This is a genomic window from Bacillus cereus group sp. MYBK30-2, assembly GCF_051915945.1.
GTDB classification, from domain to species: domain Bacteria; phylum Bacillota; class Bacilli; order Bacillales; family Bacillaceae_G; genus Bacillus_A; species Bacillus_A paramycoides.
Map to the genome: position 1 here is coordinate 57,672 of NZ_JBQAFR010000004.1, position 57,671 is coordinate 115,342.

Here is a 57,671-nt window from a genome sequence, read left to right on the forward strand (position 1 = left end):
TCATAATATCCGTACGGCCAGCTCCCATCAAGCCAGCAACACCAAGGATTTCACCTTTTCTAACTTGAAACGAAACATTTTCAAATTTCCCCTTTTTCGTTCCGTTACGCATTTCAAAAATCACTTCACCAATTTGGCTATTTCGCTCTGGGTAACGTTCACCAATACTGCGGCCTACCATCATGCTAACTACTTCATCAAATGACGTTTCTGGAATTAATCTCTTCCCTACATATTCTCCATCACGCAAAATCGTAATGGCATCACATATTGAAAAAATTTCTTCCATTCGGTGTGAGATATAAACGAATGAAACGCCCTCTTTACGTAATTTATTAATAACAGTAAACAGCGTTTCAATTTCGCGATCTGTTAATGCAGCTGTAGGTTCATCCATAATAATAACGCTTGCATTTGTCATTAATGCTTTAGCAATTTCAATAATTTGCTGTTGTCCAACTGATAATTCACCTGCTAGCATAGCGCCTCTCACATGTAGACCAAGATCTGCTAATTGCTGCTGGGCAATCGCATTCATTTGACGCGTACGTAATATTCCTGTTCTCCCATACATTAACTCTTTTCCAAGAAACATATTTTCAGCTACCGTCAAGTTCGGTAATATATTCAACTCTTGATGGATAAATGCAATACCGTACTCTTCTGCTTCTTTTGCATTTTTAAAAGTTCGTTCTTTCCCATCAATCGTGACGGTTCCACTGTCTTTTTTATATACACCTGTTAAAATCTTCATGAGCGTCGATTTCCCCGCTCCGTTTTCCCCCATCAATGCATGGACTTCTCCTGTTTCAATCATAAACTGTGCGTTTTTTAAAACAGGATTACCATTGAACGCTTTTGAAATATTTTTCATTTCAATATGCATTCTCATCACATCCCTTTATTAAAAAATCACGCCTGCATGTAAAATAACATTCGCATAAGGCGTTGCTTCTCCTGTACGAATAATCGCCTTCGCTCTCTTTGTATGCTCTTTAAATTCCTTATGAGACACATATTCAAATGCTGGCTCTGTTAATCGCATTTCAACTTCTTTATTTACCTCTGCATTATTCATAATGACTTCTTCTGCTAACGTCACTTTTTCAATTGCCATATCATCAGCAACAACTTGTAATACGTCTAAAAAGCTAGGCTTTCCAATTTCGACTGCTAAATCAATTCGTTTTACTCCATCTGGAATAGGTAACCCACAATCAGCAATTACAATCGTATCTGTATGCCCAAGTGTAGCAAGGACTGCCGCGATTTCACTATTTAATACACCATGCTTTTTCATCCGACAATCACCTGCACTTCACGTACTCTAGCTCTCGTTGGCATACCGCCCTGTGCCCCAAGTTTCGTTACAGAAAGACCACCTGCAATATTTGCAAAACGAATAGCCTTTTGAAGTGTTTCTCCTTCAGAAAGCGCAACCGCTAGCGCACCGTTAAATGTATCACCAGCTCCAGTCGTATCTACTACATCCACAGCAATACTTGGAACTTGAACAACTTCCGTTCCGTTATGGAATCGAACACCGTTAGACCCTTCAGTCATCAATAGCTTATTTGGATATTTCGCAAGTAACTCTTCAATTGGTGATGTGAAATCATTTAATACGATGCGACATTCATGTTCATTCGGCGTAATATAAGTTGCTTTTTCTAAAATATCTTCTGATAAAACTTGTGCTGGAGCCGGATTCAACATAACTGGAATTTTATGCTCCTCACAAATAGCCAGAACGTATTTTACTGTTTCAAGTGGAATCTCTAGTTGAAGAACAACCATATCAGCTTTGACAAGAAGGTCTTTTGAACGATCTACAATTGACTCATCTACAAGAGCATTTGCTCCTTGTACGACCACAATACTGTTATCCTCTTCTGCTAAAACGATATGAGCGATTCCTGTCGTTCTATCTGTAACCGGTACCACATAGTCGATAAAAACTCGTTCGTTCTCTAAATTTTTTCTAACTACTGTTCCGTAATCATCATTTCCTACTGCACCAACCATTGCTACATTTGCTCCTAATCTAGCTGCAGCAACTGCTTGGTTAGCCCCTTTTCCTCCTGGGATAGTATGAAACGCTTCACCAATTACTGTTTCTCCTGCTTTCGGACGTATTTTTGAAACAGCCACTAAGTCCATTGAGATACTACCTACTACTGCAATATTTGGCATTTGTTTCATCTCCTTACTTTGTTGTATTTCGTTCTATAATTCCAATCGGTAAACGATAGTGTTTCTCTTCTAACGCATTTCCTTCCATCTGCTCTAACAACAACTCTGTTGCCATTTTCCCCATTTCATAAATTGGTTGGGCAACAGTCGTAATAGATGGATACATCATTTCTGTTAAAGAAATCCCATCGAATCCGATAATTTGTAAATCGTCTGGAATAGAAATCCCCTTTTGAAGTGCAGCCTTTACGATACCAATTGCAATTAAATCATTCCCAGCAACAATTCCATCAATATGCGGATATTCTTCTAATAATTCCATCGCTACCCGTTCACTATTAGCTGGATCGAATGTACTCTCTGCAATCATATAAGAAAGATTATTTTGCGTAATAACGTCTACAAAACCTTCAAAACGTTCATTAGCTGTACTCACATCGCGTGGTCCGCGAATATGTGCAATATGTTTACATCCTTTATCTATTAATAACTTTGTCGCAGCCTGACTCCCTGCGTAGTTGTCTGCATATACAGTAGGAATGCGCTCATTAAACATACGGTCAATTGCAACGACTGGAACAGACAAATTCATGTAATTAACACTATTTTGCGGATTCGTTGCTACAATAAACCCATCCACATTATTTTGTCTAAGTACATCGATATATTGTTTCTCTTTTTCTAAACTTTCATCAGAATTACAAAGGACAACTGTGTAACCTTGCTTATGTGCTACATCTTCTACGGCACGTGCAACTTCTGGAAAGAATGGATTCACGATATTTGGAACAACTAGGCCAATTAAACGAGATTTTTTATTATATAAAGAACGTGCTACTGTACTAGGCTTATAATCTAGCATTTCAATTGCTCGCTCTACTTTCTTTAATGTATCCTCATGAACATATCCATTTTTATTTAACACTCTGGAAACGGTCGCAACAGATACCCCTGCCAATTTTGCAACGTCTTTAATCGTACTCATTCTCTTTTCTCCTCATTTCATGTAACCGTTTACAGAAAATAATATAACGTATTTATAAAAATACGTCAATCATTTCTCACTAAAAAGCTTTTAAGGTTATACTCAAAAAAGCACCGCCATAAGGCGATGCTTTTTCATTACGAATATGATGCAGTTCGTTCTTTCTCTTCTACAGCAGGCTCTTCAGCACCTTTTTTACGATCAGACAGTTTAATCTTCTGTAAGAAAATCGTGAAGATGGCACCTACTACGATAAATACTAATCCTGTTAAGAATACAGTATGAAGTGAGTCTACTAAAGAACTTTTCAAAATTGGTACGATGCTATTAGAAAATGCTTCTGGCATTTGTTTTAATGCTTCTGGATTAAAGAGCATCGAATATAAGCCTTGTGGGTCTGTATGAATCATATCTTTAAATTTTGTTACCATTTGTCCCGCTTCTTTAGGGAACGTATCTAATACAGGTACTAATTTATTTGTTAATGTTGTACCTGAAGTGTTATTCATAATTGATCCTAAAATTGTAATACCGAATGTCCCCCCGATTTGACGGAAGAACTGACTTGATGATGTTACTACACCAAGATCTTTTTTCGGGAAGCTTTCTTGTAACGCCAATGTCAGTGTTGGCATAACAAGACCCATTCCTAAACCGATAACCATCATATAAGAAGTAGCGGTAAGCTTAGTTGTGTGCATATCCATCGTTGTTAATAACCAGAATCCACCAGCCATAACAAGCATTCCTGTAATAATTTGTGGTTTCACACCAACTTTTAATACAAGTTGACCACCGATAATACTCATAACGATCATTGTAATCATCATCGGTGTCATAATAGTTCCTGATTCAGCAGCACTAACGCCTACAATTCCTTGCATGAAGAACGGTACGAACATAATAGCGCCAAACATTCCGATACTCATAAAGAATCCAATCGCATTCAATATTGTAAATGTGCGATTTTTAAAGAAATGCATCGGTAAAATTGGTTCTTCTGCTTTTGTTTCAACGATAACAAAGCTAACGATACCAATTAGAGCTAATGCAAATAACCCGATAATTTGCCAAGAATCCCATGCGTAATCTTTCCCGCCAAACGTTAACGCAAGTAATAAACTTACAACACCGAGAATCATCGTAAAGATTCCAGCGATATCAATTTTAATTGGTCCCGTTTGTTTATGTGATTTTAATCCCATTGCGATAAAGATTGTCGCTAAAATACCAACCGGTAAGTTAATGTAGAACACCCATCTCCAGTTCACTGCGTCTACAATCCAACCACCAACTTGTGGTCCAATTACAGAAGCAAGGCCGTATAGAGCTCCAAAAATACCTTGCCATTTAGCACGTTCTTTTCCCGTGAACATATCTCCGATAATAATCATAGCCATTGGCATCATAATACCGCCACCAAGACCTTGAATACCACGGAAAATAATTAATTCTGTCATACCATTTGCCATACCACATAACGCTGAACCAATCATGAAAATAACTAGCCCTGTTATATATACGTTACGACGCCCAAGTAAGTCCGCTAATTTACCTGCAATTGGTACGACTGTCGTTGATGTTAACATATAAGCTGTTGTTAGCCATGTCATTAAGCTTAATCCGCCAAGTTCACCAACGATACGCGGCATTGCTGTACCAACGATTGTTCCGTCTAACGCAGCAAATAGCATCGCGATTACTAAACCGATTAACAACAACTTTCTATTTTGATTTTCTTGTTGCTCCATGTAATCTCCTCAATTCCTCTTAGTTTTTCTCTTTTTTCTCTCGTGACCCGCAAATAATTGTTTCTAGCTTTTCAAAGAGGCGTAACAAATCTTCTCGTTCTTGCAATTCTAATTGTGAGAAGTACTTTGCGATATGCTCATTACGAGCCGCCATAGCCTCTTCTACTGTAGCTTTCCCCTTTTTCGTTAGCTCAATGACAACAACGCGGCGATCATTATTGTCGTGATAGCGCTCTACTAAACCATGATCAATTAAACGATCAATCATTACTGTAATCGCGCTTGGCTTTACGTACATTTTCTCCGCTAATTGTGTCGCTCTTGAGGCTCCGTAATGATCTAAAATCTTCAAGATATAAAACTGTGGTGGTGTAAGTCCTGATGCTTGCATTTGTTCCAGTAGCTCTGTTTGCATTTTCTTTCCTATAGCAAATGTAAGAGCTTGAATTTTATCAATATGAGTCATATCATTTGGCATGTTATCCACCTCTTATTTAAACAATAAAATATTTAACGTATTTAAATATTAATCCCGCAAACAAAATCCGTCAACACCTTTATTCATAAAAACGTTTACAATTTTGTCACAAAGTTGTATAATTTTTGTCGAAGTTAATATTGACAGTCACGGAGAATCAGAGTATACGGCTATGAATCATAAAAAAGGAAACTTTTTTATATTTCATGGCCTTTTTATATTCTCACTGTCTTAAAACACTTCCAATTAATCAGAGGAGGATTTTCAGTTTATGTTTTTAACACAATTATTTAAACCTGCCCCCCATGCAGAGCGCCTACCAGCTGATCGCATTGACAGCGAATACCGCAAGCTTCGCTTACAAGTATTTCTAGGCATCTTCATAGGTTATGCAGGTTATTACTTTGTTCGAAAGAATTTTTCACTGGCAATGCCATATCTTATCGAGCAAGGTTTTAGTAAAGGAGAACTCGGTGTTATCCTTTCAGCGGTATCTATCTCTTACGGATTAAGTAAATTTCTTATGGGTATCGTATCCGATCGTTGTAACCCTCGCTATTTCTTAGCAGCTGGGCTATTTTTATCAGGTATCATTAATATTATTTTTGGTTCATTTTCTTTCATTACAACGAGTATTATGCTCATGTTTGTACTTCAGTTTTTAAATGGATGGGTACAAGGTATGGGGTGGCCTCCTTGTGGACGTACGATGGTTCACTGGTTCTCTATTAGTGAACGCGGTACAAAAATGTCTATTTGGAACGTCGCTCATAATGTCGGCGGCGCACTTATGCCTTCTCTCGTTACATTAGGCTTATATTTCTTTGCAAATGACTGGAAAAGTATATTTTACTTCCCAGGTATTCTTTCAATTTTAGTTGGGATTTATGTATTAATTACGATGAGAGATACACCCCAATCTTGCGGATTACCTTCTATTGAGGAACATACTGGGGAATATCCATCAGATGAAAAAGTAAAAGATCGCGAACGCGAACTTTCGGTAAAGGAAATTTTATTTACATACGTATTAAATAATAAATTTTTATGGTACATCGCTATCGCTAACGTTTTTGTTTATTTTGTTCGTTACGGTGTTGTAGACTGGGCTCCTACTTATTTAGTAGAGGAAAAAAGCTTTACTCATAGTAGCTCACGTACAGCTTACGCTCTATATGAATGGGCTGGTATTCCAGGTACACTTCTTTGCGGATGGATGAGTGATAAACTATTTAAAGGGCGCCGCGCACCCGCTGGTATTTTATTTATGGTCGGTGTATTCATTGCCGTTCTCGTTTACTGGCTAAACCCTGCTGGTCACCCAATCATTGATAGTATCGCACTTGTTTCCATTGGATTTTTAATTTACGGACCTGTTATGCTAATTGGCCTACACGCTCTTGACTTAGCACCAAAGAAAGCTGCTGGAACTGCCGCTGGTTTAACTGGCTTCTTCGGTTACCTAGGCGGAGCTACTTTTGCTAGTGCAGCTATGGGCTTTATTGTAGATGCATTCGGATGGGATGGCGGCTTCATTTTGCTACTTGCTTCTTGTGTGCTTGCAATGTTCTTCCTTGCTCTTACTCTAAATACAGGATCTGCAAAATCAAAACAAGCTTAAACATCAATATTATACTTACAAAAAAAAGAGAGACCGTTCCTTCCAGAACTCCTCTCTTTTTTCTACATATACTACTTTTTTCTTACAAAAGATTTATTCTCCTCCCTTTTGCATGTTAGCGCTTTCAAAACACTTCAACTCCTTATATAACAGCATTCAATCTCTGTATAGAGAGATTTTTGAATATTTTTTCAACTTACTCTTGTCAAACAATGTCAGTTTATATTAAAATAACAACAACATACAAAATATTTAGTCTTTTCAGAAAAAGATGGAGGGATAGCCATGAAGAATCCACTTCTTCGCATTGAAAACTTACAGACTTCCTTTCGCATACAAGATCAATATCATGCAGCAGTTGATAACATTTCATTAACTGTCCATGAAAATGAAATTGTCGCGATAGTTGGTGAATCAGGTTGCGGAAAAAGTGCACTTGCCCTTTCCATTATGCGACTGCATAATGAAGCAAATACAAAATTACAAGGGCAACTTTACTATAGAGATAAGGATTTACTAACTATGTCGACCGCAGAAATGAATAAAGTACGCGGATCAAACATCGGTATGATTTTCCAGGAGCCTCTTACAGCTCTAGATCCTCTTATGACAGTTGGAAAACAAATCGAAGAAAACTTAGACTACCACACAAGCCTTTCAAAAGCAGAAAAGAAAGAACGCACCTTAGAACTACTCCATCAAGTTGGTATTCCAAAACCAGAACTTACATATAAACAATACCCACACGAATTATCTGGCGGAATGAGACAAAGAATTGTTATCGCAATTGCAATTGCTTGTAACCCAGGACTCATTATTGCTGATGAGCCTACAACCGCTCTAGATGTAACAATTCAAGCTCAAATACTAGACCTACTAAAATCCATTCAAGAACAAACCAAAATGGGTATCATTTTAATTACACATGACTTAAGTGTTGTTGCAGAAACAGCTGATCGCATCGTCGTTATGTACGCTGGACAAGTTGTAGAAACAGGAACGGTTGAAGAAATTTTTAATAACCCTCTTCATCCATATACTCGTTCCTTATTAAACTCAATCCCATCTGCGTATGCTGAAAAAGAAAAATTACACGTGATTCAAGGGGTTGTTCCTTCGTTAGCGAAGATGCCTCGCACAGGTTGTCGCTTCCAGGCCAGAGTCCCGTGGGTTAGACCAGACCAACATGAAGAAAATCCAGTTTTACATGAAGTAAAACAAGACCATTGGGTACGTTGTACTTGTTATAAACATTTCAACTTCCAAGATAAGAAAGGAGATGACGTAACTCATGGCACTGCTTAAAGTAGACGATTTAAAAGTACATTTCCCAATTAAAGGTGGTTTCTTCGGACGCACATTAGATTACGTACGTGCTGTCGATGGTGTAAGTTTTGAATTACAACCTGGTGAAACATACGGAATTGTTGGTGAATCTGGTAGTGGTAAATCAACAACCGGTAAAGCAATTATGCATTTAACAAAAGCGACAGGCGGTAGCATTCACTTTAATAATAAAGATTTAACAAAATTAAGTCGCTCTGAGCTACGTGAACAACGAAAAGATATCCAAATGATTTTCCAAGATCCATATTCATCGTTAAATCCGAAGAAACGTGTTCTCGATATTATTGCCGAGCCTCTTCGAAATTTTGAGAAGCTCTCACCTGATGAAGAACGTAGAACCGTTCAAGAGTATCTTAGTATAGTTGGATTAAACCCAGAGTCTATTTATAAATATCCACATGAATTTTCCGGTGGACAAAGACAGCGAATTGGTATTGCACGTGCACTTACATTAAAACCGAAGCTTATTATTGCTGACGAACCTGTATCTGCACTTGACGTTTCCGTACAGGCTCAAGTATTAAACTTCTTGCAAGATTTACAAGCTGAACTAGGATTAACATATTTATTTATTAGTCACGATTTGGGCGTAATTCGTCATATGTGTGACCGTATCGGTGTTATGTACCGCGGGCGTATCGTAGAAGAAGCAACTAGTGCAGAAATTTATAATAATCCACAACATATTTATACGAAGCGATTAATATCAGCAATTCCTGATATTCGTCCTGAAAACCGAGAACAGCAACGTAAATTACGTCAGCAAGTAAGTTCTGAGTACGAGAAATCATACGAAAATTATTTCAATGAAAATGGTCGTGCTTATGATTTAAAACCAATCTCGCCAACGCACCGGGTGGCATTACCATAAGGGAGTGATAAAACATGTGGAAATTTATATTACGCCGAATCTTAATTATGATTCCGCAATTATTCATATTAAGCGTGCTCGTCTTTCTACTAGCTAAAGCAATGCCAGGTGATGCATTAACTGGAGCAGAGATGGCAAATCCGAAATCAGATCCAAAAGTCCTTGAAGAACAACGTGAAAAGCTAGGATTAAACGATCCTGTAACAACGCAATATGTACGGTGGATTAAAAACGCTGTGCAAGGTGACTTCGGTGTTTCCTATGCTCATAAAATGCAAGTAACTGATTTAATTGGTGAACGTCTCGGAAATACGATTTTATTAGCAATTGTTATTCTTATTCTCACTTATATTATTGCCATTCCGCTTGGAGTAATAAGCGGCCGTTGGAACGATACTTGGGGCGATCGACTCATTACACTCTATAACTATTTAGGATTTGCTACACCGCTCTTTATTTTCGGATTAATTATGCTCTTCCTTTTCGGATTCCAGTTTCCAATTTTCCCAACTGGTGGTAGCGTAGATCCACAAGTTGAAACAGGTACATTAGCTTATTATATGAGTAAGTTCAATCACATTCTATTACCAGCTTTATCAGGAGCTTTAATTGCCACTGTCGGTACTGTGCAATATTTACGTAGTGAAATTATTGATACAAAACATAAAGACTTTGTACGAACAGTCCGAGCGAAAGGTGTTCCTGAATCTAAAGTTTATTCGCGACATATTTTACGAAATTCCTTTTTACCAATTGCAGCCTTTTTAGGTTATGAAATTACAGGTTTAGTTACTGGGGCACTCTTCTTAGAAAATATTTTTAGTTATCCAGGAATTGGACAATTATTCATCCAATCTATGGGACAGCGTGACTTTAGTGTAGTAACTGCAATTGTTTTATTTACTGGATTCGCAACGTTACTCGGAACACTTCTTTCCGATATCATTTTAAGCATCGTTGATCCACGTATTCGAATCGATTAATGGGAAGGAGGAAAAAATCATGTTAGCAAATCCTGAAAAGCAAACTGAAGTCATTCATTACGAGAAAAGCCCCTCTGGTTTCTCCATTATGTGGCGCGAATTTCGTAAAGATAAATTAGCAATGTTTTCACTAGTCTTTCTAGCAATATTACTATTAGCAGTCTATGTAACATCTTTTATTATGAAGCAAGAAGATATTGTACGCGTGGATTTGTTTTCCATCTACGCACCTCCCTCTGCTGAACATTGGTTGGGTACTGATTATGGAGGCCGTGATATTTTTGGACAACTTATCATTGGTACACGAAACTCATTTACTATCGGACTGGCAATAACAATCCTTTCTTGTTTAATTGGTCTTTCTGTCGGATTAATTGCAGGCTATTTCGGAGGAAAAGTTGATAATGCTATTATGCGATTCATTGACTTCATAATAGTACTACCAACGTTAATGCTTATTATCGTATTTATCACACTTGTACCTACCTTTAATATTATGACATTTATTCTAATTATGACTGCTTTCTTATGGACAGGAAAAGCAAGATTAATTCGCTCAAAAGTATTAACTGAAAAAGAGCTCGATTATGTTGCTGCATCTAAAACTTTAGGCACACCTAACTGGAAGATCATCCTTTTCCAAGTGTTACCTAACTTAAGTTCCATTATTATCGTAAGCGTTACATTAAACCTTGCAGGGAACATCGGTATTGAATCTGGTTTAACTTACTTAGGATTCGGTCTACCAGAAAGTACACCTAGCCTTGGTACACTCGTAAGTTATGCAACAAACCCAGATGTTTTGCAAGAAAAATGGTGGATTTGGTTACCTGCATCAATCATGATTTTAGTGTTGATGCTGTGTATAAATTTTATTGGTCAAGCGTTAAAACGTTCGGCTGATGCAAGACAAAGAAAAGGATAAGGGGTGGAGAAGTTATGAACAAACCAAAATTGTACAAAGTATTAAGTACACTTGCTGCTTCAACATTATTACTATCTGCATGTGGGGGTGCCGATAGTGGAAGTAAAAAGACTAGTACTACTAGCAGTAACAAACAAGTAGATACGCAAAAATTTAATGCTGCTGTTAAAAACGATAAGAAAGAAATTCAAGACGGATCATTAACATACGCTCTTGTTTCAAATACACCATTCGCAGGTGTTTTAAGTAGAGTTGTATATGATGGTAATCCCGATGCTGAAGTTATTAACTTCTTCGATGAAGGCTTATTATATACAGATAAAAACTGGGAAATTAATAATGAAGGACCAGCGACTTACACAATTTCTGAAGATAAAAAAACAATTACAATTAAAATTAAAGATAATGTAAAATGGCACGATGGTAACCCTGTGACAGCTGAAGATTTAGAGTTTTCTTACTTAATTATTGGTAATGATAAATACACTGGAGTTCGTTACGACACACAAATGCAAATGATTGAAGGAATGGAAGAATACCACACTGGAAAAGCCGATAAAATTTCAGGTATTAAAGTTGTTGATCCAAAAACGATCTCTATTACTTATAAAACTGTTAACCCATCTTTAAAAACTGGTATTTGGACATATCCTACCTCTAAAAAATATTTAGGCGATGTACCAATTGAAAAATTAGCTGAATCAGATAAAGTTCGTAAAAATCCAATTGGATTCGGACCATTTAAAGTGAAGAAAATTGTTCCTGGTGAATCAGTTGAATTTGAACGCTTCGATGACTACTGGGGCGGTAAACCTAAATTAAAAAATGTAACTTTAAAAGTAGTAAACCCAGCAATCGTAAATGCCTCACTGAAAAAAGGTGATATTGATATCGCAAAAGTTACTGCAGATCAATATCCAAATGTGAGCAAACTAAAGAATACACAATTAATTGGTGTCACTGATTTATATTATAGCTATATTGGATTTAAATTTGGACATATGGACAAAGATAAGAAAGAAGCTGTAATGGATAAAGATAAATTTAAAGACGTTCGTCTACGTCAAGCAATGGCATATGCAGTAAATCGTGAAGAGCTTGGACAGAAAGTATATCATGGACTTCGCTTCCCTGCTAACTCACCAATTCCGCCATCTATGCCAAAATATCACAACAACAATGCTGGTGCATACAACTTCGATGTGGAAAAAGCGAAGAAATTATTAGATGAAGCTGGCTATAAAGATAAAAATGGCGATGGATTCCGAGAAGATCCAAAAGGTCAAGAATTCAAAATTAATTACTTAGCTAGTAGTGGTAGCGATACAAGTGAGCCACTTGCAAAATTCTTTATTCAATCTTGGAAAGATGTCGGCTTAAAAGTAGAACTTGTTGATGGTCGTCTACATGAATTCAACTCATTCTACGATATGGTTAAGAAAGATGATCCAAAGGTTGATATCTTCGGTGGTGCTTGGGGTACTGGTTCTGACCCTGACTTATCTGGCCTTTGGGCAAAAGATGCAAGCTTCAACTACGGCCGCTGGGTAAACGATGAAAATACTAAATTATTGAACGAAGGTTTATCAGAAAAATCTGGTGATGAAAAGTACCGTAAAGAAGTATACGATAAATGGCAAAAATTAATACATGATGAGGCACCAATGATTCCACTTCACTATCAATTTGAATTAACAGGCGTAAACAATCGTGTGAAAAATTATGATGTTGCTCCTGGTGCAAAATTAACATGGAAAGACGTTGCAGTAACAAGCGATAAAGCAGAAACAGAGAAATAAAATAAAAAATAGCTCCTAGCCTATACTTTTTTCGCTAGGAGCTATTTTTTATTTATCTCTAAAGTGTAAATTTTGTAGTTTATAATAACCATTTCCTTTCTACTTATACAATACGATTAAAATATTTGCTGAAACATCTTTATTAAAATAGCTAACGTAACAGATCCAGCAAATCCACCTAAACAAATAAGACCCACACCTTGGCTATATGATAAATTTTGGAATGCTTTCATCTTTTTCATCCTCCCTATCTCCCCTTTGATACTCTTATTTTACCAATGGAATAATTTTCATAACATCGATTTCTCTGACAACTAACTTACAATTTTGTAAGTTAACATTTTTTGAAACTTATATATCTAGTATGTCCACATTCTCCCCCTTAATACATCAAAAAAAGACCTCGAATCATATCAAGGTCTTGCTTACACTTAAAAATATTTCAATCAATTTATTTTATAATCATCACCGGGCATTTCACACGCTTTGCTATTTTATGACTTACACTACCAAGCACCATCTCTTGCAGTGTATTTAACCCTCTACTTCCTACAACAACAAGGTCAATATCTCCTGTATTTACATATTGAACAATCGTATCTCCAGGATCGCCATGTAGAATCGTAATTTTGTAGGCGATATTCTCTTTCTTTAATAACGCCTCAATCTCTTTTAATTTATCTTTTCGACTAGCTGATATTGTTTCTAAATCCGTTTGTCCTTGTACAATATCTGATTTTGCCGTTCTATTATCTACTACGTACACAACTTCAACATTTGTTTCTTCGTTAAATTTCGCAATATATGTTGCATGCTCGGCTGCCCGAAGTGCATGCTCAGAACCGTCACATGCTAATATAATTTGTTTGTACATATGCTGAATCCCCTTTTCGTTATCCTACTCGTATTATATAATAAAGCCTCCTAAAAAGGAGGCTTCTAACTAGCAATTATCTTATTATACGTAGCTAAATTTGAAACAATCTTCGAGCTACGTTCATTTAACCCTGTGATCCTTACTTTTACACCACTTTGTTCATACTTCATTATAACTTTATCAATTGTTGCTACTGCTGAATCATCCCATACGTGCGCATAAGTAAAGTTCATTTCAATTTCCTTCACATCTTCATTGTATGAAAATGCATTTATAAAATCTGTCGTAGATGCGAAGAATAGTTGGCCGTGAATTTCGTATATTTTCTTATTTTCAATATACAAATGTTTCACGTGAATCTTTGCCATATACTCCTCTACTCTTTAATTCTTTGATTTTCTCTATAAGAGACTGCACGAAGGCTATTATATAACGAGTAAAAGATTTTTTGCTATGTAAAAGTTTACCCGGTTCTAAATAACAACTTAACATATGATTGATTTTTCAGAATTTTATTGATTTTATCGTCAAACTCCATTAAAATTTATTTTAACGGTTAAATATATTTTAATGGAAGGATGTCATTTTATATGCAAACTCCTCTGAGCAAGAAAGAAGTACCGATTTACAAAAACAAATCATTTTTATTACTCTGGCTTGGTAATGCTGTTTCTAGTATTGGAAGTGCGTTTTATTCCATGACTATTATGTGGATTGTATTTACAGCAAATAAATCATCACTTGAATCCGCATTTGTTATTATCGCTATGATTACTGCTCAAATGATTGTTTCACCAATTGCTGGTGTATTTGCAGATCGATACAATCGAAAAGCTATACTATTTTTTACCCATATCGCCTCTTGTGCTGTCGTTCTTCTTATACTATCAATATACTTATCCACTCATCACATTTCACTCTACATCGCGATACTCTCTACTTTTTTATTAAACGTTTTAACAACCTTTTTAGGCCCGACTGAAGCATCTGTTTTACCCGAAATTGTTGGAAAAGAAAACTATGCTAAATATTATGGACAATTTATGGCCGTTAACCAGCTCTCTCGTCTTATAGGTAATGGCCTCGCCGGTTTTATGGTCGTTTGGCTCGGTGCTACATTTTCGATTATTCTTAATGCTTGTACATTCCTATTTGTCGCAATTTGTGTCCTATTAGCAAAGATCCCAGCACATCCAATCTCATCACAAACTATTTCTAAAGAAAAAACAACTTGGATCCAAGATATGAAAGATGGTTGGCATTACATCCAAATATATCCGTACATTAAAGGACTCATTTTCATTGCATTTATCGTCAATATTGGCGCTGGTTTACTAAATCCCGTCTTCCCTGCTCTCGCTTATAAAATTACAGGTGGGCCCGAAAGCTTAGGAATTATAAATATGAGCTATATGATTGGTGGCATTATTAGTGGATTTGCTGCAGGATATATCGGGAAGAAATTCCAAAAAGGATTACTTTTAAGTGGAAGCATTTTCTTATCGGCATTTGCAATGGTCGGGCTCGCCTTCTCTCTTTCCATTTGGACCGTAATACTTTGTATGCTCACTCTTTCATTTTCTCTTACTTTATTTTCGATTATTGATGAAACCATCACTGTACTTCTTGTAGAGCAAAGTTATCGCGGTAGGATTGATGGTCTAGCAAATACTATAATCACTTCTACAATGCCGTTTACAATGCTATTTAGTGGATGGCTGGCAGATATGTATGGAGTTACACTACTTATTCTATTAGGAAGCTTATTTTTCTTTATAGGATCTGGAATCGCCTTAAAAAACCCTCACATCCGTAACGTATCTATAGAGACAAAAATTCATGAAAAGGCCCTTTCATAATTGTACTCTTTTCTCCTTCATCGTTATGTAATAACAAGAAACATGTTATTATTTAAATAATCAAACAAATTTTCACATTGAAGGAGCTTTCTTTATGGATATAAATGAACTCGCCCTATATAAATTAATTTGTGATCCTAAACGTCAAAAGATTTTACACTATGCCGCTAAAGAACCTATTACTGTGAAAGAACTAGCTGAAAAACTAAATGAAAAACAATCACGCCTTTACTATCATGTCAAAAAATTAGAGGAATCTGGAATATTAGAAGTTGTAGACACAAAAGCAATTGGTAATTTAACTGAAAAATACTATAAAGCGAAACAGACTGCGTATACTTTATCCGATCAGCTCCAAAAAGAACATAGTGATGAAATTATAAATCATACACGTCATATTATTGAGACTGGTTTGAAAAAAATTCATTTAAATATGAAAGAAGGGGATCATGATGAACCTGCTCTTATAAGTACTGTATATGATAATCAAACCGAAGAAGAGTGGAGAGAAACATGCGATAATCTGATGAAAGGCTTGAAAACATCACAAGAAACTGTAGATCCTTCCCCTCCTTCTAATGAAAGTCCGGATAATAGGAAACAACATACGTACGCTTATGTCGTTATAAGCTATCGCGTAGATGAAGCCGAATAAAAAAGACGCTACCTCCGTAGCGTCTTTTCTTATTTAATGTCCACCGTGTCCCTCACCATTTTCTTGAACAATCTCTAACCTCTCATCCAATATACCTTGCGTTTCAAATGAAATATCACTAATGTTTCCTAACAGGAAACCATGGTTATACGGACCAAGTGTTGGATCATCCTTGAACTTCGGCTGAATAGTAGCAAGAAAATCATATACAGGTTGTGAAGCCTTACCTTCTTCTAAAAATAATACCGGAGCATGTTTACCCATATGTGAAAACGGTGCTCCCGCAATTGCTAAGTCTGGTGTTTTGCTTGAAACAAATGACAAACCGTGACCTGGTTTTGTAAATCCCCAGCCAAATTTCGTTTTTTCATCTTTAAATTTCGCAAACGCAATCGAATTTTCTGTTGGAGTCTCTCCACTAATACGTGTTACTTTTCCGTATTTACTTAACTCTTTTTCTACTTCTTTCGAAATGATTTTTTCTGGTCCTAATACATATATATTCGCTTTATCTTTTCTCATTTTTAGCGCCTCGATTGTCGCTTCTGGTACCGTTTCTTTTTCTACATATAGAAGAGGTTCTGGCATATGAGAAATCCAATTTACAGCTGGTGTTGTATATAAGCGCCCTTCATCTTCAGACGAACCGATAATAACGCTATTTGGATAATCTCCTGTTATATCGGCATACTCTTTATCAACATCTTTAGCAAATTTAGCTGGATCCGTTTCTTTTATTTGCTTTACTTTATAGTCTTTTAATTGCTCTAGGCTAGATGCACCTATATCCCCCATCACCATAATTTGCGTTCCATTTTTCGTTCCGCGAGGATTTAATCGTTTTATTTCTTTTAACGTCATTTCCGGCACCGCTTCTTTTTCTATAAATAAAATCGGCCCATTATTCGGATGATGAATAAGATCCGCACTTGCAATACCTAATTGCCACTCGTTCACCGGCACTAAAATAACCGCACCTGGCTGATTCTCTTTATGAGTTGCTGGCCATATTGTTTGCGAAGTTAATACTGCCATTTGCAGAGGATCATTTGTATTTAATCTCGTTACATTTTTTAAACTTGTCGTTAATAAATCATTCGATGCTCCTTTATTCATTTCTTTCAGCGCAGTCACCTCTTGATTCATTTTCATTTCCTTTTGCTCTGTTTTCTTCTCTTTTGTAGATTCATGATTTTTATGATCTGTGTTCGTTTGCCCACACGCCGCAAGACCGGCTACCGCAATTATTGTTATCCCAAGGATTCGGTTCTTTTTCTTCACTATATCGCCTCCGCTTCATCGTTTTCGAGCCAATATTATTACTTAAAATGGAATTTCAACTTTACGATAACAAGCAATTCTGAAGAAATTATGCAGATGCATTATAATCTGCACCATTTCTTCATGATTTTGACTTACAATTTAAGTAATAACTACAAATACGGAGGGCTCTCTATGATCGATATACTACTCGTAGACGATGAACCGAGAATGCTTGAATTATTAACGCTTTATCTTACTCCAATCGGATATAACTGCGTATGTGCGGCATCCGGAGAAGAAGCTATTTTACATATAGAAAATCGGAATTTCAAATTTATTTTACTCGATATTATGATGCCAAAGATGGACGGGTGGGAAACGTGCAAAAGAATTCGTTCATTTAGTAACGTTCCTATCATTATGGTAACTGCTCGTGATCAAACAGTAGATGTCGTTCAAGGATTAAAACTCGGAGCAGATGATTACGTGACGAAGCCTTTCCATGAAGAGGAGCTTTTCGCAAGAATTGAAGCTGTTTTACGGCGCACAAATCAACACGGGCAAATCCAATATCACGGCATTTTATGGGATGAGGCAAAGCATTTCGCTTCTGTACATAATGAAGAACTTTTTCTCACTCCAATCGAATTCTCTTTACTCGGATTATTTTTACGCCATGTGAATTACGTATTAAGTCGTGATCAGCTCATTGAACGGATTTGGGGCTTAAATACAAATACAGAAGATAGGACAGTCGATTCACATATTCGTAATTTGCGTGATAAATTACGAAAAGTAAATTTCCCTATCGATCATCATTTAAAAACTGTATACGGAGTAGGTTATCGATGGGTTGATATTGAACATTAAGGAGCAAAATAATGAAACGAATCTCTATTCAACTCGGATTTTATTTTCTAATTGTTACGCTTTTAATCGAAAGTGTTCTATTCGTCCTGCTCTATTATAGCCTTGTAAACAATAGAGTAAATGAAGAAATGACCGCTTTATTAAAGCGTGGAAATAGTCACCGAGATGTCCTTGAAAAATATTTTGACAGGCAAACAATCTCCCACGTCGCTTTAATGGAATCCGAAGCTGAAACAACCGTTGTTATTACAAATGCAAATAAGGAAGTACTAGCAAAATCTAACGAGCTAGATACAACTATAAAAAAGCATATTGCAGAGATGAATACGAGTACAGATCACAATGGATCTATTATAGAAAATCATTGGAAAACATCTAATTATATATGTACAGTGAGTCCCATTGTAGTAAATGGAAAATTAGAAGGTTATGTTTATATGTTTCTCGGAACAACATCAATTGAAGAAATGATTAATGGCTTAACAAAACAATTTATTATTGCCGGCATCGTGACTTTCCTATTAACAGCCGTCACAATTTTTCTATTATCTCGTTTATTAACAAAGCCATTGTTACACATGAAACATGCAACTGAAAAAATGAGTAAGGGCGATTTATCCGTTTCTTTAACTACTACTCGAAATGACGAAATTGGTGAACTTGCAGAGTCCATTCAAACCCTCGCAAATGATCTACATTATATGAAAACCGAGCGTAGCGAATTTTTAGCAAGTGTTGCTCATGAATTACGAACACCTTTAACGTACGTAAGAGGTTATGCTGACATTGCATTAAAAGAAAGTACAGCTCCTGAGCAACGTTTACGATATTTATCCATTATAAAAGACGAATCTGATTACATTACGAACCTAGTCCAAGATTTATTTTTACTTGCTCAAATGGAAAAGCATAGCTTTTCTATTCAAATAAAAGAAGTACATTTACAAACCTTCCTTACTCGCATCATTGAAAAAATAAATGTTATGTACGGAGAAAAACAAATTAGAGTTGTTTTCACATGTCCTCCCTCACTCTTAGTAAAACTAGATGAGCAGCGTTTTGAGCAAGTTATGGTTAACATTTTAAATAACGCGTATAGGCATTCGAAGGAACATTCTCCTATCAATATTTCTGTTACAGAAGAACATAAACGTATTTCCATCAAAATTGAGGACGAAGGCGAAGGTATTCTACAAGAAGACCTCCCTCACATTTTCGATCGCTTTTACCGCGTTGATAAAGCGCGCTCCAGAGCTACAGGCGGAGCTGGCTTAGGACTCTCTATCGTGAAAGAAATTGTAGAACTACACGGCGGAAATATTACTGTAACGAGTGAAGTTGGTCATGGATCTTGCTTTGTAATTTCATTACCATCTTGATAACAAAACCCGACTATGCATTCATAGCCGGGTTTTGTTATCATTTAGGATTTTCTTTTATAATATAAGTTTACAAACTGTCCAAAACGTTTTGTATCCGTTAAAGTTAAATCAATTTGTGGATTCTTTTCTTTAAATAACGGAATACCAGAACCTAATATATGAGGTGTAATCGTAACGATATATTCATCAATTAAATTACCCTTAAAAAATTCTCTCAGTAGACTCCCTCCACCGACCATCCATATTTTAGATCCTTCCTCCTCTTTTAACTTTTTTGTAAACTCCACTACATCTTCATTTACAAACTCTACATGTCCGTTTGTGCCTTTTTCTGAATTAGAAAAAACATAACATTTTTTATCTAGGTACGGGAATGTTTCCGTATGCTCTACCACGTAATCATACGTTCTCTTCCCCATGATTATTGCATCAATCGATTCATACATTTCTGTATAACCGTTATCACCCTCTCCTTCAGTTTCCATTAACCACTGTAAATCATCGTCTTCTTTCGCGATAAATCCATCCAAACTAGCTGCAATAAATAAAACAACTTCACGTGACATATTTTTTCCTCCTCGCGTCTCATATTGATAAGATTATGATGTAAGCAATATACTAACAATAAAACATGACAATTAATGTCATGTTTAAAAAAGAAAAAGGTGATATCCTTGTCAAAAGCAAAACGTTTATTAGACATTCTTATATTCGCCTCTGCAAAAAGAAAATTTACAGCTCAAGAAATAGCTGATGAATTCAATATATCTATTCGTACTGTTCATAGATACATTTTAGATTTGAGTGATATGGGGTTACCCATTTACGCTGAACAGGGGCGCAACGGAGGATATAAAGTATTAACGAATAGAGTAATTCCACCTATTTTATTCACTGAAGAAGAAGCTGTCTCCATCTTTTTTGCTTTTCAATCTTTAAGCTACTATCGTAACTTGCCTTTTAATACGGAAATCAATTCCGTTACACATAAACTATATGGCTCTCTACAAAATGATGCGAAAGCTAAAGTTGATAAAATACGTTCTTATATTGCTTTTTGGAATCCGAAGAGGACAATTGATACACCACTTTTAAAAGAAGTGTTAACAGCAGCTATTGAAAATAAAAATTTACACTTTCAATACGAATCTAAATCTGGAATAAAAACAAAACATGTTCATCCTATCGGTGTATATGCTCACGATGGTTTATGGTATTTGCCATCCTATGACTTTAGTAGAAAAAAAGTATTACTGTATCGTGTCGATCGTATTCTTTCCATATTATCAATGGAAGAAAATGAAGATACATTCATGAATTTAGAAGAATGGTTTGCCTCTAACTCTAACGTAATAATCATTCCCACTCAGTTACATGTTTTATTAACGACAGAAGGCGTGCGCCAATGTAAAAGCGTTCCTTACCTTGAAGATTTTGTAGTGATAAACGAAGATGGTACAGGGTATATAAATTCAACAATTGATAAAGGGGAAATCAATTTTATTACCCCTTTATTTTATCGGCTTGGAAAAGATGCAAAAGTTTTAGAACCGAAAGAATTAATAGATGGTTTACGTATACGTGCGAAAGAAGTTTTAAATATGTATGGAGACTAAAAAGACATAAGAGAATTCCTCTTTCAAAAAAATAAAAACGTGAGCGCCCTATTCTCACGTTTTTACATTTCACTTTATCCCGCATTAACCGGCAGTAAGACTCCTATCTCAAAATTCTGCTGTAAAGCAAAGGAGTTAGATAGGAGGTCAACTGCCCGTAAAAGCCCGATTGATTCAACTAATAATCAGTGGGGATAAACACCCACTGATTAAAGTTTCACTTTATTAATTCAATTGTTTCTGTAACCTTTATACTATCCTTTACAGATTGAACGATCGTACAGTTCTTTACCGCAAGTTGCAGTGCCTTGTCTAATTGTTCTTCAGTAATACCTTGTGCTTTTATTTTGTAGTGCAAATGAATACTTTCAACTGGTTTTGATAAAGCTTCACTTCTCCCAATTTCAGTTTCAATTGTAAACGTATCGTATGTAATACGTTTCTTTTCTAAAATCGTTCGAAAAACAATTGCACTACATCCTGCAATAGAAGAAACGAGTAATTCTAACGGTGAATACCCATCTTCTTTTCCGATTGCTAATTTGTCATACGATAAATCTGCTCGAATATTATCATGCTTGATTTTTATTTTCATACTTCGCTTCCATCTCCACTTTCATCGGTTTCTGCCGCTTCTTACTCATATAATAATATATGTAGCAGAAAATGATAAATGGAACACCACAATATAACGCCATTCGTTGTTCAGGAATAAACGCTAAACTAATAACAACGATACTATTTGTAATTAAAGCTAAAATTGGAACAATCGGATATAGTGGTGTTCTATACTTTAAGTCCTCTAACTTTCCTCCGCCTTTTATATACTGACTTCTAAAGCGAAGTTGTGATAAAGCAATAATGATCCAACTTGAAACAGCGGATAAACCAGCTATAGATAATAAATACATATATACTGTATCTTCTGCAAGGAAGCTTGTTAATAAAGATAACGCCGCAACAGCAATTGTTACGACTAACGCTGTAATCGGAATACCACGCTTATTTACTTTCTTGAAAGAATTTGGTGCCATTCCTTCATTTGCAAGTGACCATAGTATACGCGTTGCTGCATATAATCCTGAGTTCGCTACAGATAATAAAGCAGTAATAATAACGAAGTTCATAATATCCGCTGCATATGGAATACCAATTTTATCAAATACAACTACGAATGGACTTTCAATTACTCCTGCTTCTTTCCAAGAAATTAATCCTACTAAAATTGTCATTGTTAAAATGAAGAATAACATAATGCGCCATACTGTATTACGAATTGCGCGTGGAATTGTTTTTTCAGGCTCCTGACTCTCTCCTGCTGCAATCCCGATTAACTCTGTTCCTTGGAATGAAAAGTTAACTGTAATCATCGTAAGAAGTACTGCAGCTAGTCCATGTGGGAATAGTCCGCCATCACTTACAAAGTTAGAGAAAAGAGGTGCTGCTTCTTTTCCGTCGTATGGTAAAAATCCTAGTAATGCACTACCACCAAGTAGAACGAATGCAATAATTGTAACTACCTTAATACTAGAGAACCAAAACTCTAATTCAGCATAACTTTTCGCTGAGATAGCGTTTGAAGCATATAAAATAACCCCGAATACGAGACACCATACCCAAACATCAACATTCGGAAACCATCTTTTCATCATTAAACCGATCGACGTTAATTCTAATCCTACTGTTACTGCCCATCCAAGCCAGTATAGCCAGCCGATCATAAATCCAGTTCCAGGTCCGATAAACTTCGTCGCATACTTTTGGAAAGAACCTGAAACTGGCATCGCTACCGTTAGCTCTCCAAGACAAAGCATTGTTAAATACATAATAAACCCGCCCACTAAATAAGAGAGAATTGCTCCCCCTGGTCCAGCTTGATTAATAGTGTATCCTGAACCTAGGAAAAACCCTGTCCCGATTACACCACCTAGTGCTATCATAAATAAATGTCTACTCTTCATCGTACGATGTAATTTATCATTCGTTGTTTGCTGCATTGTAATCCTCCCCTATAAACCCTCTGTCTCTTTTTAAAATTTTCTGATAATAAAAATATACACGAAAGCGGTTACAATTTCTATATAAAATTAAAACTTTTCTGATAAAACATTATAAAAATTTAATTATTAAGAGATTTAGATTCTATTTTAAGGTAATTAAGGGTTTATAAGGAAAAACTCTTACGTATTATTGTAAGAGTTAACGAAGTTCTAATCTTCTCGATAAAATTGATAAACTGTAATTTACGATGAAATACATACAAGCTGCTAGTATAAATGTTGGAATCATATAATTTACGCTCTGTCCGCTAATAATTTGAGCATTATGCATAAGCTCCGGCAATGATATAACAACTGCTAGTGACGTATCCTTTAATAATGAAATAAATTGGCTGACAAGCGGCGGTACCATTCTTCTCAACGCTTGCGGTAAAATAATGTTCCAAATCGTTTGGACATATGTTAATCCTGACGAGCGCGCCGCTTCAATTTGTCCTTTTTCGATAGATAATAGACCACTTCGAACAATTTCAGATATCATCGCCGCTTCAAATATCGTTAAAGCAACAATTGCGGCTGTTATAATTTCTAATTTCAAACCTGCCTCTGGAAGTGCAAAATACGTAAAAAATATAATTAAAAGAAGGGGTAAATTCCGAATGACTTCAACGATAAAGCCTAGTATTTGTGAGACGACGGGTATTTTTGTATAACGCAAAGTTCCTATTACACTACCGATAATAAAACTAAGTACAATCGCTACAAGAGCGACTTCTAGCGTTACAAGCAATCCTTTTAATAAAAAGAATATATGATCTCCCGTAATAGCACCTTGAAAATCCATTTACACCGCCTCCTTTGCCAAGCGTCTTTCCAAATAACGCACTAGCATACTTAGCGGAATTGTTAATACTAAATAAAACATCCCGACAAATATATATACATCAAACGTAACGAACGTCTTCGTTGAAATTAGATCTCCTTGATACATTAAATCCGCCCCAGCAATAATTCCGAGTATAGAAGAGTTTTTTACTAAATTGAGAAATTGATTTCCTAGAGGAGGGATTACAATTTTCATCGCTTGAGGTAAAACAATATAATACATCGCTTGTACGTATGTTAGCCCTGAAGAGCGCGCTGCTTCCATTTGTCCTTTCGCGACTGATAAAATACCAGCACGAATTACTTCCGCAATAAAGGCTGCTGTATAAACTGTAAGCGCAACTGTCCCTGCTACAAAGCCATTGAAAGTAATTCCTATTACAGGCAAAGCAAAATAGAAAATGAATGCAATTAATACGAGTGGAATATTTCTAACAAACTCTACATATGCGGACCCAATCCAATTCAAAATACGAATAGGTGCAATACGCATCACCGCCATAATAACCCCTAAAACAAAACTTCCTATTAGCGCAATTACACTAGACATTACCGTATATTTAAATCCTTCTAAATACATATCAATGTTGTTTGTCAAAATAGAAAAATCAGGCAAATACAATCACCTCTTTCTTTATAAGAAGAGGATGAGCATCCCTCATCCCCTCATTCTTACTATTTATCCCGATTAGTGTAGGCTAATAATCAGTAGGAGTACCCCCTCCCCACTGATTAAAGTTTCACTTTATTTTTCTTGTTTTTGACCGATCCATTTTTCATACAATTTATCGTATTCCCCATTAGCCTTCATATCTTTTAGTAAACTATTAATCTCTTTCGTTAAATCGTCCGCACCTTTTTGAACTGCAATTCCGTACGGTTCATCCGTAAAGATTTTCCCAACAACTTCATAATTTGCATCTTGCTTTGCCATTCCGTACAAAATCGCATTATCTGTCGTTAAAACATCGCCTTTGCCTGCTTTTAACGCTGTAAATGCCTCACTATAATTTTCAAACTCCAATACAGTCGCTTCCGGTGCTTTTTGACGAATGTTATTTGTAGACGTTGATCCTTTTACAGCCAATACTTTTACATCTTTTTTCACATCATCAATACTTTTAATATTGCTTCCTTTTTTCACAAGTAACGATTGCCCCGCTTTAAAATATACATCTGAAAAATCAACTTCTTTTTTACGTTCTTCCGTAATTGTCATTGTCGCAATAATTGCGTCAATATCACCATTTTTCAGCATAGGAATACGTGTTTTAGAAGTTACTTCTTTCAGCTCTAATTTATTTTCATCTCCAAGAATCTTTTTCGCAAGCGCCTTTGCTACATCAATATCAAATCCTTCTACCTTCCCTGTTGAAGGATTTTTCAATCCAAATAAATTCGTATCATTTTTCACCCCAACTACTAATTTCCCGCGCTTCTTAATTTGCTCAACAACTCCGCCTTGCTTCGTATTTGTTTCTTTCGCCTCGTCTTTTTTACTTCCACATCCAGCGACAACGAGCACGAATAAGCATGAAAATACAATTAAAGTAAACAACTTTTTCATTTTAAGCATGAAATTCCTCCTTTAATGATTTAACACCCGACTTAAAAACAAACGAGCTCTTTCTTGTTCAGGATTTGCAAAAAATTGTGCTGGTGTTGTATCTTCAATAATTTGACCTTCATCCATAAATAAAATCCTATCTGCTACCTCACGTGCAAATCCCATCTCATGTGTAACAACCACCATCGTCATCCCTTCTTTAGCCAGCGCTTTCATAACATCAAGTACTTCTCCGATCATCTCTGGATCAAGAGCAGACGTTGGCTCATCAAACAACATAATTTTCGGCTGCATCGAAAGCCCTCTTGCAATTGCTACCCTTTGCTGCTGCCCTCCAGATAGTTGATGTGGATATACACCGGCCTTCTCCGGGATTCCTACCTTTTCTAAATAAAACATCGCTGTTTTCTCAGCTTCCTCTTTTGATGCTTTATTTACTTTAATTGGCGCCAGTGTAATATTTTGAAGTACTGTTTTATGTGGATATAAATAAAAGTGTTGAAAGACCATCCCAATATTTCGACGCAATTCATTCATATTTGTTTTCGCATTGTGTACTTCCGTATTTTGTACAATCAATTCTCCATCAGTAATTGACTCCAATTGATTTATACACCGAAGTAACGTACTTTTCCCTGACCCTGAAGGCCCAATAACTACTACCACTTCACCCTTTTGCACTTGCACATTAATATTTTTCAAAACTTGAAAATTACCATAATATTTATTTACATTACGAAACTCAATCAACAAACTCCCCCCTTCCCCTAACAAAGCATGTACATTCTTTTTATATTCAAAAATAGGCAAAAAAATAACTTTCAGCCTCATTTTGCACATAAAAAAGAGCAAAGGGCTTTCCCTTTGCTCCTCTATTCCTATTCTATTAAGATACTTCTTCTTTTTTATCTTTCCCGTATTCATGCTCCCAGAAATCTGCATTTTTAATTCCTAAAGGCTGCGGATCGAATACTGGATCTTTTCCTTCTTTTTTCTGCTTTTCATAATCCTTTAATGCGATCAATGCTGGTTTTTGTAATAATAGAATCGCAATAATATTAACCCATGCCATGATTCCTACACCGATATCACCTAAAGCCCATGCTGTTGCGGCTGTTTTTACACAACCGTAGAATACAACTCCTAAGAATACAAACTTTAGTACGATAGACATCCAAGGGCGGTCTTTATCACGGTTTAAGTAAGCTATATTCGTTTCTGCAATGTAGTAATAAGCCATAATTGTTGTAAATGCGAAGAATAATAAAGAGATTGCCACGAAACCGTTTCCAAATCCAGGGAAAACAGACTCTACTGCTGCCTGTGTATAACCAGGACCTGGCTGTGCACCATTTAATTTATTGACGATAAAGTTTTTTCCGCTTGCATCAAATACGTTATACATGCCTGTAATAATCATCATAAATGCTGTTGCTGAACAAACAAATAATGTATCAATGTAAACGGAAAATGCTTGTACTAACCCTTGTTTAGCTGGATGTGATACTTCAGCAGCTGCCGCCGCATGGGCCCCAGTTCCTTGCCCTGCTTCATTTGAATAAATACCACGTTTTACACCCCAAGAAATTGCTAAACCAATGATTCCACCAAAAGCTGCTTCTAATGCAAATGCACTTTTTAAAATTAACATGAAAGCGTCTGGTAATTTTTCAATATTCATAGCTACAATTACACAAGCTACTAAAATATAACCAAGCGCCATAAACGGCACTACAACCTGCGCTACGTTAGCAATTCGCTTAACTCCACCAAAAATAATAAGTGCTAATGCCACTACTAATACCGCTCCGGATACTGAAGTATTAATACCAAAAGCTGTTTCCAAACTTACAGCAATACTATTCGCCTGAACACCCGGTAACAGCATCCCCGTTGCAAGAATCGTTGCTGCAACGAACACTAATGCGTACCATTTAACCCCTAGTCCTTTTTCAATGTAATAAGCCGGACCACCACGGAATTGTCCTTGATGCTTCGTCTTATATATTTGTGCAAGTGTCGATTCTACATAAGCAGAACCTGCTCCTAGAAAAGCTACCGCCCACATCCAAAAGACAGCTCCTGGACCACCAAATGCAACAGCCGTTGCAACACCCGCAATATTTCCTGTTCCAACGCGCCCTGACAATGAAAGTGCTAATGCTTGGAACGAAGAAACACCCGCATCCGATTTTTCTCCTTGAAATGTAAGCTTCACCATTTCTCCTACATGTCTTACTTGTAAAAACCTCGTTCGAATGGAAAAATATAGACCTGCTCCTAAACATAAATAGACAAGTGCGGGACTCCAAACAATATTATTTATCCAACTTACGATAGCTTCCAATATTCCCCCTCCTCTTTATAAAGAATTTTCAGAATATATAAAAATTATATAATGTATACCGAATCTATGACAATATTATTTTAATAAAACAAACATATTTTTGTATAAAAAAACAAAGTATATATTTATTTTACATACTTTGTTTTGATATGAATGTATTATATATTCACAATCGCTTCTTTTTTTATAATTCTTTCATAAAGTTGTTCTGATAATTCTCTGAAATTATCAGACATATCTTTCCCTTTAAACTTCTTTTGAAGCGTACCGTATAGGCCTATATCACGTAAACGTAAAAATAACGGTAACGATTCATACCAGCTATCCGCTAGCCTGTGCTCATTTTCATAGCCCTTTCTTAACACCTGTAACTGTTTACGAGCAAATTCCGTCTTCTCATCCGCAGTCCACGTTGTAAAAAGTACAGAGTAATAAAGAACCATTGCTAAATCATGTATAAAGTAATTATAAGCCGCATCATCAAAATCAAAGATTGTTAAATCTTTGCCATCATAATGAAAATTACCTGGATGAATATCACCATGCATAAGACCAAACGTCTCTTTTTCGATTGGAAGAGCTTTTATTTCATCCATCAATACAGTAGCAATCTCTTTCACTTTCTTATCTTCTAATTCTTGAACAATTGCACTCTCATCCTCTTCCCACGTATCACGGTCATCTGTTTTAGGATAATTCATTGTCAGACGATGAAGTTGTCCAATTGCTTTTCCCCATGCTTCAAAGAAAGTATCTCCCCAATAAGGCGATTCGTCTCCTTTCACTTGCTCACCTTTCGCATATACAAATAACGAAGCATAAAAAGAAGTACCATCCTCCGCTCCGATTTCTTCTACAAGGTTTTGAAATATTGAGTAGTAAGGACCAGCCGCTTTCGCTCCATGCTCTGCAACATACCGTAAAAAATCTAGTTCGGCCTCTACCTCTTCTTTAGAACGATGAGAAGAATGTGTTAAGCGTAATACGTAATCTTCATCATTTCTATCCTTCGCATGAAAAATATAATTCTCAAAATCACCAAGTGGCTTTTCTTCTACTGTCACATGAAACACTCTTGCAGCCCTTACTAAAATCTCGTTCGTAAAAACACGTTCTACAGCTATTTCCATATGTATCCCTCCTATAATATCCTCTATTTAATTCGACATATATGTAAGAAGTACTGCTATGAAATTGAATGACCCAAGCATAATTTTCTCACAATAAACAAAAATTAACAGAAACAATTTCAAGGTAAAGGAGATGGAAATTATGACCGAACAGAAAAGTTCACAACAAGATAATAACAAAAAGCATATGTTTCCATCACTTTCGGAAAACATTAATTACATCGAAAACAAACTCTGCCATTCTGATGATATAAAAAAATTAGATGTTCCTTTTCAAAATGGAAAAGGAACAATCTTATATATCGAATCTTTAGCAGATCCAAATTTAATTCACCAATTAGCTCTTGAGCCACTATTAACTCGATCTGAGCTGTCACTAGATAAAGCTTTTTCTACATTGAATATGAAAAAAGAAACGAATCTAAATTATGGTGTGCAACTTTTATTACAAGGTAAATCTTTATATTTCCATGAGCATGTCGAAAACTTTTGTATTTTCGAAACAGCTTTATCTTTAAAAAGAGATATAACAGAACCTGATAATGAAGGGATTGTGCGCGGGCCACATAAATGAAAGGACGCGTTGCCATCTTATCAGATGGCGATCCAACAGCACTTATTGTTCCCGTAACATTATTTGCCTTTTATCAATCACCGGATGATTATAACAATCGGTGGATTGTCGGTTCTTTCGTGCGAATGATTCGCCTCATGAGTTTTTTAATCGCTTTTCTCTTACCTGCTATATATATTGCAACCGTGGCTTTCCACCCTGATGTTTTGCCACTGGAGCTTGTTTATACAATTAAAGCTTCATTAGAAAAAGTACCGTTTCCGCCCATTTTTGAAGCCTTACTACTGGAATTAATCTTTGAATTATTGCGAGAAGCTGGAATTCGTCTGCCGAGCCAAGTTGGACAAACAATCGGGATTGTAGACCGGACTGATTTAATTTTCATTCCAATATGGATGATAACTCTTGTAGCTTCTATCGCCAGTTATTACTGCGCTGCTTCAATAGGAATTGGGCATATATTCAATCTTGGAAATCATAAAAAAGCTGTTCCCATTGTTGAAATCATTTCGTTTAGTATCGCTTTATTTATAGATACACCGGAAGAATTAAAAGTACTTGCACAATTTACTGATTGGGGATTTCCTAAAGAAAAAAGTTAAAAGCTTAGAAGATATAAGTGTGTTTCCAAAAGAAACTTTAGAAACAGCTGCTACAAAAAGCAAATTGTGATGCTTTCGGTATTGGAAGACATCTTATCGCTTATCACCCTGATTTATGGAAGAAAAAAAATTGGAATAAGGATTATGCAAAAGTGAAGTTTAAACCCGAAGTAGAAGTGAATATTTTGTATAGTGGTGTCTTAAAGTAAAAGGTTGTATGCCGCGCGGGCATACAACCTTTTATTTCGTATATCGATATACAATTGACTCATACGGTCTCATCACGAGATTATTTATCTTCTTGCTTGAGTCTCCATAATTGGATAATAATACTTCTTGTTTCATTCCATCCAATTGAACATTCACTGGCGCAGAATATGTTATTTCTTCTCCATAGAAGTTATTTATAACAAGTAATAATTCATTATTCACAGTGCGTGTATATGCCCAAATCTTAGGGTGATTCTTATCTAAAACATCATATTTCCCTTCTGTAATTACATCATATGTTTTTCGAAGTTCAATTAACTTTTTATAATGATAAAATACAGATTCTTTATCATTTAATGCGTTTTCCACATTAATTTCTTTATAATTTTCAGCTACGGAAATCCACGGTGTATTCGTTGTGAAACCGCTATTCACCTCTTCATTCCACTGCATCGGAGTACGTGAGTTATCACGAGATTTTTGTTTTAAAATCTCTATAATCTCTTCTTTTAATAAGCCTTCTTCCTGTTTTATATCATATATATTTAACGATTCTACATCACGATATTGCTCAATAGAACGGAAGTTAGGGTTCGTCATACCAATTTCTTCCCCTTGATAAATATAAGGCGTTCCTTGCAGCAGGTGCATAGATGTCGCTAACATTTTAGCTGATTCATTTCGGTACTTCCCATCATCCCCAAAGCGTGACACAATGCGCGGCTGATCATGATTACACCAGAATAATGCATTCCATCCTCCGCCATTTTGCATTTCAATTTGCCAATTAGACATAATTTCTTTTAATTTAATAAAATCAAAATCAGCTTTCGTCCACTTATCACCATTCGGATAATCTACTTTTAAATGGTGGAAACTAAACGTCATGCTTAGTTCATTACGACCAGGGTTTGAATATTTAATGCAATTATCAATTGTCGTAGATGACATTTCTCCAACTGTAATAACATCTTTTCCTTCAAACACATTTCGGTTCATCTCTTGTAAATATTCATGAACGCGTGGGCCATCCGTATAATATTTACGCCCATCACTTGTAGCCGTACTTCCTTCATCACTTAAAAACCTTTGATCCTTTGAAATTAAATTAATAACATCAAGACGGAATCCTTTTACACCTTTATCTAGCCAAAAGTGCATCATATCGTACACTTCTTCACGAAGCCTTTCATTTTCCCAATTTAAATCCGCTTGCGTTTCATCAAATAGATGTAAAAAGTATTGCTCTGTCTTTTCATCATATTTCCAAGCAGATCCGCCAAATTTAGACTGCCAATTATTCTTTTCATCACGCCAAATATAATAATTACGATACGGACTATTTTTATCTTCCTTCGCTTCTTTAAACCACTTATGCTCTGTCGAACTATGGTTTACAACAATATCGAGCATAATCTCAATATTACGTGCTTTCGCTTCTTCTAAAAGCGCTTCAAACTCTTCCATCGTTCCGTAAGACGGGTCTATACGATAATAATCACTGACATCATAACCATTATCGTTTTGTGGCGACTGGTATATCGGTGTTAACCAAATATAATCTACTCCGAGTTCTTTCAAATAATCTAGTTTCTCTGTAACTCCTTTTATATCGCCCGTTCCTTTATTGTAGTAACTATTAAAGCTCTTCGGATAAATTTGATAGACTACACTTTTATGCCAATCCTTCATGCTTAACTTCCTCCTACTTCTGTTTTACTCGTTTCGCAAATAGCCATGTTAGCGTAAATGGAATTACCACTGCGATAATCATCCCTAAAATAAACATTGGAATCGATTTCGGAATGATAGAAATAAATGCTGGCAATCCGCCAATTCCAATAGCCGGGGCTAATACGCCATTTAATGTAATGAATATCGCCGCTATAGCAGAACCAATAATCGCTGCATAGAACGGGAATTTATTTCGTAAATTCACACCGAACATCGCTGGCTCTGTAATACCGAAGTACGCTGAAATTGCTGATGTCGATGCCATGCTTTTATCATTTTGATTTTTAGAAATCCAGAACATCGCAAGTGCCGCACTACCTTGTGCAATGTTAGAAAGAGCAATCATCGGCCAAATAAACGTACCACCATGCTGTGCGATTAATTGTAAATCAATTGCAATAAACATATGATGCATACCTGTAATTACTAACGGTGCATATAATGCTCCAAATAATACAGCTCCAAGTACTGGTACTGTTTCATATACCCCTACTAATCCAGCTGTTAATAAATCTCCAATATGACGTGTAACTGGACCAATAATTCCTAATGCTAATACACCTGTTACAACGATTGTTGTAATTGGTACAACTAATAATTGAATTGCGTTTGGTACATGTTTCTTTAAAAAGATTTCCACTTTACTTAATACGAATGCTGCTACTAAAATCGGTAAAATTTGACCTTGATATCCTACTTTTTCAATTTGGAATAGACCTAAAATATCGAAGTACTCAATCTTTTGTCCATCTAAACCAGCTGCTGCTTTTCCATAATTCCAGGCATTTAATAAATCAGGATGCACAAGCATTAGTCCCATAACAATCCCAAGTATCGGACTACCACCAAAACGCTTCGTCGCTGACCAACCGACAAGTGCTGGTAAGAATACGAATGCAGTATTAGCCATCATATTAATTAAATCCCAAAGTCCACTTAAGTTCGGATAAACATCTAATAAATTTTTCCCATCAAAGAATAAGTCCTTCGCTCCTAACAGGTTATTAATCCCCATTAGTAAACCTGCCGTAATAATCGCTGGTAAAATCGGCATAAATACATCTGAAAATACTTTTACAAACTTTTGAACTGGATTTAATTTTTTATCCCCTGAATCTTTTACATCAGCTACTGTCGATTCTTTCATACCTGCAAGCGTTATCAATTCAGCGTAAACACGATCTACGTCTCCTGGACCAATTACAATTTGAAATACCCCAGCGTTATGAAACGCTCCCTTTACTAATGAAACAGACTGTAATTTATCATTATCTATTTTACTTTCATCCTTTAAAGCTATACGGAGCCTCGTTACACAGTGCGCAGCTTGTTCAATATTGTCTTTCCCTCCAATATACTGCAGCACTTCTTCTGCTGTTTTACGATAGTCTTTCCCCATATTCCCGTCCCTCTTTTCTTTTTTTGATACCGTTTACAATTACATATTAACTCGTATATATAAGTTAGTCAACACTCGTATATACGAGTTGATTATTTTTTTATAAAAAAAGAGATGAAACGTTATTCGTTCCACCTCTTTATTTTCTTCGCGCCACATCCGAAAAGTGAAAAATATCTAATCGGTGACGTGATTCCGTATATTCAAACTGACTCCCATCATACAAATGCGTAAAGTTTTTTACAACGACAACATAGTCTGTTCCATTCAAATCTAAATACTTTCGGTCATTATCTGTACATGGCTGTACTTCAATTACCCTCTGTGAATAACTAATATGTAGTCCTAATTCTTTCTCAATGTATTTATATATCGATTCAGTTGCAATTTCTCTCGTTAATCCTGGAATATATTCAGATACAAAATGGTTTATATCTAAAATTACTTTTTCTCCGTCAATATTTCGCACGCGTTTAATATAATCTATTTCTGTTTTTTCTTTCACGTTTAATAACTTTGCTACATCTTTCGTCGCTTTCATTTTCTCTATTTCCACGACATCTGTAATACAATGACGGCCTAAACGCTCGTTTTCTTCTTGAAAACTTACAATGCCTCCAAAGTTAAATTCAATATTTTTTCGCTTTAAAACAAAAACACCTTTTCCATGTATTTTTTGAACATATCCACGCTCTTGCAATAAATCTACAGCTTTTCTTACAGTACCTCGACTTGCCTCATACTGCTTCATTAATTCTGTTTCTGATGGAATTTTACATCCTTCTTTTAATTGTTTATTATCAATAGACTTGCTGATTTCTGTATAAATTTGTTCATACTTACTCATCATCTACAATAACCCCTTGTCACCTTCTAATTCTATATGTATTATACCATGCTACACTCTTCTGCCAATCTCTCACTTATTTTCCAGTACAAGAAAAATATAGATAAATATTTAGTCTCTAAAACGTATTTTTATAATTTTTTTTATATTTTTCTTTTCATTCAAAAAAACATGTAGTATACTAACTTCAAAATCAGAGGAGAAAGGGAGCAAAGAACTATGCTTACTTATACAACTGTAGTTACATTTGCACAAAAACATCATCATCATACTTAACCCTTGAAACCTAGCGGAAAAATTACGCGTAGGTACAAGGGTTATTCCCATTGTACCTACGCTTTGGCAAAGAGCCATGTAGGTATTTTTTATCTACATGGCTCTTTTTTTATTGCATAAAAAGCTAGTAAAAAATGATGTTTAAGCAAAACTTACTACAAAGGAGTTAACAAAAATGGAAACGAAAAAATGGGGATTATGGATTTTAACAGCTTTTGTTATCGGGAATATGGTTGGGGGCGGTGTATTTATGCTCCCAGCAAATTTAGCACAAGTATCAGGTCCAATGGGATCTACACTCGCATGGAGTATTACAGGACTTGGTGTATTTATGATTGCACTCGTATTCGGAAATTTAGCAATTCGCAAGCCAGAATTAAAAGCCGGACCACAAAGTTATGCTCAAGCAATGTTTCCTTCTCAAAAGGCAGGTAAAGTTGCAGGATATAGTATGGCTTGGGGATACTGGGCTGCTAACTGGGCTGCCACGGCATCTGTTATTATTTCCTTTGCCGGATATTTATCAACCTTCTTTCCAGTTTTACAAAGTAAGCAAGTTCTCTTTTCAATAAACGGATTTTCACTAGAGCTTGGAAAAGGATTAACTTTCATGGTATGTAGCCTTATGTTATGGGGGATTCAATACATTCTGTCTCAAAATATTGATAGAGCTGGAAATATGAACCTTCTTGCTACCATTGCAAAGATTATCGGATTTACAATGTTTATTGTTATTACATTATTTATTTTTAATGTCTCTAACTTCGGAGACGGTCAAACATTTATGAATGAAGCTGGACAATCTATTTCGTTAGGTGGACAAATCAATTCAGCTGCTATTGCAACACTTTGGGCCTTTATCGGCATTGAGTCAGCCGTTATGCTTTCTAACCGCGCAAAATCTCAGCGCGATGTTAAGAAAGCTACGATTTTCGGATTGATTATCGCTCTTCTTATTTACATGGCAATTACTCTACTGACAATGGGTGCTCTTCCACAAGATGCTTTAAAAGAGTCTCAAAAGCCATTAGTAGATGCGTTAAATTTAGCAATTGGTACTAAAGGTGCTTATATAATGGCACTACTTGCGCTCGTATCTTTATTTGGATCTACTGTAGGCTGGATCGTTGTTAGCTCAGAAGTGCCTTACCAAGCAGCAAAAAATGGACTTTTCCCTAAGGTTTTCGGAAAAACGAATAAAAAAGGAAGTCCTTCAAAATCATTATTTATTACAAATGTGATGACACAAATTTTCTTGTTTTCAACAATTTCTGGTACTGTTTCAGAAGCATATAATTTCGCTATTGTTGTAGCGACATTAGCATTTTTAATCCCATACCTTGTTTCTACCTTGTACCAATTAAAGTTAGTTATTACGGGAGAAACGTATGACATAATGCCTGGCTCTCGAGTAAAAGATGGAATCATTACTGCATTAGCATTTTTATATTCCATTTGGGTGATTAAAACGGGAACTGCTGATTTAAAAACGTTCTTCTTAGGAATTGGTTTGTTTGTATTAGGTCTTATTCTTTATCCAGTTTTAATGAAAGATTCACAAAAAAACTAATAAAAAAAGAGAAGCTTTCCGCTTCTCTTTCTTTATCAAAAATCGTTTATTAACTTTTCTTTTAGCTCTCCTACCGTTAAAGGTTTTGCATAATAAAACCCCTGTACATAATCACACCCCATTGATTTCAATAAGCTTTCTTGTTCTACCGTTTCTACCCCTTCAGCAACTACTGCTAAATTTAAACTATGAGCAATTTCAATAACGGATTTCACAATCGTTCTCTCTGGTTGTGCGTGATCATAATGAAACTCCCGAATAAAATTACGATCGATTTTTACAATATCAAGTGGGAGTTGTTTTAAATAATATAATGAAGAATAGCCTGTTCCGAAATCGTCTAAGGCGATTAAAACTCCCATACTTCTTAATTCTTGTAATGTAGCAATAATATAATCAAAATGGCGTACAGCTATACTTTCTGTTATTTCTAATATTAAACGATTCGGTGGAAATCCAGTTCGCTTTAATATACTACGAACAGATAAAATAAAACGCTTTTGCATCAATTGCTGTATTGATAAATTAACAGATAATCTCAGCCCTTCTTGATACTCTGGTAAGGTTTTAAACAATCGACATGACTTTTCTAATACCCAGTCTCCTAGTTTTATAATAAGCCCACACTCTTCAGCTACAGGGATAAATTCACTTGGTGAAATAGGACCTTCTTCTGTCGTACAACGTACTAAAGCCTCAACACCAGTACATTTCTTTGTTTTCAAATCAATAATCGGCTGTAATGCCACTTTTAATTCTTCGTCGCGAATCGCTTTTTGCAAAGCAAACTCTATTTTCATTCTACGATTTATTTCCGCACGTAATTCATCTGTAAAGAAGCACGCTGCATTTCTTCCTTGCTCCTTTGCACTATACATGGCTAAATCCGAATTTTTCAATAATGTTTCAACATCTTTTCCATCTTGTGGATATGAGCATAGTCCTAAGCTAGCAGAAATATATACTTCATGACCTTCAAGCATAAATGGTGCTTGAAAGCACGATAATACGGATGTCGCTAATTGTCTCATCTCATCTTGTGTATGATTTTTTGTTAGTAGAACAAATTCGTCTCCACCAAGCCTAGCTAGAACATCTTTCTCTCCTAGCACATAATGTAACCGTGAGGCCACCTCACTTAAAAGTAAATCTCCTATCATATGACCTAACGTATCATTTACTAATTTAAAACGATCTAAATCAAAGTAAATCATGCCAAACTCTTGTTTCTCTGCAATCATCTCATTTACAGTCGTTATTAACTGCAAACGATTTGGTAAACTCGTTAAAGCATCATGATAAGCAAGTTCCCTATAGCGGCTTTCACTTAATCGTAAACGTTGTTCCGTCGCTTTCCTACTACTAATATCATTTCGAATCGCAATAAATTGATAAGGTTCTCCTGTTTCATTTAAAAATGGAACAATTGTTGTTTTAACCCAATAATATGTACCATCTTTTGCTTGATTTCGAATTTCACCTGTCCAGACTTTTCCACTCAAAATACGTTTCCATAAATTTTTAAAAAATACTTTCGGATGGTATCCCGAATTTAAAATACGATGATCTTTTCCGATTAACTCTTCTCTTTTATATTTTGAGATTTTACAAAATTTATCATTTACATATGTAATAAGACCATTTCGATCTGTAATAGCAACAATTGAAGACTCATCTAATGCTAATTTTAAATCTCGCAATGAAGAGTCATATAATGCATGACCTCTTTGTTCTAGCATGCGCACCTCTCCTTGCTTCCTATCTGGCTAAAACACAACTTGTTTCTCTTCATAGAAATAGAGATATTTCATTTTCTAACTAATATGCCTTTACATTAATCACAATTTTTTTAAAAATAGGCCGATTAAAATAACATAATATTATTTATCAGAAAAAGCAATATAGTGCTATTTTAATTATATTAGAGAGTTCTTTCCTCTCTGATTATCTGACCTTATTATACAATATTCTTCTTACATTCTATTCATTTATAAAGTAAAAACTTAATCCCTACCACTTTCCGTTCCCTACTACTTATTAGCTGCCTATCACCTAACCCTATGCTTTCATGAATCATTGAGGTATAAATCTAACTACCTACAAATAGCATAATTTATATTAGAATATAAAAATATATTATAATATTAATTCATTGATTTATATCGTCATTTAATCATTGAATTGCAATAATAAAATATTAACATATTTCCACCTTATTTTTGGAAATATTTTATAAATAAATACATTATTAGACTAAAAAAGAGGATATCCTCTTTTTTAGTCTAATAATACGGGTGCGATGTTTGTTGATAAACTGGATATGGTGTTGGGTACGGTGCAGGATAAGTTACCGGATATGGCGCTGGATAATATCCACCACTAGCTGTACTTGTTAATGCTCCAGCCGTAAGCCCTCCTAATACTCCTCCTGCAAAACTTCCTGGAAAAAATCCTCCTCCTCCCCACGAGCCGCCACCCCAGCCCCATCCACCACCGTGATGATGGTGGTGATCATAATGGTTGTGTCCTCCGTGATAATTATGTCCGCCATGATGATGCCCTCCACCCCCATGATGATTACGATAATATCCGCCATCATTTCCTATATAGTTCATTTTGCTTCATCTCCTTTTCTATATAAAAACGTAACAATATACTGTATGTAGGACAAATGCGGAAAGCATGGGGGAAATGTCTATATTTTGTAAAAAAAACAAAACACTTTATAATAAGAATGTCGGATTACACCTTTTATATAAGAAGTCTATATTTAAGAAAGATTAGAGGAATTTTATAGAAATGAAGAAACCTATCATTCAATTATTATTAATATTTACAGTCGTATCTATCGTTCTTTTCTTGATAAATACATCGTATATTTCGGTATATACATTTGTCGGTGCTCTGTGGTCCATCACAATCATAGGAATTTCATTCGTTATTTTTATAGAAAATAGATCTCCACAAAGTACCTTAGCGTGGTTTTTAGTATTAGCACTTCTTCCTTTTGTAGGTGTGCTTTTATACTCCGTTTTCGGGCGTAGCCGTTGGAGAAGAAAAAAACATCTCCATCGTTCAGAAGAACAAAGAAAATTATTCCGTGAAATTTTAGAAGGAAGACGACTAGAATTATCACTCACAGTTCCATTAAGTGAACGTTCTGCACATTTAACAGAAGTCGTACAAAAATTCGGAGGCGGTCCTGCCGCAGATAGAACGACTACAAAACTTTTAACAAACGGCGATCAAACATTTTCAGAAATTCTACAAGCCATAGAGCATGCAAAACATCATATACATATTCAATACTATATTTATAAATCTGATGAGATCGGTACAAAAGTTCGAGATGCTTTAATAAAAAAAGCAAAAGACGGTGTTATTGTACGGTTCCTTTATGATGGACTTGGAAGTAATACTTTAAGAAGACGGTTTTTACAGCCTATGAAAGAAGCCGGAATTGAAATTGTAGAATTTGACCCTATTTTTTCAGCCTGGTTACTTGAAACAGTCAATTATCGTAACCATCGAAAAATTGTTATTGTAGATGGAGAAATTGGTTTTACTGGAGGACTCAACGTCGGTGACGAATATCTCGGCCGTTCAAAGAAATTCCCTGTTTGGCGTGATAGTCATTTAAAAATAGAAGGAAAAGCATTATATAAATTACAAGCAATCTTTTTAGAAGATTGGCTTTATGCCTCTAGTGGGTTGAATACGTATTCTTGGGATCAATTTATGAATAGACAATACTTCCCTGGTAAAGAAATTTCAAATGCAGAAGGTGCTGTTCAAATTGTAGCAAGTGGACCAAGCTCCGATGATAAAAGTATTCGTAATACATTACTAGCTGTTATGGGCTCTGCCAAAAAATCTATTTGGATCGCTACACCATACTTTATTCCAGATCAAGAAACTTTAACATTATTACGCTTAAGTGCAATATCCGGCATAGATGTACGCATTTTATATCCAGGTAAAAGTGATAGTATTATTAGTGATCAAGCATCTCAATCCTATTTCACTCCACTTTTAAAAGCTGGTGCTTCCATTTACAGTTATAAAGATGGTTTTATGCATGCGAAAATTGTAATCGTTGATGATAAAATCGCAACAATTGGAACAGCAAATATGGATGTACGTAGCTTTGAATTAAATTATGAAATTATTAGTGTACTTTACGAATCAGAAACGGTTCATGATATTAAGCACGATTTTGAAGAAGATTTTAAGCATGCCACTGAAATTAAATGGAACTCGTTCCAAAAAAGAAGTATAAAAAAACGAATATTAGAGTCTTTCATGCGACTCATTTCTCCATTACTGTAAGCAATCAATATAATATTGATTGCTTTTTTTTTATATTTCCCCTCTCTCCTTTTCTTTGCATACCATATTAAAACAAGTTATCATAAGGTGTATTACTTTATGAAAATAATGTTAGGTGGGAAATACATGTTAGAACAATTTCATATACATGCTGATTTAAAACAACAGCTTTCAGCAATTCACGAAAAAAACAAACAAGAAGCTGGCGAAAATGCACATTTAATTGGAAACAAAATATATAAGGCATCTGATAATAGCATTATTGAAGATGCAATTACAGCACTTCTTCTTGGTAAAAATATTCTATTAAAAGGACCAACTGGTAGTGGTAAAACAGTACTAGCAGAAACCCTTTCTTCTTTATTCCAAAAACCAATGCACAGCATTAACTGTTCTATCGACTTAGATGTAGAAGGTATTTTAGGATACAACACATTACAAACAAAAGACGGCGCATCTGAAGTTACATTCGTTAACGGTCCTCTTATGAAGGCAATGAAGAGCGGTCATTTCCTATATATTGATGAAATCAATATGGCAAAACCTGAAACATTACCACTTCTTCACGGTGCGTTAGATTACCGTAAAATGATTACAAACCCATTTACACAAGAAGTTGTATACGGTGATGACGAATATCGCGTAATTGCTGCGATTAACGAAGGCTACGTTGGGACAAGCGAACTAAACGAAGCATTAAAAAACCGTTTCGTTATTATTGAAGTTCCTTACATTCAAGGTGATACATTAAAAGAACTATTATTAGCAGAATCAAAATTGAAAGATACTGCAACAATTGAAAAGTTCGTTGCATTCGCAAGCGATCTTATGCCTTTAGCTCGTGATGGACGCGTAAGTGAAGAAGCAGCGAGTATTCGTGGTATTATCGACGCATGTGATTTAGGTGTATATATTCCTGTTATGCGTGCAATTGAACGTAGCATTATCGCAAAATTAAATGATGAAACAGAACAAATGACTGTCCGTGAATTAGCAGAAAGTTATTTCTTTGAGGGATAATTCATGAGACAAATTTTTAGTGACAAAAAAATTGATGCGTCGCTGTTTTTGCAAATGGAAAACTTAATGTATGCCCTTCTAAAAGAAGACGATGCCTATCTTGAGTATGGCTACAAAGCATACTACGACGAAATTGAAAAAAAGGTTGTCATTAGTCACTTTTGGGATGATCGAAAAGAAGAGGATACAGTAATCGGATTAAAAAGCGAAGTGTTTTTAAAAGCACTTGGCAATAAACATTACTCGGACATGACTTTAATTCGCTCTTACGCAATCGAATTACAAGAATCTCCTCTAAAAAAGTTTTTAACACAATTATTTGTTCTATTAGAAGATTTACGTGTCGAGGAAATCGTCAAAAGTTTACGTCCTGGCACAAAGCATATTTTTAAGCGCCGAAAAGAAATGTACCGCAATTACTTTGGCTCACAAAATGAAATAAATCGCGTTCGTAACTATCACGGTGATCGTCTATTTTGTCTATGCTATCTTTCATTAACGAGCGATAAATATGAAATGTTTAATAATGAATATTTTGAGCAAATTGAAACGATTTTACATGAAACATTCCAAACTCGTAATACGGAAGATATTATGTATATTGTTGAAAAAATTCGTTATCGCCTAGAAAGTCTTCTTGAAACTGATATGATTAACAACTATTTCGGACATGCTCCGCTTTATTTATCTGTTATTGCAGATGAAAAGAACTGCCGCGTCGAAGAATTAGCAAATGATGATACTCAAATCATAGATGATGACGATAATAAAAACAAAATGGATGAAAGCTTCTCCACATGGCATCGTGAAAATAAAAATAACGAAAACGAGAACTTTTTACGCTTCGAATTAGAAAGCGGCACAAAAACAAACATGATGGGTGATACGGCTCGCGAATCAGACGATGGTGATCAAGCACTTGGTTCTGTACAAGGTACTTCTCAAAAAAGTACGCAATCTAACTTCGATGGTGCTGATACAGAAGAAGCAAGAGCTTCTCACGCTTCTAGTCAGAACGAAGGCGTATACGGCAAATATAATGTCGGTGCCTCTCATACGTTTAAAGAAGCCCGTAAACCAAATCCTGATGAGAAAAAAGATTACCAAGTCATCAAATCAGTCGTTAATAAAGATGTAAAAGAATTAAAGAAAATTATCGAAAAAACGATTGAAAACAAAACGAATGCAAATAGTGATAAATATTACGGAAGACTTCGTAAAAAATTCCTTCGTATTTATACAGAAAAACAGCCGCGCATGTTTTATAAAAAGGGACAAGAATCTCAAGAACTTGACGTTGCATTCCAACTATTAGTTGACTGCTCTGGCTCTATGTATAACAAAATGGAAGAAACGAAAAAGAGTGTTGTACTATTCCATGAAGCTTTAAAATCTTTAAAAATCCCACACGCTATTAGCGGATTTTGGGAAGATGCTTCTAGTGCTAAACCTGAAGATAAACCGAACGTTATCCATGAGGTTGTGACGTATAAAAACTCAACATTACCAAACGTCGGTCCAGAAATTATGCAACTTCGTGAAGAAGAAGATAACCGTGACGGGTATATTATTCGTATCGTTTCTGAAAAGCTTGCGAAGAGACCAGAAAAGCATAAATTCTTACTTGTCTTTACAGATGGTGAACCTTCTGCACTAGACTATCAACAAGACGGAATTTTAGATACACATGAAGCTGTCAAACTCGCTCGTAAAAGTGGAATGGAAGTAATCGGCATATTCATCGAAGAAGGCGAAGCGAAAGAAGCAACGTATCAATTGATGAAAAACATTTATAACCATCACTTCTTAGTTGCAAATCATGCTGAAGATTTACGCCTGAAGATTAAACCACTATTGAAGAAGCTATTACTGAAAACGATTGAATAGAAAAAAGGAGCTCATTTGGCTCCTTTTTCTTTATTCACTTACTTTGTTTCTGGTTGAAACTTGTATGGAATGGCTACTTCTAATAATAATTCGAACCCTCCATCGTAGTATGGGAATCGCTCGTTCGCGATTTTTCTATCCACCCACTCGATTGCGGAGATTTCTCCTTCATCTTCTGCACAAAGTTCACCTGTTACTACATTTACTTGGAATGTAAAAAATAGCGCATGATTCCCTGATTCTTCAAAGAATTTTTCATTGATCGCAACAAGTCCTCCTGGCTCAGCTGTTAATCCTGTCTCTTCTTTCACTTCTCTTACTAGTGCTTGCTCTAATGTTTCGCCTTTTTCAACAGCCCCGCCTGGTAGTGACCAAACATTTTGTTCTACATTATGTACCATTAATATTGTATCTCTTTTTTCGTCATGTATTAGTGCATATACGACATCAACTCTTTGCATGTTGCTCTTTTCTCCCCTCTCAAAAAGAACGAAGAGCCAATTCCTAAGAATCGGCTCTTCCTATTAATTCATCACTAACTCAGCTGTGAGCTTTTTTTTTAACTTAGCCAGCATGTCAGTTGTCATTTTGTCTAAATCATATTCTGCTTTAAAGCCCCACTCTTTCATTGCTGCTGTTGCGTCAATAGAGTTTGGCCAACTGTCAGCGATTGTTTGACGAGCTGGGTCTACTGCGTAATCCATTGTAAAGTTCGGGATGTGTTTACGAATTGATGCTGCGATTTGCTCTGGCTCAAAACTCATTGCTGTAATGTTGAACGCATTTCTATGCACTAGTTTACTTGGATCAGCTTCCATTAATGAAATGATCGCTTGTAAAGCATCTGGCATATACATCATATCCATGTACGTTCCTTCAGCAATGTATGAGGTGTATGCACCTTTTTTAATCGCCTCATAATAAATTTCAACTGCATAATCAGTCGTTCCGCCACCAGGAGGAGCTACGTAAGAAATTAAGCCTGGGAAACGCACACCGCGCGTATCAACACCGAATTTTTGATAGTAGTAATCACATAATAATTCTCCTGCTACTTTGTTTACCCCATACATTGTAGTAGGACGCTGAATTGTATCTTGTGGTGTATTATCTTTTGGCGTTGATGGGCCGAATGCACCGATAGAACTTGGCGTGAAAAACTTACAGTTTAATTCACGTGCTGCTTCTAATGCATTTACAAGTCCGCCCATATTTAAATTCCAAGCAAATAACGGATTTTTTTCTGCAGTTGCTGAAAGTAAAGCCGCTAAATGAATAATTGTATCCACTTCATTACGCTTTGCAATATCATGTAATTTTTGTCCATCTGTTACATCTAACGTTTCAAATGGACCTGACTTTACTACATCGCTATCCGTTTCACGAATATCTGTTGCAATAACGTTTGATGCACCGTATACATCACGAAGTTTCATTACTAGTTCAGAACCAATTTGCCCTAAAGAACCGGTTACTAGAATTTTTTTCATTTTCCCCACTCCTCATTTGCAAGCTATTCAAAAGATGTCGTTACTTAAATGATACCCATTTCTTTCCCTACTTTTTCATACTTACGAATTGCTTCATCTAACATTTCTTTCGTATGAGCTGCTGTAGGCATATTACGAACGCGTCCTGTTCCTTTTGCTACAGTTGGGAACACGATAGATTTTGCGTATACGCCTTCTTCGTTTAGACGTTTACTAAATTCTTGTGTTAATACTTCGTCACCAATAATACAAGGTGTAATTGGCGTTTCACTTTCTCCGATGTTAAAGCCAAGTTCTTTTAACCCTTGTTTTAAATAGCGACCATTTTCCCATAAACGATCGTGCAACTCTGTGCTTTCCATTAAGATTTCAATTGATCTCATACAAGCAGCTGCATCGGCTGGTGTTAAAGCTGTCGAGAATAAGAATGGACGTGAACGCACTTTTAACCAATCAATTAAGTTTTGTTTCCCAGCTACATATCCACCAATTACCCCAATTGCTTTTGATAATGTACCAATTTGGAAATCAACTTTATCAGAAAGGCCGAAATGTTTTACAGTGCCTGCACCTTTGCCAAGTACACCTGAACCGTGTGCATCATCTACATATGTCATTAAATCCAGCTCTTCTGCAATTTCAACAATTTCTGGTAATTTTGCAATATCTCCATCCATTGAGAAAACACCATCTGTAATAACCATTAATTTATTGTAAAGACCTGATTCTTTTGCCTCGATTGCTTTTTTGCGTAAATCTTCCATATCAGAATGCTTATAAACGATGATTTTCGCTCTTGATAGACGACTACCATCAATAATGGATGCGTGGTTTAATTCATCTGAAAGAATTGCATCATTTTTATCCATAACAGCTGAAATCGCTGCCATATTACAGTTAAATCCTGATTGATAAGCAATTGCTGCTTCTGTATGTTTAAACTTTGCAATTGTTTCTTCTAATTTGATATGCAAATCTAAAGTACCGTTAATTGTACGAACAGCTCCTGCTCCAACGCCGTACTTATGAATTGCACCAATTGCTGCTTCTTGTAAGCGATTATCAGTCGCTAATCCAAGATAGTTGTTTGAAGATAAGTTAATATATTCTTTTCCGCCAATTGTAATAATCGGTCCATTTGGACTTTCAAGCGGATCAATTACGTTATAAAGCCCCTTTGATTTTAAATCCTCTAAATTTTCTTCTAAAAATTTTGCAAGTGTTTTACTAGACATCGTGAAGCCTCCCATCGTTCATGTAAGCGAATTATTGTCTTAATAGTTCTAATAATCCCTCTACTAGCTTAACACGTTTTCAGAATTTATTATAGAAAAATAGTTTAAAGTAACCGCTTACAATTCTAGATTATATATGATTCATTCCAAGAAATCTATCATTTACTTTTCATATTTGATAGAATAAAAAAAATATTTAGGGGGGCTTCAAACATGGCATTCACAGAATCTGATGTATATAATAACGAATCATTTTTTGAACAATATATGAAACGAAGATATCGAGAAAATAGCCCGAATGAATCAATTGAAAAGCCAGCATTCTTTCAGCTCATTGGTAATGTGCAAGGAAAGCAAATTCTCGATTTAGGTTGTGGTGATGCTAATTTTGGTGTTGAATTATTAGAAAATGATTGCCACTCTTACACCGGCATTGAAGGCTCTCAACTTATGTATGAAAAAGCTACAAAACACCTAGAAAATAAAAATGGTACTGTCCATTTTATAAACCTCAAAGACTACACATACCCTCCTTCTACTTTCGATTTAGTGACATCTAGACTCGCCTTACATTACATTGAACATCTTGATATTATTTTTCAAAATGTGTACAAAACTTTAAAACCAAATGGAACTTTTATCTTTAGCGTTCAGCATCCCGTTATTACCTCTTCATTTGAAAGCTTGCGAACGGATGGTAAAAGAACTAGCTGGCTCGTCGATGATTATTTTAAAACAGGGAAACGAGTTGAGCCGTGGATTGATCAAGAAGTTATTAAATATCATCGGACAATTGAACAATATTTTACATTATTGCAACAAGCCGGATTTACAATTACAAACTTAAAAGAAGCTTCACCAAATCGAAATTGTTTTCAGAGTGAAGAAGAATACGAACGCCGCTTACGTATTCCCCTCTTTCTATTATTTTCTTGTGAAAAATAAAAAAACGATGAATCACTCATCGTTTTTTTATTATCTCATCGCCTGAATAGCCTCTTTAACTATACGTCTTCCTCTTCCATGCGGGATACAGAGTGGTGTCCCAAATAACGGATCAGTACTTATTTGACACTCCATACGGAATACATCACGAACTAATTTCTGGTCAACAACTTCTTCTGGCTTACCTTGCGCATATATTTGTTTATCCTGAATGGCTACAATGTTGTCTGCATAACGGCATGCCAAATTCAAATCGTGCAATACCATAACAATCGTTCTTTGCTCTGTTTCGTTTAATTCAAATAATAAATCTAACACTTCAATTTGGTGAGTCATATCTAAATATGTAGTCGGCTCATCCAGTAAAATAATATCGGTATCTTGTGCAAGAGTCATTGCAATCCAAGCACGTTGACGCTGTCCACCTGAAAGGGCATGAACATCACGCTCAGCAAATTCTGTCATACCCGTTGCAGCAAGCGCTTTTTGTACCATTTCCTCATCTTTTTCTGACCATTGCTTCAGCCATGTTTGATATGGATAACGCCCTTGCTTTACAAGTTGTAATACTGTCAGTCCTTCCGGCGCTTGTGGCCCTTGCGGTAAAATTGCCATTTGACGAGCAATTTGCTTCGTTTGCATACTTTGAATCGCTTGATTGTCTAACAAAATGTCACCGGTTGTTGGCTTTAATAATCTAGCTAGTGAACGTAATAAAGTTGATTTTCCACAACCGTTAGAACCGATAAAGATTGTAATTTCCCCTTTTGGAATTTCTAAATTCAACTCATCAATAATAATTGTTTCGCCATAAGACAGTGTCAAGCGTTTCGTCTCCAATGCTTTTTGCATATTCATCTCCCTTTATGAATTCCCATTTTTATAAAATAAATAAAATACTGCGCACCAATCGCTGATGTAAATACACCTGCTGGAATTTGTAGTAACGTAAAAAATGTATGTCCAATTAAATCCACGACAAGTACTCAATCTATAGCCACAATTAAATGCCTTGGCAGACGCACATTTTGAATAATAATCTGTTCATTAGCACCATTAAAATAATACTTACAAAAATACAAATACAAACTGCAATGATTCAAAAAAATAAACCAATCCATTTTGCTTCACTTTTTATAATATGCAGTGCTTTTCCTTCAATATAATGATACGTTTTTAGTGTATTTCAACTTAATTCTTATTGTCAATGATAATGAGAATTACTTTCAATTCCTTCTGTTAATTAATTGATCACTGCGAACTTACTACTAGACTTCATAAAAAAACGCCTTATTAAATAACATTCTCTAACTAGCTCCCTCTTCTTGGGGCTAGTTGTTTTTCTTTCACTGAAATGTCACATTATTTCATTTTGTATTTTTATTCCCAATATGTTATATTATAAAAGTAAATAAAATATATTTTCTTTATATCAGAATAGATGTTTTAATCTAAATTTTCTGATTAATCACTATTTTATTTTCTTTTAGAATTCAAATACTACATTTGAAAACGCTTATTATATAGTTTTCAGGGAAAAATACAATAACGGTTGAAGAAAAAATGAATTATTTCAGAAATTTTCTTTCTATTTCCATATAATTCTATTGACTTCTAAATATTTTGTAAATTAAAATGATTACATAAATATCCGTTATACAGGATTAGGGGGAAACAAAAATGGATGCAGCTTTAAAATTAGACAAAGCTGGAGAGCAACAATCACCAAAGAAACATCCACCAGGGTTGTATTTGTTGTTCTTAACAGAAATGTGGGAAAGATTTAGTTATTATGGAATGCGCGGCCTTTTAGTTCTTTATTTAACAACTGCTGCTGTTAGTGGCGGGTTAGGGTTTGATAAGGCAGTCGCAGTGCAATTATATGGTACTTTTACAGCCGCAGTATATTTCATGCCAATTATAGGCGGATGGCTAACTGATCATTATATTACAAGACGTCATGCCATTACTCTCGGCGGAATTATTATGGCAATTGGTAACTTTGTACTATTCTCAATGAATACAAAAACAGGACTATTCCTTGGATTAATACTATTAGTTATTGGTAATGGATTCTTCAAACCAAATATTTCTACACTGTTAGGTGAATTGTATGGTGAAAATGATTCACGTCGTGACAGTGCATTTACTATCTTCTATATGGGTATTAACGTAGGTGCTTTCTTCGCTCCACTTATTTGTGGATTTTTAGCAGAAGATTTCTTTAAAACAAGCGCTAATGGCGTTATTGTTATGGGATATAAATACGGATTCTTAGCAGCTTGTATCGGTATGATTATTGGACAAATTGTTTTCAACTTATTAGCTCCTCGTTACCTTGGTAAAGCGGGAACAACAGTTGTCGGTAAAAAATCAAAAAATCAACCTGTAATCGAAAAGAAACCTTTAACAAAACAAGAGAAAAATCGCACTTGGGCAATTGTAATTTTAACTTGTTTCGTAGTATTCTTCTGGGCAGGATTTGAACAAGCTGGTAGTTCTCTAACACTTTATACAAATAAATTTGTTGATCGTACAATTTTCGGTTGGGAAGTTCCAACATCTTGGTTCCAATCAGTTAACCCAGCATTCATCGTACTACTTGCACCATTCGTATCTATGCTATGGTTAAAACTTTCTAAAACAAAACGCGGTGATTTAAAAGTGCCAACAAAAATGGCATTTGGTATGATTTTACTAGGTATAGGTTATCTTGTTTTAACATTAGCAGTTCTAAAAACTGGAAGTAATGAAGCAGATATAACTGTAAAAGCAAACTTATTATTCATCGTTATCACTTATCTCTTCCATACAATTGGTGAGTTATTCTTATCACCAATCGGTCTATCAATGGTAAGTGCCATCGCTCCTGTAAAATTAGCATCGTTACTAATGGGAGTATGGTTAGCTGGTACGGGTATGGCTAACTGGCTAGCTGGTAAACTTGCTTCCTTTACACAATCATTAGGATACCTTGAAGTATTTGCAAGTATCGGTATTATCGTTATCGTCTTAGGACTTGTACTCCTTCTCTTCTCTAAAAAAGTTGCGAGTATGATGGAATAACACAAAAAAGACGCTTCTAAAATTAGAAGCGTCTTTTCTATTACTTCTCTTCTAAAGCCGTCACATCCACGTGAACACTTTCTTCAGGATTAGATACATCATACACTTGAGCAATTCCCCTCTGCTCGTCACAGCTCTCAATCCATACTGGTACTCCCTCATATGTAACATCAATTCTACTTGAAGAAGATAATATCTGTTTCACACGTTTTACATCCATACTGTTATTCCTCCTTTTACTTATTGCACTCCTTTCTATCTTTTCATTTCCCTTTGGAATATATTCCGTAAAGTAACACTTTGATCGGTAGCCTTTTCCCCCACGTACTAATATTTACTCTCTCAAGCGTTACCATTATTATTTACTTCAAATAAAAAAAGACGTATATTTCACACGTCTTTTTCCATAATATTCAAAAATTAAGAAAATAATGTTTTTACTACTTCACTTACTTTATCATTATGAATTTGATAATACACTTCTAACCCGCGTCTCTCAAAGCGCACTACTTTATTTTGCTTTAATTTCGTTAAATGCTGTGAAACAGTTGATTGTGGGATTTCTAACACCTCTTGTAATTGTGTTACATTACATGTTCCACGTTGCATTAGTTCCATTACTAGACGTAGACGAAGTGGATGAGCTAATGCTCTTAACATCTGTACGTCTTCTTCTGAAATACGACAGTCAAATTGATTTTGGTTCATAAAGTTCCCCTCATTTTCGTTTTTATTTTCTTATTATTTATTTATATATCTGTTCTTATATTTCCTGTTACGACATAACTTTATCAACCTATAATGCTGAAAAATTTTTCCTCCTTTTATCAGCACACAGTTCAGGAAAAAATCCCTGCTGATTTTGAATATTATACTATATGATATAAAGAAAAAGCAAAACAAAGGGATAGTAATACTTTGCTTGCAAATGTTGATTTATCAGCCTTTTTGTTATATTTTCACCTTACTGAAATGTACAGTAATGATATTGTAAAATACCGTCTATAATTGATAACCTATCGTAAAGTAATTTGACCATATTTAACCTCTTTGTTACGATAAAAAGGAAATTTAAGTAAGGAGGAGGATGTAATATTAAAAAGTGGTTTATTGTTATTTTCATTAGTATTGCAATTGGCTGGACTATTATCCATAACTTCCTATTAGACAAAAAAGAAGATATAAATTCAGAATCAAACATTCCAATTGGAACTGAAACTGGTAATATCGCCCCTAATTTCCTCCTAGAAACAACAACTGGTCAAGAAGTTCATCTTACAGACTATAGAGGAAAAAAAGTAATATTGAACTTTTGGGCAAGTTGGTGTGGTCCATGCAAAATAGAAATGCCTGATATGGAAAGGTTTTATCATAATACCAAGGATAAAGGAATTGAAATTGTCGCTGTAAATGCAACAGCTACTGAAAAAGACCCGAGCAATGTAAAACAATTTCTTGAAGAAAACAAATATACCTTCCCCGTCCTATTAGATCAGAAAGGACAAGCAGGTGCCGCATATCAAATCATCAGCATTCCAACATCTTTTATTATTGATACAAAAGGTGTCATTCAATATAAGCATGTAGGACCAATGACATATGAAAAAATGAAAGAATATGCAAATAATTTATAAAAGCGTACTCAAATCGATTTGAGTACGCTTTTTGTCTACTTTATGAACAAAATTTTACTTTTAATACTATTATGGAATAATTATACTTTTTTACGTTGACAATAGTGTTGAAGGGGAATATACTAAGCATGTAAGTTGATTGTGAATGGTTTCACAAATAATGTGAATTTCTTCACATATAATAGATAGGAGTTGTCATTATTATGAGTACTTGGACACAAATTTATGACCCGTTAAACAATATTTGGTTATCTGCACTAATCGCTGCACTCCCAATTTTTTGCTTCATTATTTGTTTAGTGGGATTCAAAATGAAAGGTTACATGGCTGGTCTTTACAGTGTAATTGTTGCTATTATTCTTGCTATATTTGTTTATAAAATGCCTGCAACTGTAGCAGTAGCATCTGCCGGATTTGGTGTTTTATCTGGATTTTATCCAATTTGTACTATCGTTATCGCAGCTATCTTCCTTTACAAATTAACTGTTAAAACAGAACAATTCAATGTCATTCGTGATAGCATTTCAAGTATTACAAATGATCAGCGTTTACAAGTATTATTAATCGCTTATTCTTTCGGTGCTTTCTTAGAAGGCGCAGCTGGTTTCGGTGTTCCAGTTGCTATTACAGCTGCATTACTTGTAGGTATGGGCTTTAATCCATTAAAAGCAGCAGGTATTTGCTTAGTAGCTAATATCGCTGGTGGTGCTATGGGTGCTATGGGTATTCCAGTTACAGTACCTGCACAATTAACTGGGCTAGATGCATTAACTGTCGGTCGTCAAGCAGTTTACATTTTGCCATTCATTAGCGTTGTTTTACCGTTCTTACTTGTTTCAATGGTAGATGGAATTAAAGGTATTAAAGAAACTTGGCAAGGTATTCTTGTAAGTGGTGTTTCTTTCGCAATTACTCAGTTCCTTGTAACTTACTTCTTAGGCGCTGAACTTACTAATATTTTCGCAGCAGTCGTAAGTATGGTCGCTCTTGCATTATTCTTACGTGTTTGGCAACCAAAATCTTCTGCTAAAGAAGAAAAACAAGAAGAAAAAGAATCTCATACATTCAATCAAATTTTATATGCTTGGTCTCCATTCGTATTCTTAACTGCATTTGTAACAATCTTTAATTTAAAACCAATTAAAGCTTTATTTGCTCCGGATGGTCCATTGGCAAACTTAGTATTTAACATTCAATTCCCTGGTCTTCATAATCAAGTTATAAAAACTGCACCAATCACAAAAGCTGATACACCTTTCGCAGCTATTTTCAAACTAGATGTATTCTCTTCTACAACTACTGCGATTGTATTAGCAATTATCGTTTCACTTATCGTCTACCGTGTAAACGGCAAAATGATCAAAGAATTAATGATTGAAACAATAAAAGAATTAAAAGTTCCAGTATATACAATTTGTAGCGTTATCGCTTTAGCTTACGTAGAGAACTACTCTGGTATGTCATCTACACTTGGACTTGCATTCTCTTCTACTGGAAATGCATTCCCTATTCTTTCTCCAATCTTAGGATGGATTGGCGTATTCATTACGGGTTCAGTAGTATCTAGTGGTTCACTATTCGCACCACTTCAAGCAGTAACTGCCGATCAATTAAACATCGTCCCATCTACTCTCGTTTCATTAAACGTAGTTGGTGGTACAATAGCAAAAATGGTTTCACCACAATCTGTAGCAGTTGCTTGTGCGGCAGTTGGACTAGTTGGTAAAGAATCTGCTCTATTTAAAATAGTGATGAAATATAGTTTAATCTTCTTAGCTATTATTAGCTTACTTCAATTAAATTCTGTATTTAATATCTTTTAAAAATAAAACACCGATCCAAATGGATCGGTGTTTTTTACATTACATTTTTTTATCCCGCATTAACGGGCAGTAAAACTCCCACCTCATAATTCGGCGAATACGAGGGAGTTAGGTGGGAGATCAACTGCCCGTAAAAGCCCGATTGGTTCAACTAATAATCAGTGGGGGATGTCCCCCACTGATTAAAGTTTCACTTTATTCTTTAATAAAGAAGCTCCAGCAATTTCAGGATGCGTCATTTCATATGGATCCAAAATAATATCCAATTCTTCAGCTGTCAGTACACCATGTTCTAAACATAACTCCCTAACAGATTTTCCTGTTTCAATTGCTTCACGTGCAATACGAGATGCTGCTTCATAGCCAATATGAGGATTAACCGCTGTAATAATCCCAACACTTTTCTCAACATATTGCTTCAGCAATTCTTCATTCGCTGTAATTCCTTTAATACAATATTCACGGAATACACGGAATCCGTTATTCATAATACTGATAGATTGAATTAAATTAAATACAAGTACAGGCTCCATTACGTTTAACTCTAATTGTCCTGCTTCTGACGCTAAACAAATTGTATGATCGTTTCCGATTACTTGGAAAGCAACTTGGTTAATTACTTCTGCCATAACTGGATTTACTTTACCTGGCATAATAGATGAACCTGGCTGACGAGCTGGTAGTTGAATCTCCGCCAATCCAACTCGTGGACCAGATGCCATAATGCGAAGATCGTTTGCAATTTTAGACATATTCATCATACATACTTTTAGCGCTGCAGATACTTCTGTGTATGCATCTGTATTTTGCGTTGCATCAACTAAATGCTCTGCACCAACAAGAGGGAATCCACTAAATGTTCGTAAATGTTTTACCACTTGTTCAATGTAAGTAGGATTTGCATTTAATCCTGTACCAACAGCTGTCGCTCCCATATTCACTTCATATAAATGTTGACGAGACTGTTTAATTCTTTTTATATCACGCTCAAGCACTCGGCTATACGCTTCAAATTCTTGTCCAAGACGAATCGGAACTGCATCTTGTAAATGTGTACGTCCCATTTTAATTACGTGATCAAACTCTTTTGCCTTATCACGAAAAGCAGAGTGAAGTTCTTCCATTGTAACAAGTAGTTCTTTTAGCATCATAAGAGTTGCAATATGAATCCCCGTTGGGAACGCATCATTTGTCGATTGTGCCATGTTCACATGAGTATTTGGGCTAATTTTCGTATACTCACCTTTTTCATATCCCATGCGCTCTAACGCTCTGTTAGCAATGACTTCATTTGTATTCATATTAATTGAAGTCCCTGCCCCGCCCTGAATCGGATCTACGATAAACTGATCATGGAACTTTCCATCAACAATCTCTTGTGCAGCTTCTGCAATTTCTTGTCCGATATCTTTAGCTAAATATCCTGTGTCCATATTTGCGAGTGCCGCCGCTTTTTTCACAATTGCCATCGCTGTAATGAGTGACGGATGAATGCGATACCCTGTAATCGGAAAGTTCTCTACAGCACGTAACGTTTGTACGCCGTAATAAGCTACATTCGGTACTTCCTTTTCACCTAAAAAATCTTTTTCGATACGTATATCCTTCGTTGCTATCATTTTTCATCACCTATACTGTTCATTCTAAATCCTTATTTGAAAATTCCCCCTATAAAAATACGAGTATTATAAGAAGAATTCTTCATCATCCACCTTCACTATATAGCACCTTTTTTGAAAGCGCAAACATTTAATTTTCTATATATCCCTTTTATAAAAGGTTACATGATAGAAAGCCCATTCATTCCTCTACTTTCTTTATTTCCACTCGCTTAATTTGATGCATATCCTTTTCAAGAACTTTGAACTGAATGCCATGTTTCTCAATAATGTCCCCCTCAGCAACGATTTGCTTTTGCATCATAATCCAACCACCAATTGTATCAACATCATCCGCGACTAGATGTATACCAAATAAATCATTTACTTCGCTAATAAGTACTTTCCCCTCTACGATTTTACATACTTCACTTATATGTTCTATAGGTGGAGCCTCATCCTCATCGTATTCATCTCGGATTTCTCCAACAATTTCCTCTAAGATATCTTCTAGTGTGACAATCCCTGCTGTACCACCATATTCATCATATAATACAGCTAGTGGTATTCGCCTTCTTTGCATTTGTAATAATAAATCATGAATCGGGATATTTTCTAACACTTCAATAACCGGCCGTGTATACGGTGTAATTGAGCACTCTTCATCTCGATTCCCATCCATATAACGAATAAATAAGTCCTTTACATTAACCATCCCAATAATTTCATCTTTATCTTCACCAAGTACAGGATATCTCGTGTACTTTTCTTGTGCGATTACTTTAATATGTGTCTCAAATGGCTCATCCTCATATAGGCCAACAACTTCAGTACGAGGTACCATAATTTCCTTTGCTACTCTATTATCGAATTCAAAGATGTTATTTACATATTTAAATTCTGTTTGATTAATCTCACCACTCTCATAACTTTCAGATAAGATTAATCTTAGTTCCTCTTCTGAATGCGCTACTTCATGTTCAGAAGCAGGATGTAAGCCAAATAAGCCTGTCACAAGTCGGGCAGAGCCATTTAAAGCCCAAATAAATGGATACATAACCCGGTAAAAATAAATAAGCGGTTGTGCTAATAATAAACTAACTTGCTCTGCTTTTTGGATAGCGAACGTCTTTGGAGCAAGTTCACCAATGACAACATGTAAAAATGTAATAACTGCAAATGCAATAATAAATGAAATCGTACTTGCAATTGCGGAAGATAGATGCATTTTAAAAAACAGTGGTTCGAGTAAATGTTTAATCGTCGGCTCTCCTAACCACCCGAGCCCTAAAGCAGTAATCGTAATACCTAGCTGACATGCCGATAAATATTCATCTAAATTTGAAGTTACTTTTTTAGCTGCTAATGCTCCTCGTCTTTTTTCAATAACGAGTTGATCGATACGACTGCTACGTACCTTTATAATTGCAAATTCTATAGCAACAAAGAAACCTGTTAATGCTATAAGAATAGCTACCATCAATAATTTTAAAATATCCACGTATGTCCTTTAGCTTTCTTAGCTAAAGTTACACCTCCTTTAAAAAAGAAGTTTCACTTTAGTTTCTTCATTTACTTGAAAGCAACCCCATATAAAATTCACCAATTTTCAGCTTTCATACAGTTCTAATGGTAAACTGTCGGGGTCTTGGAAAAAGACGAATTTTTTTCCCGTTATTTCATCAACGCGTATCAATTCTGTCTCAACCCCGCATTGATTTAAATGTTTAACAGCTTCTTCTATATCAGTAACAGCAAAGGCTAAATGTCTAAGTCCAGCGGCCTCTGGAAAGCTTTGACGCTTCGGTGGACTTTGGAATGAAAATAATTCAATTTGATACTCTTCTCCTACACATAAATCCAACTTATAAGAATTTCGTTCCTTTCTGTATACTTCATTTATCGCTTTAAAACCTAATATTCTCGTATAAAAATCCTTTGACACTTCATAATTTGAACAAATAATTGCAACGTGATGTACTCTACATATGTTCATGATTCTTTTATTCCTCTCTTTACTAAACATGC

General features: G+C 35.6%; 52 protein-coding genes and 3 pseudogenes (1 of these 55 only partly in view). 21 read left to right on the forward strand and 34 right to left on the reverse strand.

The window, feature by feature from the left end:
- The 6 genes from rbsA to ACTFQM_RS21725 form a co-directional block, all read right to left on the reverse strand.
- Positions 1–886 carry the 5' portion of a ribose ABC transporter ATP-binding protein RbsA gene (gene rbsA, locus ACTFQM_RS21700; protein WP_440036223.1) on the reverse strand. It extends 599 nt beyond the left edge of the window, so 886 of the gene's 1,485 nt are visible here — the first part of the coding sequence; it begins with the start codon at positions 884–886; its stop codon lies off the left edge, out of view.
- An 18-nt stretch (positions 887–904) separates the two neighbouring features.
- Complete coding sequence (rbsD, locus tag ACTFQM_RS21705) at positions 905–1,300, reverse strand: D-ribose pyranase (RefSeq protein ID WP_098306293.1); 396 nt, start codon at positions 1,298–1,300, stop codon at positions 905–907.
- On the reverse strand, positions 1,297–2,193 hold the full coding sequence (gene rbsK, locus ACTFQM_RS21710) for a ribokinase (RefSeq protein WP_440036225.1): 897 nt from the start codon (positions 2,191–2,193) through the stop codon (positions 1,297–1,299). The genes rbsD and rbsK overlap by 4 nt, the downstream gene beginning before the upstream one ends.
- Positions 2,194–2,206: 13 nt before the next feature.
- Positions 2,207–3,178 carry a ribose operon transcriptional repressor RbsR gene (rbsR, locus tag ACTFQM_RS21715; RefSeq protein WP_440036226.1) on the reverse strand — a complete coding sequence of 324 codons (972 nt, stop codon included), beginning with the start codon at positions 3,176–3,178 and terminating at the stop codon, positions 2,207–2,209.
- A 137-nt stretch (positions 3,179–3,315) separates the two neighbouring features.
- A complete protein-coding gene (locus ACTFQM_RS21720; RefSeq protein ID WP_440036228.1) occupies positions 3,316–4,929 on the reverse strand; it encodes an MDR family MFS transporter in 1,614 nt (537 codons plus the stop codon).
- A 19-nt stretch (positions 4,930–4,948) separates the two neighbouring features.
- Entirely contained in the window at positions 4,949–5,407 is a 459-nt protein-coding gene (locus ACTFQM_RS21725; protein ID WP_440036229.1) for a MarR family winged helix-turn-helix transcriptional regulator, read from the reverse strand.
- A gap of 271 nt (positions 5,408–5,678) precedes the next feature.
- On the opposite strand from ACTFQM_RS21725, the gene glpT reads away from it, so the two are divergent.
- The 6 genes from glpT (at position 5,679) to opp4A (ending at position 12,953) form a co-directional block, all read left to right on the forward strand.
- Positions 5,679–7,028 (forward strand): glycerol-3-phosphate transporter, encoded by a 1,350-nt coding sequence (gene glpT, locus ACTFQM_RS21730; protein ID WP_098473969.1) that lies wholly within the window; start codon positions 5,679–5,681, stop codon positions 7,026–7,028.
- Positions 7,029–7,313: 285 nt separating this feature from the next.
- A complete protein-coding gene (locus tag ACTFQM_RS21735; RefSeq protein ID WP_440036230.1) occupies positions 7,314–8,333 on the forward strand; it encodes an ABC transporter ATP-binding protein in 1,020 nt (339 codons plus the stop codon).
- Positions 8,320–9,246 carry an ABC transporter ATP-binding protein gene (locus ACTFQM_RS21740; protein WP_440036231.1) on the forward strand — a complete coding sequence of 309 codons (927 nt, stop codon included), beginning with the start codon at positions 8,320–8,322 and terminating at the stop codon, positions 9,244–9,246. The genes ACTFQM_RS21735 and ACTFQM_RS21740 overlap by 14 nt, the downstream gene beginning before the upstream one ends.
- A 14-nt stretch (positions 9,247–9,260) precedes the next feature.
- On the forward strand, positions 9,261–10,229 hold the full coding sequence (opp4B, locus tag ACTFQM_RS21745) for an oligopeptide ABC transporter permease (protein WP_328061389.1): 969 nt from the start codon (positions 9,261–9,263) through the stop codon (positions 10,227–10,229).
- Between the two features lie 19 nt (positions 10,230–10,248).
- The gene (locus ACTFQM_RS21750; protein ID WP_002174871.1) at positions 10,249–11,154 is read left to right on the forward strand and encodes an ABC transporter permease; all 906 of its coding nucleotides are present in this window, start codon (positions 10,249–10,251) and stop codon (positions 11,152–11,154) included.
- A gap of 14 nt (positions 11,155–11,168) precedes the next feature.
- Positions 11,169–12,953: an oligopeptide ABC transporter substrate-binding protein gene (gene opp4A, locus ACTFQM_RS21755; protein ID WP_440036233.1), complete on the forward strand. Its 1,785-nt coding sequence runs from the start codon at positions 11,169–11,171 to the stop codon at positions 12,951–12,953.
- A gap of 116 nt (positions 12,954–13,069) precedes the next feature.
- On the opposite strand, the gene ACTFQM_RS21760 is transcribed toward opp4A, so the two are convergent.
- The 3 genes and pseudogenes from ACTFQM_RS21760 to ACTFQM_RS21770 all read right to left on the reverse strand — a co-directional run.
- Entirely contained in the window at positions 13,070–13,195 is a 126-nt protein-coding gene (locus tag ACTFQM_RS21760) for a DUF4027 family protein (RefSeq protein WP_440036234.1), read from the reverse strand.
- A gap of 209 nt (positions 13,196–13,404) precedes the next feature.
- Positions 13,405–13,827, reverse strand: coding sequence for a universal stress protein (locus ACTFQM_RS21765; protein WP_400530923.1), 423 nt, complete (start codon positions 13,825–13,827; stop codon positions 13,405–13,407).
- A 65-nt stretch (positions 13,828–13,892) separates the two neighbouring features.
- Positions 13,893–14,198, reverse strand: a pseudogene (locus ACTFQM_RS21770) (STAS domain-containing protein); the annotation flags it as partial.
- Positions 14,199–14,420: 222 nt separating this feature from the next.
- Here ACTFQM_RS21770 and ACTFQM_RS21775 point away from each other — a divergent pair.
- The gene (locus ACTFQM_RS21775) at positions 14,421–15,689 is read left to right on the forward strand and encodes an MFS transporter (protein WP_440036235.1); all 1,269 of its coding nucleotides are present in this window, start codon (positions 14,421–14,423) and stop codon (positions 15,687–15,689) included.
- A 94-nt stretch (positions 15,690–15,783) separates the two neighbouring features.
- On the forward strand, positions 15,784–16,344 hold the full coding sequence (locus ACTFQM_RS21780; protein WP_440036236.1) for an ArsR/SmtB family transcription factor: 561 nt from the start codon (positions 15,784–15,786) through the stop codon (positions 16,342–16,344).
- Positions 16,345–16,377: 33 nt separating this feature from the next.
- On the opposite strand, the gene ACTFQM_RS21785 is transcribed toward ACTFQM_RS21780, so the two are convergent.
- Complete coding sequence (locus tag ACTFQM_RS21785) at positions 16,378–17,625, reverse strand: cell wall-binding repeat-containing protein (RefSeq protein WP_440036237.1); 1,248 nt, start codon at positions 17,623–17,625, stop codon at positions 16,378–16,380.
- A 174-nt stretch (positions 17,626–17,799) separates the two neighbouring features.
- Between ACTFQM_RS21785 and ACTFQM_RS21790 the strand changes: the two genes are divergently transcribed.
- Positions 17,800–18,477: a response regulator transcription factor gene (locus tag ACTFQM_RS21790; RefSeq protein ID WP_440036239.1), complete on the forward strand. Its 678-nt coding sequence runs from the start codon at positions 17,800–17,802 to the stop codon at positions 18,475–18,477.
- Positions 18,478–18,488: 11 nt separating this feature from the next.
- The gene (locus tag ACTFQM_RS21795) at positions 18,489–19,856 is read left to right on the forward strand and encodes a sensor histidine kinase (RefSeq protein ID WP_440036241.1); all 1,368 of its coding nucleotides are present in this window, start codon (positions 18,489–18,491) and stop codon (positions 19,854–19,856) included.
- A gap of 44 nt (positions 19,857–19,900) precedes the next feature.
- On the opposite strand, the gene ACTFQM_RS21800 is transcribed toward ACTFQM_RS21795, so the two are convergent.
- Positions 19,901–20,425, reverse strand: a complete 525-nt coding sequence (locus ACTFQM_RS21800; protein ID WP_440036243.1) for a dihydrofolate reductase family protein — start codon at positions 20,423–20,425, stop codon at positions 19,901–19,903.
- 108 nt (positions 20,426–20,533) lie between these two features.
- Between ACTFQM_RS21800 and ACTFQM_RS21805 the strand changes: the two genes are divergently transcribed.
- Complete coding sequence (locus ACTFQM_RS21805) at positions 20,534–21,475, forward strand: helix-turn-helix transcriptional regulator (protein WP_440036244.1); 942 nt, start codon at positions 20,534–20,536, stop codon at positions 21,473–21,475.
- Positions 21,476–21,692: 217 nt separating this feature from the next.
- On the opposite strand, the gene ACTFQM_RS21810 is transcribed toward ACTFQM_RS21805, so the two are convergent.
- From ACTFQM_RS21810 to ACTFQM_RS21845, 8 genes are all read right to left on the reverse strand, one after another.
- Positions 21,693–22,070: an OsmC family protein gene (locus ACTFQM_RS21810; RefSeq protein WP_071717566.1), complete on the reverse strand. Its 378-nt coding sequence runs from the start codon at positions 22,068–22,070 to the stop codon at positions 21,693–21,695.
- Positions 22,048–23,472, reverse strand: a complete 1,425-nt coding sequence (locus tag ACTFQM_RS21815) for an amino acid permease (RefSeq protein ID WP_440036245.1) — start codon at positions 23,470–23,472, stop codon at positions 22,048–22,050. Before ACTFQM_RS21815 ends, ACTFQM_RS21810 begins: the two co-directional genes overlap by 23 nt.
- A gap of 202 nt (positions 23,473–23,674) precedes the next feature.
- Positions 23,675–24,319: an amino acid ABC transporter permease gene (locus tag ACTFQM_RS21820; RefSeq protein WP_440036246.1), complete on the reverse strand. Its 645-nt coding sequence runs from the start codon at positions 24,317–24,319 to the stop codon at positions 23,675–23,677.
- Positions 24,320–24,976, reverse strand: a complete 657-nt coding sequence (locus ACTFQM_RS21825) for an amino acid ABC transporter permease (protein WP_098306268.1) — start codon at positions 24,974–24,976, stop codon at positions 24,320–24,322.
- Positions 24,977–25,105: 129 nt separating this feature from the next.
- On the reverse strand, positions 25,106–25,936 hold the full coding sequence (gene glnH / locus ACTFQM_RS21830; protein WP_440036247.1) for a glutamine ABC transporter substrate-binding protein GlnH: 831 nt from the start codon (positions 25,934–25,936) through the stop codon (positions 25,106–25,108).
- Between the two features lie 12 nt (positions 25,937–25,948).
- Positions 25,949–26,767: an amino acid ABC transporter ATP-binding protein gene (locus tag ACTFQM_RS21835; protein WP_440036319.1), complete on the reverse strand. Its 819-nt coding sequence runs from the start codon at positions 26,765–26,767 to the stop codon at positions 25,949–25,951.
- Positions 26,768–26,813: 46 nt separating this feature from the next.
- Positions 26,814–28,274 carry an alanine/glycine:cation symporter family protein gene (locus ACTFQM_RS21840; RefSeq protein ID WP_025149802.1) on the reverse strand — a complete coding sequence of 487 codons (1,461 nt, stop codon included), beginning with the start codon at positions 28,272–28,274 and terminating at the stop codon, positions 26,814–26,816.
- Between the two features lie 158 nt (positions 28,275–28,432).
- A complete protein-coding gene (locus ACTFQM_RS21845) occupies positions 28,433–29,404 on the reverse strand; it encodes a phosphotransferase enzyme family protein (RefSeq protein WP_440036248.1) in 972 nt (323 codons plus the stop codon).
- Between the two features lie 142 nt (positions 29,405–29,546).
- Here ACTFQM_RS21845 and ACTFQM_RS21850 point away from each other — a divergent pair.
- Positions 29,547–30,580, forward strand: a pseudogene (locus tag ACTFQM_RS21850) (GerAB/ArcD/ProY family transporter).
- A gap of 50 nt (positions 30,581–30,630) precedes the next feature.
- Positions 30,631–30,789, forward strand: a pseudogene (locus ACTFQM_RS21855) (Ger(x)C family spore germination C-terminal domain-containing protein); the annotation flags it as partial.
- A 31-nt stretch (positions 30,790–30,820) separates the two neighbouring features.
- Here ACTFQM_RS21855 and treC read toward each other — a convergent pair.
- The 3 genes from treC to treR all read right to left on the reverse strand — a co-directional run bounded on the left by treC (position 30,821) and on the right by treR (position 34,773).
- Positions 30,821–32,482 carry an alpha,alpha-phosphotrehalase gene (gene treC / locus ACTFQM_RS21860; protein ID WP_440036249.1) on the reverse strand — a complete coding sequence of 554 codons (1,662 nt, stop codon included), beginning with the start codon at positions 32,480–32,482 and terminating at the stop codon, positions 30,821–30,823.
- Between the two features lie 13 nt (positions 32,483–32,495).
- A complete protein-coding gene (gene treP / locus ACTFQM_RS21865) occupies positions 32,496–33,923 on the reverse strand; it encodes a PTS system trehalose-specific EIIBC component (RefSeq protein WP_071717558.1) in 1,428 nt (475 codons plus the stop codon).
- A gap of 139 nt (positions 33,924–34,062) precedes the next feature.
- Positions 34,063–34,773 (reverse strand): trehalose operon repressor, encoded by a 711-nt coding sequence (gene treR / locus ACTFQM_RS21870; RefSeq protein ID WP_440036250.1) that lies wholly within the window; start codon positions 34,771–34,773, stop codon positions 34,063–34,065.
- A gap of 448 nt (positions 34,774–35,221) precedes the next feature.
- On the opposite strand from treR, the gene ACTFQM_RS21875 reads away from it, so the two are divergent.
- Positions 35,222–36,616, forward strand: a complete 1,395-nt coding sequence (locus ACTFQM_RS21875; protein ID WP_002174845.1) for an amino acid permease — start codon at positions 35,222–35,224, stop codon at positions 36,614–36,616.
- A 35-nt stretch (positions 36,617–36,651) separates the two neighbouring features.
- On the opposite strand, the gene ACTFQM_RS21880 is transcribed toward ACTFQM_RS21875, so the two are convergent.
- Positions 36,652–38,355, reverse strand: coding sequence for a putative bifunctional diguanylate cyclase/phosphodiesterase (locus ACTFQM_RS21880; protein WP_440036252.1), 1,704 nt, complete (start codon positions 38,353–38,355; stop codon positions 36,652–36,654).
- A gap of 543 nt (positions 38,356–38,898) precedes the next feature.
- On the reverse strand, positions 38,899–39,231 hold the full coding sequence (locus ACTFQM_RS21885) for a hypothetical protein (RefSeq protein ID WP_440036253.1): 333 nt from the start codon (positions 39,229–39,231) through the stop codon (positions 38,899–38,901).
- A 184-nt stretch (positions 39,232–39,415) separates the two neighbouring features.
- Between ACTFQM_RS21885 and ACTFQM_RS21890 the strand changes: the two genes are divergently transcribed.
- The 3 genes from ACTFQM_RS21890 (at position 39,416) to ACTFQM_RS21900 (ending at position 43,852) form a co-directional block, all read left to right on the forward strand.
- Positions 39,416–40,945 (forward strand): cardiolipin synthase, encoded by a 1,530-nt coding sequence (locus tag ACTFQM_RS21890; protein ID WP_440036254.1) that lies wholly within the window; start codon positions 39,416–39,418, stop codon positions 40,943–40,945.
- 126 nt (positions 40,946–41,071) lie between these two features.
- Positions 41,072–41,965 (forward strand): ATP-binding protein, encoded by an 894-nt coding sequence (locus ACTFQM_RS21895; protein ID WP_440036255.1) that lies wholly within the window; start codon positions 41,072–41,074, stop codon positions 41,963–41,965.
- A gap of 3 nt (positions 41,966–41,968) precedes the next feature.
- Positions 41,969–43,852, forward strand: coding sequence for a vWA domain-containing protein (locus ACTFQM_RS21900; RefSeq protein WP_440036256.1), 1,884 nt, complete (start codon positions 41,969–41,971; stop codon positions 43,850–43,852).
- A 38-nt stretch (positions 43,853–43,890) separates the two neighbouring features.
- Here the strand turns inward: ACTFQM_RS21900 and ACTFQM_RS21905 are convergent, their stop codons facing one another.
- The 3 genes from ACTFQM_RS21905 to ACTFQM_RS21915 form a co-directional block, all read right to left on the reverse strand.
- Positions 43,891–44,313, reverse strand: coding sequence for an NUDIX hydrolase (locus ACTFQM_RS21905; RefSeq protein WP_440036257.1), 423 nt, complete (start codon positions 44,311–44,313; stop codon positions 43,891–43,893).
- A 63-nt stretch (positions 44,314–44,376) separates the two neighbouring features.
- Positions 44,377–45,342, reverse strand: coding sequence for an L-threonine 3-dehydrogenase (locus ACTFQM_RS21910; protein ID WP_440036259.1), 966 nt, complete (start codon positions 45,340–45,342; stop codon positions 44,377–44,379).
- A 44-nt stretch (positions 45,343–45,386) separates the two neighbouring features.
- On the reverse strand, positions 45,387–46,577 hold the full coding sequence (locus ACTFQM_RS21915) for a glycine C-acetyltransferase (protein ID WP_002174837.1): 1,191 nt from the start codon (positions 46,575–46,577) through the stop codon (positions 45,387–45,389).
- Between the two features lie 213 nt (positions 46,578–46,790).
- Here ACTFQM_RS21915 and ACTFQM_RS21920 point away from each other — a divergent pair, with 213 nt between their 5' ends.
- A complete protein-coding gene (locus ACTFQM_RS21920; protein WP_440036260.1) occupies positions 46,791–47,522 on the forward strand; it encodes a class I SAM-dependent methyltransferase in 732 nt (243 codons plus the stop codon).
- A gap of 30 nt (positions 47,523–47,552) precedes the next feature.
- Here ACTFQM_RS21920 and ACTFQM_RS21925 read toward each other — a convergent pair whose 3' ends face one another.
- A complete protein-coding gene (locus ACTFQM_RS21925; RefSeq protein WP_327903112.1) occupies positions 47,553–48,374 on the reverse strand; it encodes an ABC transporter ATP-binding protein in 822 nt (273 codons plus the stop codon).
- Between the two features lie 2 nt (positions 48,375–48,376).
- Positions 48,377–48,499 (reverse strand): hypothetical protein, encoded by a 123-nt coding sequence (locus tag ACTFQM_RS21930; protein WP_269431809.1) that lies wholly within the window; start codon positions 48,497–48,499, stop codon positions 48,377–48,379.
- A gap of 703 nt (positions 48,500–49,202) precedes the next feature.
- Here ACTFQM_RS21930 and ACTFQM_RS21935 point away from each other — a divergent pair.
- Positions 49,203–50,588: a peptide MFS transporter gene (locus tag ACTFQM_RS21935; RefSeq protein WP_440036262.1), complete on the forward strand. Its 1,386-nt coding sequence runs from the start codon at positions 49,203–49,205 to the stop codon at positions 50,586–50,588.
- A 40-nt stretch (positions 50,589–50,628) separates the two neighbouring features.
- On the opposite strand, the gene ACTFQM_RS21940 is transcribed toward ACTFQM_RS21935, so the two are convergent.
- Positions 50,629–50,808 carry an acid-soluble spore protein H gene (locus ACTFQM_RS21940; protein ID WP_025149782.1) on the reverse strand — a complete coding sequence of 60 codons (180 nt, stop codon included), beginning with the start codon at positions 50,806–50,808 and terminating at the stop codon, positions 50,629–50,631.
- Between the two features lie 200 nt (positions 50,809–51,008).
- Positions 51,009–51,296, reverse strand: a complete 288-nt coding sequence (locus ACTFQM_RS21945) for an ArsR/SmtB family transcription factor (RefSeq protein WP_001075217.1) — start codon at positions 51,294–51,296, stop codon at positions 51,009–51,011.
- 518 nt (positions 51,297–51,814) lie between these two features.
- Between ACTFQM_RS21945 and ACTFQM_RS21950 the strand changes: the two genes are divergently transcribed.
- Entirely contained in the window at positions 51,815–52,222 is a 408-nt protein-coding gene (locus tag ACTFQM_RS21950) for a TlpA disulfide reductase family protein (protein WP_440036320.1), read from the forward strand.
- A gap of 203 nt (positions 52,223–52,425) precedes the next feature.
- Entirely contained in the window at positions 52,426–54,045 is a 1,620-nt protein-coding gene (locus ACTFQM_RS21955; protein WP_440036264.1) for an L-lactate permease, read from the forward strand.
- A gap of 182 nt (positions 54,046–54,227) precedes the next feature.
- Here ACTFQM_RS21955 and aspA read toward each other — a convergent pair whose 3' ends face one another.
- From aspA to gloA2, 3 genes are all read right to left on the reverse strand, one after another.
- Entirely contained in the window at positions 54,228–55,664 is a 1,437-nt protein-coding gene (gene aspA / locus ACTFQM_RS21960; RefSeq protein ID WP_265624056.1) for an aspartate ammonia-lyase, read from the reverse strand.
- A 181-nt stretch (positions 55,665–55,845) separates the two neighbouring features.
- A complete protein-coding gene (locus ACTFQM_RS21965; protein WP_002174829.1) occupies positions 55,846–57,144 on the reverse strand; it encodes a hemolysin family protein in 1,299 nt (432 codons plus the stop codon).
- A 108-nt stretch (positions 57,145–57,252) separates the two neighbouring features.
- Complete coding sequence (gene gloA2 / locus ACTFQM_RS21970) at positions 57,253–57,639, reverse strand: SMU1112c/YaeR family gloxylase I-like metalloprotein (protein WP_025149778.1); 387 nt, start codon at positions 57,637–57,639, stop codon at positions 57,253–57,255.
- Positions 57,640–57,671 lie beyond the last annotated feature (32 nt).

Coding starts and splice junctions, on each gene's coding strand:
- ACTFQM_RS21815 (WP_440036245.1), bottom strand. CDS start 23,472: ATGCAGCAAACAACGAATGATAAATTACATCGTACGATGAAGAGTAGA.
- aspA (WP_265624056.1), bottom strand. CDS start 55,664: ATGATAGCAACGAAGGATATACGTATCGAAAAAGATTTTTTAGGTGAA.
- ACTFQM_RS21955 (WP_440036264.1), top strand. CDS start 52,426: ATGAGTACTTGGACACAAATTTATGACCCGTTAAACAATATTTGGTTA.
- rbsK (WP_440036225.1), bottom strand. CDS start 2,193: ATGCCAAATATTGCAGTAGTAGGTAGTATCTCAATGGACTTAGTGGCT.
- ACTFQM_RS21735 (WP_440036230.1), top strand. CDS start 7,314: ATGAAGAATCCACTTCTTCGCATTGAAAACTTACAGACTTCCTTTCGC.
- ACTFQM_RS21900 (WP_440036256.1), top strand. CDS start 41,969: ATGAGACAAATTTTTAGTGACAAAAAAATTGATGCGTCGCTGTTTTTG.
- ACTFQM_RS21820 (WP_440036246.1), bottom strand. CDS start 24,319: ATGGATTTTCAAGGTGCTATTACGGGAGATCATATATTCTTTTTATTA.
- rbsR (WP_440036226.1), bottom strand. CDS start 3,178: ATGAGTACGATTAAAGACGTTGCAAAATTGGCAGGGGTATCTGTTGCG.
- ACTFQM_RS21765 (WP_400530923.1), bottom strand. CDS start 13,827: ATGTACAAACAAATTATATTAGCATGTGACGGTTCTGAGCATGCACTT.
- ACTFQM_RS21925 (WP_327903112.1), bottom strand. CDS start 48,374: ATGCAAAAAGCATTGGAGACGAAACGCTTGACACTGTCTTATGGCGAA.
- ACTFQM_RS21775 (WP_440036235.1), top strand. CDS start 14,421: ATGCAAACTCCTCTGAGCAAGAAAGAAGTACCGATTTACAAAAACAAA.
- ACTFQM_RS21915 (WP_002174837.1), bottom strand. CDS start 46,577: ATGTCTAGTAAAACACTTGCAAAATTTTTAGAAGAAAATTTAGAGGAT.
- opp4B (WP_328061389.1), top strand. CDS start 9,261: ATGTGGAAATTTATATTACGCCGAATCTTAATTATGATTCCGCAATTA.
- treR (WP_440036250.1), bottom strand. CDS start 34,773: ATGATGAGTAAGTATGAACAAATTTATACAGAAATCAGCAAGTCTATT.
- ACTFQM_RS21940 (WP_025149782.1), bottom strand. CDS start 50,808: ATGGATGTAAAACGTGTGAAACAGATATTATCTTCTTCAAGTAGAATT.
- treC (WP_440036249.1), bottom strand. CDS start 32,482: ATGAAGGATTGGCATAAAAGTGTAGTCTATCAAATTTATCCGAAGAGC.
- ACTFQM_RS21795 (WP_440036241.1), top strand. CDS start 18,489: ATGAAACGAATCTCTATTCAACTCGGATTTTATTTTCTAATTGTTACG.
- ACTFQM_RS21810 (WP_071717566.1), bottom strand. CDS start 22,070: ATGAAAATAAAAATCAAGCATGATAATATTCGAGCAGATTTATCGTAT.
- ACTFQM_RS21740 (WP_440036231.1), top strand. CDS start 8,320: ATGGCACTGCTTAAAGTAGACGATTTAAAAGTACATTTCCCAATTAAA.
- ACTFQM_RS21760 (WP_440036234.1), bottom strand. CDS start 13,195: ATGAAAAAGATGAAAGCATTCCAAAATTTATCATATAGCCAAGGTGTG.
- glpT (WP_098473969.1), top strand. CDS start 5,679: ATGTTTTTAACACAATTATTTAAACCTGCCCCCCATGCAGAGCGCCTA.
- gloA2 (WP_025149778.1), bottom strand. CDS start 57,639: ATGAACATATGTAGAGTACATCACGTTGCAATTATTTGTTCAAATTAT.
- glnH (WP_440036247.1), bottom strand. CDS start 25,936: ATGCTTAAAATGAAAAAGTTGTTTACTTTAATTGTATTTTCATGCTTA.
- ACTFQM_RS21720 (WP_440036228.1), bottom strand. CDS start 4,929: ATGGAGCAACAAGAAAATCAAAATAGAAAGTTGTTGTTAATCGGTTTA.
- rbsD (WP_098306293.1), bottom strand. CDS start 1,300: ATGAAAAAGCATGGTGTATTAAATAGTGAAATCGCGGCAGTCCTTGCT.
- ACTFQM_RS21750 (WP_002174871.1), top strand. CDS start 10,249: ATGTTAGCAAATCCTGAAAAGCAAACTGAAGTCATTCATTACGAGAAA.
- ACTFQM_RS21875 (WP_002174845.1), top strand. CDS start 35,222: ATGGAAACGAAAAAATGGGGATTATGGATTTTAACAGCTTTTGTTATC.
- ACTFQM_RS21895 (WP_440036255.1), top strand. CDS start 41,072: ATGTTAGAACAATTTCATATACATGCTGATTTAAAACAACAGCTTTCA.
- ACTFQM_RS21935 (WP_440036262.1), top strand. CDS start 49,203: ATGGATGCAGCTTTAAAATTAGACAAAGCTGGAGAGCAACAATCACCA.
- ACTFQM_RS21880 (WP_440036252.1), bottom strand. CDS start 38,355: ATGCTAGAACAAAGAGGTCATGCATTATATGACTCTTCATTGCGAGAT.
- ACTFQM_RS21890 (WP_440036254.1), top strand. CDS start 39,416: ATGAAGAAACCTATCATTCAATTATTATTAATATTTACAGTCGTATCT.
- ACTFQM_RS21725 (WP_440036229.1), bottom strand. CDS start 5,407: ATGCCAAATGATATGACTCATATTGATAAAATTCAAGCTCTTACATTT.
- ACTFQM_RS21885 (WP_440036253.1), bottom strand. CDS start 39,231: ATGAACTATATAGGAAATGATGGCGGATATTATCGTAATCATCATGGG.
- ACTFQM_RS21845 (WP_440036248.1), bottom strand. CDS start 29,404: ATGGAAATAGCTGTAGAACGTGTTTTTACGAACGAGATTTTAGTAAGG.
- ACTFQM_RS21945 (WP_001075217.1), bottom strand. CDS start 51,296: ATGAACCAAAATCAATTTGACTGTCGTATTTCAGAAGAAGACGTACAG.
- treP (WP_071717558.1), bottom strand. CDS start 33,923: ATGGGGAAAGACTATCGTAAAACAGCAGAAGAAGTGCTGCAGTATATT.
- ACTFQM_RS21800 (WP_440036243.1), bottom strand. CDS start 20,425: ATGTCACGTGAAGTTGTTTTATTTATTGCAGCTAGTTTGGATGGATTT.
- ACTFQM_RS21910 (WP_440036259.1), bottom strand. CDS start 45,342: ATGAAAAAAATTCTAGTAACCGGTTCTTTAGGGCAAATTGGTTCTGAA.
- ACTFQM_RS21790 (WP_440036239.1), top strand. CDS start 17,800: ATGATCGATATACTACTCGTAGACGATGAACCGAGAATGCTTGAATTA.
- ACTFQM_RS21905 (WP_440036257.1), bottom strand. CDS start 44,313: ATGCAAAGAGTTGATGTCGTATATGCACTAATACATGACGAAAAAAGA.
- ACTFQM_RS21780 (WP_440036236.1), top strand. CDS start 15,784: ATGGATATAAATGAACTCGCCCTATATAAATTAATTTGTGATCCTAAA.
- opp4A (WP_440036233.1), top strand. CDS start 11,169: ATGAACAAACCAAAATTGTACAAAGTATTAAGTACACTTGCTGCTTCA.
- ACTFQM_RS21920 (WP_440036260.1), top strand. CDS start 46,791: ATGGCATTCACAGAATCTGATGTATATAATAACGAATCATTTTTTGAA.
- ACTFQM_RS21835 (WP_440036319.1), bottom strand. CDS start 26,767: ATGTGCAAAATGAGGCTGAAAGTTATTTTTTTGCCTATTTTTGAATAT.